This is a genomic window from Arthrobacter sp. DMZ02-1R (genome assembly GCF_057747935.1).
On sequence record NZ_CM173230.1, the window covers coordinates 4,374,671 to 4,429,614 of the forward strand.

60 protein-coding genes (2 of these 60 running past the window's edge) are annotated in these 54,944 nt (G+C 63.3%); 18 read left to right on the forward strand and 42 right to left on the reverse strand.

Annotated elements, in window-relative coordinates; translation table 11 throughout:
- The 5 genes from AC3ANQ_RS20765 to AC3ANQ_RS20785 all read right to left on the reverse strand — a co-directional run.
- Positions 1–541: the 5' portion of a carbohydrate ABC transporter permease gene (locus tag AC3ANQ_RS20765; protein ID WP_488302778.1), read on the reverse strand. Its footprint begins 485 nt before the window's first position; 541 of the gene's 1,026 nt are visible here — the first part of the coding sequence; it begins with the start codon at positions 539–541; its stop codon lies beyond the left edge, outside the window.
- Complete coding sequence (gene ngcE / locus AC3ANQ_RS20770; RefSeq protein ID WP_488302779.1) at positions 538–1,947, reverse strand: N-acetylglucosamine/diacetylchitobiose ABC transporter substrate-binding protein; 1,410 nt, start codon at positions 1,945–1,947, stop codon at positions 538–540. The genes AC3ANQ_RS20765 and ngcE overlap by 4 nt, the downstream gene beginning before the upstream one ends.
- 208 nt (positions 1,948–2,155) lie before the next feature.
- The gene (locus tag AC3ANQ_RS20775) at positions 2,156–2,785 is read right to left on the reverse strand and encodes a hypothetical protein (protein ID WP_488302780.1); all 630 of its coding nucleotides are present in this window, start codon (positions 2,783–2,785) and stop codon (positions 2,156–2,158) included.
- A gap of 82 nt (positions 2,786–2,867) precedes the next feature.
- A complete protein-coding gene (locus AC3ANQ_RS20780; protein WP_488302781.1) occupies positions 2,868–3,269 on the reverse strand; it encodes an MmcQ/YjbR family DNA-binding protein in 402 nt (133 codons plus the stop codon).
- A gap of 26 nt (positions 3,270–3,295) precedes the next feature.
- A complete protein-coding gene (locus AC3ANQ_RS20785) occupies positions 3,296–3,868 on the reverse strand; it encodes a polysaccharide deacetylase family protein (RefSeq protein WP_488302782.1) in 573 nt (190 codons plus the stop codon).
- 19 nt (positions 3,869–3,887) lie between these two features.
- Between AC3ANQ_RS20785 and AC3ANQ_RS20790 the strand changes: the two genes are divergently transcribed.
- Positions 3,888–4,187, forward strand: coding sequence for a hypothetical protein (locus AC3ANQ_RS20790; protein WP_488302783.1), 300 nt, complete (start codon positions 3,888–3,890; stop codon positions 4,185–4,187).
- 26 nt (positions 4,188–4,213) lie between these two features.
- Here AC3ANQ_RS20790 and AC3ANQ_RS20795 read toward each other — a convergent pair whose 3' ends face one another.
- The 4 genes from AC3ANQ_RS20795 to AC3ANQ_RS20810 all read right to left on the reverse strand — a co-directional run bounded on the left by AC3ANQ_RS20795 (position 4,214) and on the right by AC3ANQ_RS20810 (position 7,810).
- Complete coding sequence (locus tag AC3ANQ_RS20795; RefSeq protein WP_488302784.1) at positions 4,214–4,636, reverse strand: CoA-binding protein; 423 nt, start codon at positions 4,634–4,636, stop codon at positions 4,214–4,216.
- 74 nt (positions 4,637–4,710) lie between these two features.
- A complete protein-coding gene (locus tag AC3ANQ_RS20800; protein WP_488302785.1) occupies positions 4,711–5,580 on the reverse strand; it encodes a hypothetical protein in 870 nt (289 codons plus the stop codon).
- Positions 5,577–6,131, reverse strand: a complete 555-nt coding sequence (locus AC3ANQ_RS20805) for an RNA polymerase sigma factor (protein WP_488302786.1) — start codon at positions 6,129–6,131, stop codon at positions 5,577–5,579. Before AC3ANQ_RS20805 ends, AC3ANQ_RS20800 begins: the two co-directional genes overlap by 4 nt.
- A 389-nt stretch (positions 6,132–6,520) precedes the next feature.
- Positions 6,521–7,810, reverse strand: coding sequence for an adenylosuccinate synthase (locus tag AC3ANQ_RS20810; protein ID WP_488302787.1), 1,290 nt, complete (start codon positions 7,808–7,810; stop codon positions 6,521–6,523).
- 485 nt (positions 7,811–8,295) lie between these two features.
- On the opposite strand from AC3ANQ_RS20810, the gene AC3ANQ_RS20815 reads away from it, so the two are divergent.
- Both AC3ANQ_RS20815 and AC3ANQ_RS20820 read left to right on the forward strand, forming a co-directional pair.
- The gene (locus AC3ANQ_RS20815; protein WP_488302788.1) at positions 8,296–9,948 is read left to right on the forward strand and encodes a phospholipase C; all 1,653 of its coding nucleotides are present in this window, start codon (positions 8,296–8,298) and stop codon (positions 9,946–9,948) included.
- Between the two features lie 208 nt (positions 9,949–10,156).
- Positions 10,157–10,789 (forward strand): uracil-DNA glycosylase family protein, encoded by a 633-nt coding sequence (locus tag AC3ANQ_RS20820; RefSeq protein ID WP_488302789.1) that lies wholly within the window; start codon positions 10,157–10,159, stop codon positions 10,787–10,789.
- Between the two features lie 204 nt (positions 10,790–10,993).
- Here the strand turns inward: AC3ANQ_RS20820 and AC3ANQ_RS20825 are convergent, their stop codons facing one another.
- The 3 genes from AC3ANQ_RS20825 to AC3ANQ_RS20835 are packed head-to-tail and all read right to left on the reverse strand — an operon-like array spanning position 10,994 to position 13,262.
- Positions 10,994–11,413 (reverse strand): DUF3151 domain-containing protein, encoded by a 420-nt coding sequence (locus AC3ANQ_RS20825; protein ID WP_059388503.1) that lies wholly within the window; start codon positions 11,411–11,413, stop codon positions 10,994–10,996.
- Entirely contained in the window at positions 11,413–12,624 is a 1,212-nt protein-coding gene (gene fbaA, locus AC3ANQ_RS20830; protein ID WP_488305387.1) for a class II fructose-bisphosphate aldolase, read from the reverse strand. Before fbaA ends, AC3ANQ_RS20825 begins: the two co-directional genes overlap by 1 nt.
- Entirely contained in the window at positions 12,585–13,262 is a 678-nt protein-coding gene (locus tag AC3ANQ_RS20835) for a TrmH family RNA methyltransferase (RefSeq protein WP_488302790.1), read from the reverse strand. The genes fbaA and AC3ANQ_RS20835 overlap by 40 nt, the downstream gene beginning before the upstream one ends.
- Before the next feature lie 106 nt (positions 13,263–13,368).
- Here AC3ANQ_RS20835 and AC3ANQ_RS20840 point away from each other — a divergent pair, with 106 nt between their 5' ends.
- Together AC3ANQ_RS20840 and AC3ANQ_RS20845 are read left to right on the forward strand one after the other, a co-directional pair.
- Complete coding sequence (locus tag AC3ANQ_RS20840) at positions 13,369–14,199, forward strand: HAD-IIA family hydrolase (protein ID WP_488302791.1); 831 nt, start codon at positions 13,369–13,371, stop codon at positions 14,197–14,199.
- A 9-nt stretch (positions 14,200–14,208) separates the two neighbouring features.
- Positions 14,209–14,886, forward strand: coding sequence for a tyrosine-protein phosphatase (locus tag AC3ANQ_RS20845; RefSeq protein ID WP_488302792.1), 678 nt, complete (start codon positions 14,209–14,211; stop codon positions 14,884–14,886).
- A 10-nt stretch (positions 14,887–14,896) separates the two neighbouring features.
- Here AC3ANQ_RS20845 and AC3ANQ_RS20850 read toward each other — a convergent pair whose 3' ends face one another.
- Together AC3ANQ_RS20850 and pyrE are read right to left on the reverse strand one after the other, a co-directional pair.
- Positions 14,897–15,946 (reverse strand): thioesterase domain-containing protein, encoded by a 1,050-nt coding sequence (locus tag AC3ANQ_RS20850; protein ID WP_488302793.1) that lies wholly within the window; start codon positions 15,944–15,946, stop codon positions 14,897–14,899.
- A gap of 59 nt (positions 15,947–16,005) precedes the next feature.
- Entirely contained in the window at positions 16,006–16,578 is a 573-nt protein-coding gene (gene pyrE, locus AC3ANQ_RS20855) for an orotate phosphoribosyltransferase (protein WP_268023778.1), read from the reverse strand.
- 306 nt (positions 16,579–16,884) lie between these two features.
- Here pyrE and AC3ANQ_RS20860 point away from each other — a divergent pair, with 306 nt between their 5' ends.
- The gene (locus tag AC3ANQ_RS20860; RefSeq protein ID WP_488302794.1) at positions 16,885–17,526 is read left to right on the forward strand and encodes an NADPH-dependent F420 reductase; all 642 of its coding nucleotides are present in this window, start codon (positions 16,885–16,887) and stop codon (positions 17,524–17,526) included.
- 82 nt (positions 17,527–17,608) lie between these two features.
- On the opposite strand, the gene AC3ANQ_RS20865 is transcribed toward AC3ANQ_RS20860, so the two are convergent.
- The 6 genes from AC3ANQ_RS20865 to AC3ANQ_RS20890 all read right to left on the reverse strand — a co-directional run bounded on the left by AC3ANQ_RS20865 (position 17,609) and on the right by AC3ANQ_RS20890 (position 23,877).
- Positions 17,609–18,520 (reverse strand): sugar phosphate isomerase/epimerase family protein, encoded by a 912-nt coding sequence (locus AC3ANQ_RS20865; protein ID WP_488302795.1) that lies wholly within the window; start codon positions 18,518–18,520, stop codon positions 17,609–17,611.
- A complete protein-coding gene (locus tag AC3ANQ_RS20870; RefSeq protein ID WP_488302796.1) occupies positions 18,517–19,752 on the reverse strand; it encodes a Gfo/Idh/MocA family protein in 1,236 nt (411 codons plus the stop codon). Before AC3ANQ_RS20870 ends, AC3ANQ_RS20865 begins: the two co-directional genes overlap by 4 nt.
- The gene (locus AC3ANQ_RS20875) at positions 19,749–20,594 is read right to left on the reverse strand and encodes a sugar phosphate isomerase/epimerase family protein (protein ID WP_488302797.1); all 846 of its coding nucleotides are present in this window, start codon (positions 20,592–20,594) and stop codon (positions 19,749–19,751) included. The genes AC3ANQ_RS20870 and AC3ANQ_RS20875 overlap by 4 nt, the downstream gene beginning before the upstream one ends.
- A gap of 2 nt (positions 20,595–20,596) precedes the next feature.
- Positions 20,597–21,430, reverse strand: a complete 834-nt coding sequence (locus tag AC3ANQ_RS20880; RefSeq protein WP_488305388.1) for a carbohydrate ABC transporter permease — start codon at positions 21,428–21,430, stop codon at positions 20,597–20,599.
- Positions 21,431–21,513: 83 nt separating this feature from the next.
- Positions 21,514–22,509 (reverse strand): carbohydrate ABC transporter permease, encoded by a 996-nt coding sequence (locus AC3ANQ_RS20885; protein WP_488302798.1) that lies wholly within the window; start codon positions 22,507–22,509, stop codon positions 21,514–21,516.
- Between the two features lie 12 nt (positions 22,510–22,521).
- Positions 22,522–23,877 carry an ABC transporter substrate-binding protein gene (locus tag AC3ANQ_RS20890; RefSeq protein WP_488302799.1) on the reverse strand — a complete coding sequence of 452 codons (1,356 nt, stop codon included), beginning with the start codon at positions 23,875–23,877 and terminating at the stop codon, positions 22,522–22,524.
- A gap of 185 nt (positions 23,878–24,062) precedes the next feature.
- On the opposite strand from AC3ANQ_RS20890, the gene AC3ANQ_RS20895 reads away from it, so the two are divergent.
- From AC3ANQ_RS20895 to AC3ANQ_RS20915, 5 genes are all read left to right on the forward strand, one after another.
- Positions 24,063–25,085, forward strand: a complete 1,023-nt coding sequence (locus AC3ANQ_RS20895; protein WP_488302800.1) for a LacI family DNA-binding transcriptional regulator — start codon at positions 24,063–24,065, stop codon at positions 25,083–25,085.
- A gap of 73 nt (positions 25,086–25,158) precedes the next feature.
- Entirely contained in the window at positions 25,159–25,980 is an 822-nt protein-coding gene (gene nadE / locus AC3ANQ_RS20900) for an NAD(+) synthase (RefSeq protein WP_488302801.1), read from the forward strand.
- 274 nt (positions 25,981–26,254) lie between these two features.
- A complete protein-coding gene (locus AC3ANQ_RS20905) occupies positions 26,255–27,985 on the forward strand; it encodes an AMP-binding protein (protein WP_488302802.1) in 1,731 nt (576 codons plus the stop codon).
- 29 nt (positions 27,986–28,014) lie between these two features.
- The gene (locus AC3ANQ_RS20910) at positions 28,015–28,521 is read left to right on the forward strand and encodes a MarR family winged helix-turn-helix transcriptional regulator (RefSeq protein ID WP_488302803.1); all 507 of its coding nucleotides are present in this window, start codon (positions 28,015–28,017) and stop codon (positions 28,519–28,521) included.
- 124 nt (positions 28,522–28,645) lie between these two features.
- Positions 28,646–29,473, forward strand: a complete 828-nt coding sequence (locus AC3ANQ_RS20915) for a sulfurtransferase (protein ID WP_488302804.1) — start codon at positions 28,646–28,648, stop codon at positions 29,471–29,473.
- Positions 29,474–29,482: 9 nt separating this feature from the next.
- On the opposite strand, the gene AC3ANQ_RS20920 is transcribed toward AC3ANQ_RS20915, so the two are convergent.
- The 5 genes from AC3ANQ_RS20920 to AC3ANQ_RS20940 form a co-directional block, all read right to left on the reverse strand.
- Positions 29,483–30,262: an enoyl-CoA hydratase gene (locus AC3ANQ_RS20920; protein ID WP_488302805.1), complete on the reverse strand. Its 780-nt coding sequence runs from the start codon at positions 30,260–30,262 to the stop codon at positions 29,483–29,485.
- 77 nt (positions 30,263–30,339) lie between these two features.
- Positions 30,340–31,260 (reverse strand): 3-hydroxyisobutyrate dehydrogenase, encoded by a 921-nt coding sequence (mmsB, locus tag AC3ANQ_RS20925; protein WP_488302806.1) that lies wholly within the window; start codon positions 31,258–31,260, stop codon positions 30,340–30,342.
- Positions 31,253–32,299, reverse strand: a complete 1,047-nt coding sequence (locus AC3ANQ_RS20930) for an enoyl-CoA hydratase/isomerase family protein (RefSeq protein WP_488302807.1) — start codon at positions 32,297–32,299, stop codon at positions 31,253–31,255. The genes mmsB and AC3ANQ_RS20930 overlap by 8 nt, the downstream gene beginning before the upstream one ends.
- On the reverse strand, positions 32,299–33,798 hold the full coding sequence (locus AC3ANQ_RS20935; protein ID WP_488302808.1) for a CoA-acylating methylmalonate-semialdehyde dehydrogenase: 1,500 nt from the start codon (positions 33,796–33,798) through the stop codon (positions 32,299–32,301). The genes AC3ANQ_RS20930 and AC3ANQ_RS20935 overlap by 1 nt, the downstream gene beginning before the upstream one ends.
- 336 nt (positions 33,799–34,134) lie before the next feature.
- Complete coding sequence (locus AC3ANQ_RS20940) at positions 34,135–34,923, reverse strand: IclR family transcriptional regulator (protein WP_488302809.1); 789 nt, start codon at positions 34,921–34,923, stop codon at positions 34,135–34,137.
- A 224-nt stretch (positions 34,924–35,147) separates the two neighbouring features.
- On the opposite strand from AC3ANQ_RS20940, the gene AC3ANQ_RS20945 reads away from it, so the two are divergent.
- The 6 genes from AC3ANQ_RS20945 (at position 35,148) to AC3ANQ_RS20970 (ending at position 40,278) form a co-directional block, all read left to right on the forward strand.
- Entirely contained in the window at positions 35,148–35,867 is a 720-nt protein-coding gene (locus AC3ANQ_RS20945; protein WP_488302810.1) for a CoA transferase subunit A, read from the forward strand.
- A gap of 26 nt (positions 35,868–35,893) precedes the next feature.
- Positions 35,894–36,574, forward strand: coding sequence for a CoA transferase subunit B (locus AC3ANQ_RS20950; protein ID WP_488302811.1), 681 nt, complete (start codon positions 35,894–35,896; stop codon positions 36,572–36,574).
- On the forward strand, positions 36,571–37,788 hold the full coding sequence (locus tag AC3ANQ_RS20955; protein WP_488302812.1) for an acetyl-CoA acetyltransferase: 1,218 nt from the start codon (positions 36,571–36,573) through the stop codon (positions 37,786–37,788). Before AC3ANQ_RS20950 ends, AC3ANQ_RS20955 begins: the two co-directional genes overlap by 4 nt.
- Before the next feature lie 148 nt (positions 37,789–37,936).
- Entirely contained in the window at positions 37,937–38,503 is a 567-nt protein-coding gene (locus AC3ANQ_RS20960; RefSeq protein WP_488302813.1) for an HdeD family acid-resistance protein, read from the forward strand.
- A 65-nt stretch (positions 38,504–38,568) separates the two neighbouring features.
- Positions 38,569–39,375, forward strand: coding sequence for an exodeoxyribonuclease III (locus tag AC3ANQ_RS20965; protein ID WP_488302814.1), 807 nt, complete (start codon positions 38,569–38,571; stop codon positions 39,373–39,375).
- Between the two features lie 33 nt (positions 39,376–39,408).
- Positions 39,409–40,278: a DUF8083 family protein gene (locus tag AC3ANQ_RS20970; RefSeq protein ID WP_488302815.1), complete on the forward strand. Its 870-nt coding sequence runs from the start codon at positions 39,409–39,411 to the stop codon at positions 40,276–40,278.
- A gap of 11 nt (positions 40,279–40,289) precedes the next feature.
- Here AC3ANQ_RS20970 and AC3ANQ_RS20975 read toward each other — a convergent pair whose 3' ends face one another.
- From AC3ANQ_RS20975 to AC3ANQ_RS20995, 5 genes are all read right to left on the reverse strand, one after another.
- Positions 40,290–41,354: a LacI family DNA-binding transcriptional regulator gene (locus tag AC3ANQ_RS20975; protein ID WP_488302816.1), complete on the reverse strand. Its 1,065-nt coding sequence runs from the start codon at positions 41,352–41,354 to the stop codon at positions 40,290–40,292.
- Between the two features lie 133 nt (positions 41,355–41,487).
- Positions 41,488–41,736, reverse strand: coding sequence for a hypothetical protein (locus tag AC3ANQ_RS20980; protein ID WP_268023833.1), 249 nt, complete (start codon positions 41,734–41,736; stop codon positions 41,488–41,490).
- Positions 41,733–42,614 carry a carbohydrate ABC transporter permease gene (locus tag AC3ANQ_RS20985; RefSeq protein WP_488302817.1) on the reverse strand — a complete coding sequence of 294 codons (882 nt, stop codon included), beginning with the start codon at positions 42,612–42,614 and terminating at the stop codon, positions 41,733–41,735. Before AC3ANQ_RS20985 ends, AC3ANQ_RS20980 begins: the two co-directional genes overlap by 4 nt.
- A 1-nt stretch (position 42,615) precedes the next feature.
- On the reverse strand, positions 42,616–43,623 hold the full coding sequence (locus AC3ANQ_RS20990) for a carbohydrate ABC transporter permease (protein ID WP_488302818.1): 1,008 nt from the start codon (positions 43,621–43,623) through the stop codon (positions 42,616–42,618).
- A 74-nt stretch (positions 43,624–43,697) separates the two neighbouring features.
- Positions 43,698–44,978: an ABC transporter substrate-binding protein gene (locus AC3ANQ_RS20995; RefSeq protein WP_488302819.1), complete on the reverse strand. Its 1,281-nt coding sequence runs from the start codon at positions 44,976–44,978 to the stop codon at positions 43,698–43,700.
- 127 nt (positions 44,979–45,105) lie between these two features.
- Here AC3ANQ_RS20995 and AC3ANQ_RS21000 point away from each other — a divergent pair, with 127 nt between their 5' ends.
- The gene (locus AC3ANQ_RS21000) at positions 45,106–46,971 is read left to right on the forward strand and encodes a glycoside hydrolase family 13 protein (RefSeq protein WP_488302820.1); all 1,866 of its coding nucleotides are present in this window, start codon (positions 45,106–45,108) and stop codon (positions 46,969–46,971) included.
- Positions 46,972–47,093: 122 nt separating this feature from the next.
- Here AC3ANQ_RS21000 and AC3ANQ_RS21005 read toward each other — a convergent pair whose 3' ends face one another.
- From AC3ANQ_RS21005 to AC3ANQ_RS21060, 12 genes are all read right to left on the reverse strand, one after another.
- Positions 47,094–47,366, reverse strand: a complete 273-nt coding sequence (locus tag AC3ANQ_RS21005; protein ID WP_488302821.1) for a hypothetical protein — start codon at positions 47,364–47,366, stop codon at positions 47,094–47,096.
- A 200-nt stretch (positions 47,367–47,566) separates the two neighbouring features.
- Positions 47,567–48,178: a hypothetical protein gene (locus tag AC3ANQ_RS21010; protein ID WP_488302822.1), complete on the reverse strand. Its 612-nt coding sequence runs from the start codon at positions 48,176–48,178 to the stop codon at positions 47,567–47,569.
- Positions 48,175–48,870, reverse strand: coding sequence for a hypothetical protein (locus AC3ANQ_RS21015; protein WP_488302823.1), 696 nt, complete (start codon positions 48,868–48,870; stop codon positions 48,175–48,177). Before AC3ANQ_RS21015 ends, AC3ANQ_RS21010 begins: the two co-directional genes overlap by 4 nt.
- Positions 48,867–49,250, reverse strand: coding sequence for a hypothetical protein (locus tag AC3ANQ_RS21020; RefSeq protein WP_488302824.1), 384 nt, complete (start codon positions 49,248–49,250; stop codon positions 48,867–48,869). Before AC3ANQ_RS21020 ends, AC3ANQ_RS21015 begins: the two co-directional genes overlap by 4 nt.
- Positions 49,247–49,438, reverse strand: a complete 192-nt coding sequence (locus AC3ANQ_RS21025) for a DUF2273 domain-containing protein (RefSeq protein ID WP_028265653.1) — start codon at positions 49,436–49,438, stop codon at positions 49,247–49,249. Before AC3ANQ_RS21025 ends, AC3ANQ_RS21020 begins: the two co-directional genes overlap by 4 nt.
- Complete coding sequence (locus AC3ANQ_RS21030; RefSeq protein WP_488302825.1) at positions 49,435–49,908, reverse strand: Asp23/Gls24 family envelope stress response protein; 474 nt, start codon at positions 49,906–49,908, stop codon at positions 49,435–49,437. Before AC3ANQ_RS21030 ends, AC3ANQ_RS21025 begins: the two co-directional genes overlap by 4 nt.
- A gap of 98 nt (positions 49,909–50,006) precedes the next feature.
- Positions 50,007–50,504, reverse strand: a complete 498-nt coding sequence (locus AC3ANQ_RS21035) for a hypothetical protein (RefSeq protein WP_488302826.1) — start codon at positions 50,502–50,504, stop codon at positions 50,007–50,009.
- A gap of 1,080 nt (positions 50,505–51,584) precedes the next feature.
- Entirely contained in the window at positions 51,585–51,707 is a 123-nt protein-coding gene (locus AC3ANQ_RS21040) for an NgoMIV family type II restriction endonuclease (RefSeq protein WP_488302827.1), read from the reverse strand.
- A gap of 116 nt (positions 51,708–51,823) precedes the next feature.
- On the reverse strand, positions 51,824–52,795 hold the full coding sequence (locus tag AC3ANQ_RS21045) for a hypothetical protein (protein ID WP_488302828.1): 972 nt from the start codon (positions 52,793–52,795) through the stop codon (positions 51,824–51,826).
- 11 nt (positions 52,796–52,806) lie between these two features.
- Positions 52,807–54,123, reverse strand: coding sequence for a DNA cytosine methyltransferase (locus AC3ANQ_RS21050; protein ID WP_488302829.1), 1,317 nt, complete (start codon positions 54,121–54,123; stop codon positions 52,807–52,809).
- Between the two features lie 82 nt (positions 54,124–54,205).
- Positions 54,206–54,403, reverse strand: a complete 198-nt coding sequence (locus AC3ANQ_RS21055) for a hypothetical protein (protein ID WP_488302830.1) — start codon at positions 54,401–54,403, stop codon at positions 54,206–54,208.
- Positions 54,400–54,944 carry the 3' portion of a NaeI family type II restriction endonuclease gene (locus AC3ANQ_RS21060; protein WP_488302831.1) on the reverse strand. 373 nt of this gene lie beyond the right edge of the window, so 545 of the gene's 918 nt are visible here — the last part of the coding sequence; its start codon lies beyond the right edge, outside the window — the gene reads right to left on this strand; its stop codon occupies positions 54,400–54,402. The genes AC3ANQ_RS21055 and AC3ANQ_RS21060 overlap by 4 nt, the downstream gene beginning before the upstream one ends.

Sequence of the window (54,944 nt, forward strand, 5' to 3'; positions counted from 1 at the left end):
ACGTGAGGATGCCGTTCAGCAGACCTCCGGAAGGATCGTAGATCTGGCCCCACATGATGCCGATCGCAATGGCAGGAATCGTGTAGGGGAAGAAAGAGACAACACGGTAGAAGCTCGAGTTGCGCAGGCCCTTGATCTGGCCCTTGCTGCTGCCTCCCACGGTCACCAAGGTTGCCAGCACCAGGCTGAGGATGATGGTGATGATCGGCAGGAAGATGACCAGCAGGATGTTGTTCCCCATGGCCTTCATGAAGATGTCATCCGTGAAGAGCTTCTGGTAGTTCTGGAAACCCGTGAAATTCATGTTGGGCGAGAAACCGCTCCAGTCCGTCATGGAGTAGTAAAACGCCTGGGCAAACGGTGAGATCACAAACAGGATGTACATGGCCAGAGGCAGGCCGAGGAAGACCACGAAGAAGCTGATCTTGTCGAACGTCAGGGGCTTGCGCCGCCTCTTGTAGACGGGTGGTGCGGCGTCCGGAACGACGACGGCGGACGCACCGTCGCCGACCCGGAGTGTTTTTGCTTTCACTGAAGTCACTTCACTTCAATCTTCTTGACCGAGCTGTCGTTGCGGACCTTGTCGGTGATCTTCTGCAAGTCCGACGTCAGGGTTGCGACGTCGGATTTTCCGTCGAGGAACGTGTTCCATACGACCAACTGGTCCTTGTTGGTGCCGTAGAGGTCGATGAAGTTCCAGGTGTAGATGTTGTCTCCAGCGTCGCCGAGCAGCTTGGTCTGGGAAACCAAAGCCGTGGATCCGAAACCATCGGCGGGAACTGTGTCCTTGACGATGGTGGGGGCCAGCTTGGTCTTGGCGAAGTTGGTGGCTGCATCCTTGGACAGCATGACGCGGAGCAGTTCCTTGCCGCCGGCGACGTTCTTGCCTTGCGAAGGAACCACGAACGGCTCGCCTGCTGCGCTGTGGAGTGCCGTATACGGCAGCTTGGAGCTGGTGGTCACTGAGGGGACCGGGGCGCCCGTCATCTTGAAGCCGGCCTTCGTCTGGTCCTTCATCTCGTTCTCGATCCACGAGCCGGACGGGTAGAACACTGCCTCTTGGGCGTTGCTCCACTGCGCCTGCGCCGCGGTGAACTGGGTGCCGGAACCGCCGGGCTTGAAGAACCCGGCCTTGACGATCTTTCCCATGGCAGTGAAGACGCTCTGGAGTGCCGGGTGGGACCAGCAATCTGCCTTGAGGTTTTCAAGGCCCAGACGGACATCGTGTCCACCTTCCTTGATGGCGGAGGCGATTGCCATCTCCTGGTAGTAGGTGGCGGCTTCCTTGCCCCAAACGAACAGGTACTTGCCCTTGGCCTTGGCCTGCTCGCCAAGCGCGTACATTTCGTCCCAGGTCTTGGGGACGGACCAGCCGTTGTCCTTGAGCAGGGCGTCGGAGTACCACATTGCGTAGACCGTCAGCACGTAGTCCAGGGCGGCCAGCTTGCCTTCGAAGGTACCCGGAGCAAGCACACCTCCATAGAGGGTGTCCTTGATGACCTTGCCTTCGAGGTTCTTGGCGTTGACCACGCTGGTGAGGTCTTCGAGCTGGGCCAGGATGGTGCTGAAGCCGATTGCCTTGGCTCCGGAGTTGTCGATCAAGTCCGGCGGGTTGCCTCCAACGAATCGCGGCTGGAGTTCCTGCGCGATGTCCGTCGAGGGGGCAATCTTGGCTGTGGAACCCGAATGTGCGCTTTCGAAGGCTTTGCCCGCGAAGTCAACATAGTCGATTCCGTAGCCGCCCTTGAAGATCACCGCGTCAACGGTGGACTTGTCTGCCATGCCGAACGGGTTGGCATCTGAAACGGTCCCCGTAGGACCGGTGGATCCTCCGCCGCCACCGGCTGCGCAGGAGGCCATCGAGCCGGCCAACGGCACAAGCACGGCCGCGGCAAGCGCGCCGCGGAGGAAACCACGACGTGCAAAGGACTGTTGCTGAACGTTCATCCTAAAACCCTCCAGAGACTCGTAGTACCGATTCTGACGGCACCTCGGCCGGCAGTGGATCGGTCCGGGCACCGCCGCTGCGACGCGCCCTTCGTGTGACATACTTCACCACGAGTGATTGAAAAGCAATATTTGAGGGCAGTTTCAATCAACTTTTGTCAAAATGTGATCTGTCGAAAATGCCCTTCCGGAGGGTCGTTTGGCCTGTTTAGCCCCGTAGATTCAAGGATTTTGCGCACTCGGCAACGGCCTCGCGCGCCCATTGCCGCTGTTGCTCGGTTCCTACCCGCTCAGCCCACTGCTCAGCGAGCTGGAACTCCACCATCGCCTCGGTGCGGCGACCGTCGTCGTAGAGCGCCCAACCGAGGTTGTTGTGCAGCGAAACCATCCACCGTTTGGTGCGGGGATCCTCGACGGCGGAGGCGTACTCGAGCGCACTTCGCGTCCATGATTCCTGATGGCCGGAGTCCGCGATGGCCAGCATATGAAGTGCGTCCACGGCGAGGAAATCATCGCCCAAGAGGTCCCCCAATTCGGCCGCCTGCTCAAAGAGCGGAACCGCCATGGCCGGGTGGCCCGCGGAGTTGAGCAAGCGTCCGCGTTCCAGGAGAATCCGCACCGCAAGCGTGGGCTCCTCTTCGGCGTCGATCCCGTCCAGGAGAGCATCTGCTTCCTCGAAGCGGCCCTGCAGGCCGATGGCCCGGCCCAATTGGGTGGCGAGCTCGGCCCGTTCAAAAGGATCGTAGGCGGGATCCGCCATGGCTTCGCGGAAACGGGCTTCCGACAGTGCAGGGTCCTCAAAATTCCACAGCTCATCGAGGGTCTTTTGTTCAAGCATCTGGCTCCTCCTGATTGCTTCGGGGCGATGGAAGGTGCGGTGCACTCACAATCTAACCGAAGCGGAGGACAGGGTCCGCGTGTTACCCCTTGGCGAGGCGAGCCCAGCCCAACTGTTCCTGCTGCTTGCGGCTCAACGACGAAACCACTAGGTCATACGAGTCCTCCACCATGTCCCGGACCATGGCGTCCGGAAGGGCGCCGTCCAAGCGCACGCCATTCCAGTGCGTCTTATTCATATGCCAAGCCCCGGTGATTTCCGGATGGGCCGCGCGCAATTGCACAGCCAAGGAAGGATCGCATTTGAGGCTCACCGCAAGGTTGTGGTCGTCCATGGCGGAGGCCGCGAACATTTTGCCTTCCTGCTTGCCTCCCCCGGACACGGCCGAACGGACCTTGAAAACCGATGTTTCCGGGCCGAACGGGAAGTCCTCAAAAACCCCGGGGAAGCCCAGGCAGATTCGGCGAAGGGTGGCAGCATCCATGCACTGAGACTAGCGGAGACCCGGCCTCAGGCAACGCCCAGGAAGTCCTCCAGGAGCACCACTTCCAGGCCGGCGGCGACCTGCGCAGAACGGAATGCCGCAAAATCGGCCGCGAATTCAGGGCGGAAATGCATCAGGACGATGTCGCCAGGCCGCAGCGAATTTCCATATTGGTAGTCCATGCGCCCGGCATTTGCCCTGACCTCCCAGGTAACGATCGCCTTCAGGCCTGCGGCGGCCACGGCTTGCCTCATAGCGGTGGAGTACGCACCCCCGGGCGGCCTGAACAACGTGGGCTTGCGGCCGTACTGCTGGACGGCGAAATCCTGCATGCCGGTGATGTCATCAAGCTGCCGCTGGTAGCCCCATTGGGTGGTCATGTTGACGTTGTGGCTGACCGTATGGTTTTCAACCAGGCTCCCCTGCGCCATGAACGCCTTGAAGAACGCAGGGTTGTCGCGGACCGTGTTGCTCGTCAGGAACAATGTGGCCGGATAGTCGTTCTCCGCGAGGAGTCGCACGCTTTCCGGGGACTTGACCACGCCATCGTCGATCGTCAGGAACACCACGGGAAGTTTGGTGGGTATTTTGGTGATCACAGGAGCCAGTCCACCTTGGATGGGCGGCAGCGTAAAGTCCGGGACAAAGGAGCGCCGCAGCCGCTTCGGGACACCGGGGCTCGGCGTTGGGCTCGTTGCGGCACTTGGCGATGCGGACGACGACGGCGCGGCGCCGGCACTGCTGGGAACCGCCGTCGGGCTTTCTACGGACCGGTTTCCGGGAGCCGTGCACGCTCCCAGCCCTGCCGCGAGGGACACCCCGAGAAAACCGAGCGCCGTGCGTCGGCTGGCAGTGGAAGGGTGGTCTTCACACATGGGTTCCCTGGCCTCGAATTCGGTGATTGCCCCCGGACTATAACAGCGGCCGGTTAACGGGAGGCATCGCTAGTTGTCGCTCCGCCAGCCCATCTGCGCCGGACAAGCGTTCATGACCACGTCCAGACCCGCCGCTTTGGCCCGCTCCGCTGCATCCTCATCAATCACGCCGAGCTGGAGCCACACGGCTTTCGCTCCCACCGCAATGGCCTCGTCAACCACGCCGCCAACGCGCGAAGAATTCACAAAGCAGTCGACGACGTCGATCGGCTGTTCGAGGGGCACATCGGCGAGGAACTTGTAGCCAGTTTCACCGTGGACGTCTTCGCCCTTTTGGTTGATCGGGACGATCTCCATGCCCATGGTGTCCCGAATGTAGAGAGCAACTTCGAACGCGGAGCGCCACTCATTCGTGCTGAGTCCGACGATTGCCCAGCGGCCCTTTGTTCGCATAAGCCGGTCAATGACTGCCGGATCGTTGACGTGTGTCATACCCCAAGCCTACTCCCGTGGTTTCGCGGCCCCTTGGCCGAATTATTGACAGGGATTCCGGCTGTGCGGCCGAGCTAGCGGGCTAGTCCGAAGAGCCAGCGCAAGGACGCCCCTTGGGACTTCCTGGTGAGATCTGCCTTGCTGTCCTGCAGGAACTGCTGCAGTCCAGCCCGGAAATCCTTGTTTCCCCACTTCAGCAACGTGTCCGCCGTCTGCTTGAATACGCCTTGGGAATCCGTCTTGGGCTCCGTGTGCACCGTCTTCGGCACTTCGGGCCGTCCGGCTCCTTGCTCCGGTGAATCCTTCGCTTCGGTGGGCTCCACGTCTGACGGCGCCACTGCGTCCGGGGAAGGCTCAACCACATGCGGTACGGCGGCGTCTGGGGCATGTGGGATGGCGGGTTCCGGCGCCACGGCAGGAGCAGGCAGATCAACAGGTGCCGGGTGCGTGGTGACCTTCGGGGAATCGCCGGCGGGGGCCGGGGGCACCAACGATGGCGGAGCGGTGGTCCAGCCCGGCGCCCAGCCGGAGATGAGCGACTGCATGAAATCAGGAGCTCCTTTGCTAAATCCGGAACTCGAGGCTGCCACGCCCCCGATGCCCAAGCCCATAGCGGTCAGGACGGCGGCACCAATGACCGCAGGCCGGTGTTTGCGCCGACGACGCTTGCCCAGTTCGTCAACGGGAAGTTCGTTCATGGGGTCACCAGCGGCAGTCCCGATTCCAGGGGCCATGCCAACTTCGGCGACGGGGCCAACTGCGGCAGCAGTACCAGCCAGCATCGCGGCAAGAGCCGGGCCGGGGACCGGCGCAGCCATGGAGGCGAAGGACTTCATTGTTTTCAAAGAATCCGCGAGCGCGGGAGCATCCGTCAGACCAGCCTCGAGCATGAGCTCGCGGATGATCGCGTCACGGTCAATGTCCTTGCAATCCCAACGCATCATGGGGCCACGTATTCCTTTACTACCGAGTGCTCGCGGAGTGCATTCAATGCCCGGCGCTGCAGTTGCTTGACTGCGCCTTGGCTTTTCCCCATGATTTCGGCTGCCTGATCCACCGTCAGGCCGGCAACGATCCGAAGCGTCAGGACTTCCCGCTGATCTTCCCGAAGGACATCCAACAGCGCCATGACTTCGCCCGGCGCCACACGCTCCATCGCTTCGGCTTCCGCCGAACTCGACTGGCGCGTATCACGCTCAGGTTCAAACTCGTGGTGCTCCGGCGCCCTGCTTTGCCGGCGGTGGTCATCCACCATCCGGGCATGGGCTACCGAAAACACAAAGGTCCGCAGGCCACTGATGCCACCGGTAATGGCCTCAACCCGTGGCAGGACGGCAAGAAAGACGTCCTGTGTGACAGCTTCCGGATCCGAGACGCCTTTTGCTGTCAGGTAGCCGAGCACCTGGCCCGCGAAGGCTTGGTAGACGGCACTGAACAGTTCAGCCCCGCGGCCCCGGAAGGCGCGCAAGGCTGCATCGGTCAAAGCGTCGGTCACAGAAAAGTGGCTTTCGTTGGGGAACAAATGTCCGGATTTAAGCGAGATCCTCGTTGCCGCCGAAACGCAGCACGGCCGGACAACCTCACCTAGCTTAACCGTTGCTCCCACGATGCCAAGGACCATCTTTCAGTTCCGGAGGCTCGCCTCTCCCGGTCTGTGCACGTCCACGAGACCCTTCAGACATGAAAAGGGCCGAGCTGAAACCTGATGGGGGACAAATTTCAGCTCGGCCTTTCAAAGGGGTAATCGTCGGGGCACCCCAAAGGGTTACGCGGATTCCGAAAGTTCTTCTTGAGGGTGTTTTCCGGGCTTCCAGGCGCCAAAAGGACGACGGCGACCCGCCCCGGAAAGGGCGGCCCGCCGTCGTCGTCATTCAGCTTTGGTGACTAGTCCTCGATGAGGTCGTGCACCACGATCGTCTGGTCGCGGTCCGGACCGACGCCGATCGCGGAGAACCGCGTGCCAGAGAGCTTCTCAAGGGCCAACACGTAGTTGCGGGCGTTCTCGGGGAGGTCTTCCAGGGTCTTGGCGGCGGTGATGTCCTCGGTCCAGCCATCGAAGTACTCGAAGATCGGGACTGCATGGTGGAACTCGGTCTGGGTCATGGGCATTTCGTCGTGGCGGACGCCGTCGACGTCGTAGGCCACGCAGACGGGGATCTGCTCGATGCCGGTCAGCACGTCCAGCTTGGTGACGAAGTAGTCCGTGAAGCCGTTGACGCGGGATGCGTGGCGGGCCAGGACGGCGTCGTACCATCCGCAGCGGCGCGGACGGCCGGTGTTCACGCCGAACTCGCCACCGGTCTTCTGCAGGTACATGCCCATCTCGTCAAAGAGCTCAGTGGGGAACGGACCGGCGCCAACACGGGTGGTGTAGGCCTTGATGATGCCGATGGAGCGCGATATCCGGGTGGGTCCGATGCCCGAGCCGACGGACGCGCCGCCGGCAGTCGGGTTGGAGGAGGTCACGAACGGGTAGGTGCCGTGGTCGACGTCCAGGAACGTGGCCTGGCCGCCTTCCATGAGGACCACCTTCCCCTCGTCCAGGGCATTGTTGAGGACCAGGGTGCTGTCAATGACCAGCGGCCGCAGGCGTTCGGCGTAGGACAGGAAGTACTCCACGATCTCGTCCACAACCACGTTACGGCGGTTATAGACCTTGACCAGGAGCTCGTTCTTCTGGCGCAGCGAGCCCTCCACCTTCTGGCGGAGGATCGATTCGTCGAAGACGTCCTGGACACGAATACCCAGGCGGGCAACCTTGTCCATGTAGGCCGGGCCAATGCCTCGACCGGTGGTGCCGATGGCGCGGCTGCCAAGGAAGCGCTCGGTGACCTTGTCCAACACCTGGTGGTACGGCGCCACGAGGTGGGCATTGGCTGAGACGCGCAAACGGGAAGTGTCCGCGCCACGGGCTTCCAGTCCGTCGATCTCCTGGAACAACGCCTCGAGGTTCACCACACAGCCGTTGCCGATGATCGGAATCGCGTTGGGGCTCAGAATGCCGGCAGGAAGGAGCTTGAGCTCATACTTCTCACCGCCGACCACCACGGTGTGCCCGGCGTTGTTGCCGCCGTTGGGCTTAACCACGTAGTCAACGCGGCCACCGAGCAGGTCGGTTGCTTTGCCTTTGCCTTCGTCGCCCCACTGGGCTCCGACGATCACGATAGCGGGCATGGGATCCTCCCCCATTCTTTCGGGCCGGTCCTGGCGGGATCACCAAGGCTCAGCGCCGTACATGAGAACGCCCCGAATCTTTTCGGTCCTGCCCGCAGACTTTCGCAAAAGTTCACCGGCGGGATCAGCAAGAGTTCCGGGGCTCTTACCAGCCAAGTTTAGCCGATACGCCCCGCGGTCTTGGTGTCACACGTCCGGAGAGCGAGATGCAAACAGGGACGGGCTCCTTCGAAGTTCCCTGTGAGCAGAATGTGAACTCTTTCCAAACAGTCCGCATTGAACTTCCAAATCGGCCGTCGGGCCTCAGCCGACCGGCTACATTTTTTGTGAATCCTTACCCCCAATACACCCAACTGACTCGCATTTGTTGTCGTTATAAGCCGTCTAAACGACAACAAATGCGAGCCAGTTTGCCGGGCGTTGGCCGTGAATCTGAAGGGAAATCAATGAATTTTCGCAACAGGCGTCTCCTATCAACGGCGGGAGTGAGCGCACTCGCAGCATCCACGATCGCTGCCGGCATGATCGGGTTCGGCATGACGCCGGCCTCGGCCAGCGACGACCACAATGGAACCGCGACCCCCATCAAGCACGTTGTGGTGATTTTCGGCGAGAACGTCTCGTTCGACCATTACTTCGCGACGTACCCGCAGGCAGCAAACACGGCTGGCGAAACCCAGCAAGGCAGTGGCGCAGCCGTTCCGACGTTCACGGGGGCCAACAGCACCCCGAAGAACATCGCCACTCTCGCCCACGACAAGCTGCAGGCTCCCAACAACCCCAACTCGGTCCAGCCCGAGCGGCTGACGCCTGCCCAGGCAATCACGTGCGACCAGGACCACGAATACACCGCGGAGCAGAAGGCCTACAACGCAGGCCTGATGAACAAGTTCGTCGAGAACACCAGCATGGACACCTGCTCGGGTGGCCAGTTCGGCCGGCCTGGACTCACCATGGACTACTACGACGGCAACACGGTCACCGGGATCTGGAACTACGCCCAGAACTTCGCCATGAGCGACTCCCACTTCAGCACCGTCTTCGGCCCGTCCACCCCCGGCGCACTCAACCTGGTGTCCGGCCAGACCCACGGCGTCACGGAGTTCACTGCAGCCGGCCAGCCAGTCAAGCCCGCAAGCAGCGACTACACGGTCAAGTTCCCTGATGCCATCGGCGTAGGCACCATGACGGAAGACCCGGATCCGGTCTACGACGACTGCTCCAACAAGAGCCATGCGAGCAAGAACAACCTCGCCGCCATGCAGGGCAAAAACATCGGCGACCTGCTCAATGACAAGGGAGTCAGCTGGGGCTGGTTCCAGGGCGGTTTTGCTCCCACGATGGCGGCAACGGACACTACCCCGGCAGCTTGCATGACCACCCACACCAACATTGCAGGCGCCAAGGTGACGGACTACAACCCGCATCACCAGCCGTTCCAGTACTACAAGTCAACGTCCAATCCGCACCACCTTGCCCCCGCCAGCGTGGACGAGATCGGCCGCAACGGACGGGCGAACCACCAGTACGACACCACGGACTTCGCCAAGGTAGTCAATTCCGACAACATGCCCGCCGTGTCCTTCCTGAAGGCGGGAAACTACCAGGACGGCCACGCCGGCTACTCCGATCCCCTGGACGAGCAGAAGTTCATCACGCAGCAGGTCAACGCCATCCAGAACTCAAAGAACTGGGAAAACACCGCCGTCATCCTTGCCTACGATGACTCGGACGGTTGGTATGACCACGTTGCCGCCGCTGTAAAGAACTCCTCGAACACCGCTGACGACGCCGCGTGGTGCCTCAACGCGTACAACAAGGGTGTGCCCATGGCCGGAGGCTATGCCGACCGTTGCGGCCCAGGCCCCCGCCAGCCGCTCGTGGTGGTCTCTCCCTTCGCAAAGAAGAACTTCGTGGACCACACCCAGACGGACCAGGCTTCCATCCTTCGCTTCATCGAGGACAACTGGCACACGGGCCAGATCGGCGACTCGTCGGCAGACGCCAAAGCCGGATCCATCAATGCGATGTTCAACTTTGACAATGGGCGGGACATCAAGCTCATCCTGAACGAATCGAACGGTACGGTGGTTTCCCGCACGAAGGAAAACGACGACCAGAACGACAACAAGCAGTAGCAGCCGCTTCGGAAAAGGCGCCGTCTCGAGCCATCGAGACGGCGCCTTTTCAGTTAACGCACCTACGAAGTCCCGATTCACCCCACAGGTCGCCGCCGTTCCGGTATAGTTAACCAGCCCCCAACACAGCACCCAACCCGACCGGTCGCGGCCAACCGCTCCTGGCCGGACAAGTGCGCCTAGCTACCTGTAGGAGACCAAAGCCCATATGCAAGACCTGGCGACTGATTCACTCGAAGAGCAACTCTGGAACCGACGTTTCGAACCCCACATCGCCGAGGTCACGGGGCTTTGCGATTCCCTCAAAGAACAGAAGCCGGGCAGCGAAGTCCTCTACGTAGACCCCGTCCACAGCGTTGACGAGTGCCGCATCATCAGCCTTTTCTCCAACAGCCGCACCACGGAGGGCTCGGGCTTCATTGTCCCGGGTGACGAGGACGCCGCCACCCGCCTGCTGGGCATGCAGTGGCAGCTGGGCTTGCGTCCGGAACTCATGATGCCGTGGAACGTGTATCCCTGGATCGAACCGGATGGAGAGCCGGGCAGGCTGACTCCCGCCAACATCACCGAAGGCCTCAAGCCGCTCCTGCGCTTGTTGGCGATCGTGCCGCGCACCTCTGTACTGGTAGCCCACGGCAATGAAGCCCACCGTTTGGCAGACCAGCTCGTGAAGGCCGCCCCGCAGAGCATCCACCGCCGCGGTTTCAAGACGTTCAAGGTCCGCTCACTTGGCGGGCGTTCCTTTGCCGGCTCCCCCATCCGCCAGCAGGAGTACCTGGACGTCATCCACGGCGCCTACGCCGAGGCCATGGCCCGGACAGGCCTGACCCCCGTCGGCTAGGACCCTCCAGCAATCCCAACTGATCCCCACCGCCGCCCTCGCCTCGCAAGCTCGGCCAGGGAACCCTGGCGGCGTGGGCCCACGCAGTTAACGTCGTTTAGACGCCTCATAACGACATTAAGTGCGAGTCAGTTGGGCGGGGAAAGCGCGACGGCGGCCGCCCACCTGAGTGAGCGGCCGCCGTCGTCGTCTTCTTAGCTGTTTTTAGCCTTCGATCGCTGCCTTCGCGGCGGGATCGGAGTCATTCAGGAACTTCTCGATCCGCTCCGGCTCCTCCGCTTCGCCAATGGCTGCGGAAGCCCGGCCGAGCGAGTACAGAGCGCGCAGGAATCCCCTGTTGGGCTCGTGCTCCCACGGGATGGGGCCGACGCCGCGCCAACCGTTACGGCGCAGCGAATCGAGTCCACGGTGGTACCCCACACGGGAATACGCGTAGGAATCGATAGTCCGGCCGTCAGCCCAGGCTTCCTCGGCCAGGATCGCCCACAGCAACGAAGATGTGGGGTACTTCGCTACGAGGTCCAGGGCTTCCTGCCCCAAGGCAAGGTGCTGGTACACCTCGGTCTCGGCAGGCAGGAGCGTCGGCTCTGGGCCCATCAGGTTCTTGCGGAATTCGTCGGACATTAGAAGGTCTTGCCTACCGAACCGAGCTGCTTTGCGGCTTCCACGATGCGGGCAGCCATGCCGGCCTCGGCGGAGGCTCCCCAGACGCGGGGGTCGTACGTCTTCTTGTTGCCCATTTCGCCGTCGACCTTCAGGACGCCGTCGTAGTTCGAGAACATGTGCCCGGCAACCGGGCGGGTGAACGCGTACTGGGTGTCGGTGTCGATGTTCATCTTGATGACACCGTAGGAAACGGCGTCGGCGATTTCCTGCTCGGTGGAGCCGGAGCCGCCGTGGAAGACGAGGTCGAACGGGTTGGTCTTGCCGATCTTGGCGCCGACTTCGGCCTGGATCTGCTTGAGCAGTTCCGGGCGGAGCTTGACGTTGCCCGGCTTGTACACGCCGTGGACGTTGCCGAAGGTGAGGGCGGTCAGGTAGCGGCCATTCTCGCCCGTGCCGAGTGCCTCGATGGTGGCGAGGGCGTCTTCGGTGGTGGTGTAGAGCTTCTCGTTGATCTCGTTCTCGACGCCGTCTTCCTCGCCGCCGACCGTGCCGATTTCAACCTCGAGGATGATCTTGGCGGCAGCTGCGCGTTCCAGGAGTTCGCGGCCGATCCGCAGGTTGTCGGAAAGGGTCTCGTGCGAGCCATCCCACATGTGCGAGTTGAAGATGGGGTCCTTGCCGGCCTTGACGGCTTCCTCGGAAGCGGCAAGCAGCGGAAGAACGAAATCAGCCAGCTTGTCCTGTGGGCAGTGGTCCGTGTGCAGGGCGATGTTCACGTTGTAGTTCTTCGCGACCTCGCGGGCGAAAGCCGCGAAGCCCAGGGAGCCGGCAACCATGTCCTTGACAGATGCGCCGGACCAGTAGGCCGCACCACCGGTGGAAACCTGGATGATGCCGTCCGACTCGGCCTCGGCAAAGCCGCGGATGGCGGCATTCAGGGTCTGCGACGAGGTGACGTTCACTGCCGGGAACGCGAAGCCGCCGGCCTTCGCGCGGTCGATCATTTCGGAGTAAATCTCTGGGGTTGCGATGGGCATGCTGACTCCTATGCTGATTTTCGTCTGTGGGTTTCGTTGACCCTGGAGTAGACCTATACGGCTAGGCACCATCCTAGCGACTTCGAATCCGGCACCGTGTTTCCAGTCACGGAGACGGGTAACACTTGCGGACCTTTGCCGCCGGGCTCCTCTTAGGACACGCGCTGTCCGAAGTTGTGCCGCCGGATCCAGGCGTGCATCGCGATTGCCGCAGCCGACGCCGCGTTCATGGACCGCGTGGAACCGTACTGCTCAATCGACAGGGTCGCGACGGCGGCTTCGTGCACCTCCGGCGTCAGGCCGGGGCCTTCCTGCCCGAACACGAGCACGCAGTTACGCGGAAGGTCGTAGGTTTCCAGCGGCACGGAATCCGGGAAGATGTCGATCCCGATGATGGCCAGCCCCTCCCCGTGCGCCCACGCCACGAAATCCTCCACGGTGGGGTGGTGGCGGACGTGCTGGTAGCGGTCGGTGACCATTGCTCCGCGGCGGTTCCACCGGCGTCGTCCAATGATGTGGACCTCTTTGGCGAGGAACGCGTTGGCGGTGCGCACAACCGTCCCGATGTTCAGGTCGTGCTGCCAGTTCTCGATGGCGATGTGGAAATCGTGCCGGTGGGCGTCCAGATCCGCCACGATCGCCTCGTGCTTCCAGTACCGGTACTTGTCCACGACGTTGCGGCGGTCGCCGTCCGCCAGGAGGTCCGGATCCCAGTGCTCGCCCTCCGGCCAATCACCTTCCCAGGGCCCGACGCCGACCTCAGGCTTCGCTTCGGGCTCACCCTCGAGGGTGGTATGGGTAGGGGCTGGGTTCTGGGGCCGGTCAGTCACTCCTCAACCCTAGCCCGGGGCACCGTAACGCAGGACGCTCGGGTGTCTCGCAGACCGAAAGATGAAAGACTTGGGACGAGAACCAGCCAACACGCGGAGGAAAAGCATGGAGAACGCAACCGAGGCCCCGAAAAGCTCAACCATTTACCGCAACGGCCATGAGATCGAATGCTGGCTCACGGATATGGACGGTGTCCTGGTCCACGAGAACCAGGCGGTCCCAGGAGCGGCCGAACTGATCCAGCGCTGGGTGGATACCTCCAAGCGATTCCTCGTCCTCACCAACAACTCCATCTTCACGCCGCGGGACCTGGCGGCCCGGCTGAGCTCCTCCGGACTGGAAATCCCGGAGGAGAACATCTGGACATCGGCCCTGGCCACGGCGCAATTCCTGAAGGACCAGGTGCGCGGCTCGGATTCCGGCAACCGCGCCTACACCATCGGTGAGGCAGGGCTCACGACGGCGCTCCACGAGGCGGGCTTCATCCTCACCGACCAGAACCCGGACTTCGTAGTGCTCGGCGAAACCCGCACCTACTCCTTTGAGGCCATCACCATGGCCATCCGGCTGATCCTCGCCGGAGCCCGCTTCATTGCCACCAACCCGGACGCCACCGGCCCGTCGAAGGACGGCCCGATGCCCGCCACCGGCGCCATCGCGGCGCTGATCTCCAAGGCGACCGGCCGCGAGCCCTACATTGTGGGCAAGCCGAACCCCATGATGTTCCGTTCGGCCATGAACCAGATTGACGCGCATTCGGAAACCACCGCCATGATCGGTGACCGCATGGACACCGACATCATCGCGGGCATGGAAGCCGGGCTGCACACCGTCTTGGTGCTCAGCGGCATCACCCAGCGCGAGGACATCGCGGCCTTCCCGTTCCGGCCGAACCAGGTCCTGAATTCGGTAGCGGATCTCAAAAGCCAGATTTAGGCTGATGCCATGGCTGTGCTGAACCTGCGTTCCCTGGCCGGCGGCCGCATCCTCAGGGGCAGCCAGCCGTTCGGCATGGATACCGCCGCGACAGCCGCCTTCTTTGAGCTGCACGGCATCCAGACGGTCATGGATCTGCGCAGCGGGTACGAACGCGCCATCGTGCCGTGGCAACTGGCCAACGGCGCGGTGGAGCTCGTGGAGAACCCCCTCGACCCGCGTGTCGCCTCGGCCGGGCTCCAAACGATCCACACAGCCGAAGACCTTGGGGAGCTCTACCTGGGCTGGGTTCGCACCCGCCCCGATTGGGCGGCGGAATCCCTGCGTCCCGCCGCCCAAGGCAGGCGGACGCTCATCCACTGCTCGCTCGGCAAGGACCGCACCGGCGTCGTATCAGCCTTGGCGCTCCTCGCCACGGGCGCTGACCGCGCCGCTGTCGTGGCGGACTACGCTGCCAGCACTGCGGCGCTGCCCCTGATGCTGGAGACCATGGCGGCGGCGTGGCGGCTGGCCGTCCCCGAGGTACCGGAGGAGGCGTTCAGTCCCTCGCTCATGCTGCTGCAATCCCCCGAGGCTGCCATGGAATACTTCTTGGACCGGTTCGCCCGCGAGTTCGGCGATGCGGCGGACTACCTGCACGACGCCGGCCTCAGCGGTGCAGAGTTGGACGGACTGCGGCGCGGGTAGCCAAGGCGGGTCAGCTGATGACCACCCGCGAGCCTCCCCTGGGCAAGGGGAAAAGCTCGTTCTGCAAATCCTCGATGATCGGATTGTAGACAAAAGGGTTCCACTGGGGACTCGCGTGGGCGGGCCGTGCGCCGTCGGTCCTGCGTCCCGCGGAAGCCATGTTGAGGGGGAACGTCTTGGCCCACCCTGCCCGGGCAGTCTCGTAGTTCACCGTGTCATCGCGGGGATTTCCGATGAAAGCCATGCGTGTATCCCCCAGCCTGTCCGTAAACCGGGTGCCATCGAAGTGGTAGATGTAGTCCGATTCGCTCTGGATCAGGACACTCGACGGAGCGATCGGTGACAGCTGCTCGACGGTCTGGTCCCAGATCTGCCCCCACGTGCGTTCATGTTTGTTCACCACGCGCTCGCCCAGTTCGTAACCGCCGCGAATGACCGACGGGACCTGGAAGCCACTCTCGTACAAGAACACCACGCCGTCGAACCAGCTTTGGTCAAGGATGTCGTACTTGCTGAACGGCGAGGAATCCAACAGGATCAGCTTGACGCCGACGCCGTTCCGTTCACGCAGGAGCGCGGCCACTTCAGTGGCCAGCATCCCGCCGAAGCTGTGGCCGTAGAAGTAGAGCGTGTTCAGCTTCCGCTCATTGATGTAGCCGACGACGGCGTCCGCCACCTCAGCGACGTCCAACCCCAGATTGGAGTACCCGACGGCGGCCAGCTGGCCTCTCTGCCGCAGCGAACCACGTACGGAATTGAGGATCCATTGCGCTTCTTCCCAGCTGGTCTTGTAGCCGGGAAAGAGAATCCAACTCGAGTTGGGGTAAGAGGACTCCGCGAAGTCATCTCCGACGGGGAGGATCTTGGTGGTGCGGCGCTCAGCCTGGACTTGGCGGGTAAACAGCATGTCCGCCGCGAGAGCCGTGGAAGCGCCAGCGCCGATCAAGAAGGTCCTACGGGAAAAACTCTTCAGCTCGGCGGCGTGGCGAAGAACCTGGGCTGGGGAGCCCGGGTCCTGCCAGCGCTGCTTACGAGGGAATTTCCCCGCCTGAAAGTCCACCCAGCCAGCTTAGGCGCTTGGGCTGACGGTCACACGGTCCCCCGCAGTCCCGCCCGAGGTTAGTCGAGGCCGAGCTCGTCTTTGCCGAAGGCGAAGAGGTAGGGGACGCCGGTTTCGGCTTCGATCTTTTCCTTGGCACCAGTGTTGCGGTCCACGATCACGGCCACGGCCACCACGTTGCCACCGGCTTTACGGACGCCTTCGACGGCGGTCAGGGCCGAGCCGCCGGTGGTGGACGTGTCCTCGAGAACCACGACGTTGCGGCCTTCGACCGAGGGGCCTTCCACCTGCCGGCCCATGCCGTAGGACTTCTGCGCCTTGCGTACCACGAATGCGTCAACGGCACGGCCAGCATCGGCAGCTGCGTGCATGACGGCGGTGCCGACCGGGTCTGCCCCCATCGTCAGGCCACCGGCGCACTCAACGGCAATTCCGGCGTCGTCGATCATGGACAACATGACCTGGCCAACCAGCTTCGAGGCCTCGTGGTGCAAGGTGATGCGCCGCAGGTCGATGTAGTAGTCCGCCTCGGCGCCGCTGGATAGGATCACCTTGCCGCGGACGACCGCCAGTTCTTTGATCAATTCAAGGAGGCGGGCACGGGCAGCGGCAGTGTCAACGGCGGGAGTCATGGTCCCTATTCTACGTAAAGCCGTTCAGGGCCGGGGAAAGGGCACATCGTGCCCTGCGATGCCCGTCGTGCCCTGCGATGCCCGTCGTGCCCTGCGATGCCCGTCGTGCCCCACGATGCGCGTCGTGCCCCACGATGCGCGTCGTGCCCTGCGCCACCGCGATTGCCTGGCGACGCCGGAATTCGGGTGTCGTGATCCTTTTAGGGTGACGCGAAGTAAATCCCGCGGCGCCAGCACGCTGCTTGGGTCAGCGTCACCCGCCGTAACCTTCGAAATATCCTGGCCGGGGGCGGTGTTGGCGCAAATATGACAACAATCGGAATCATCGGTGCAGGACACATTGGCAGCCAGATCGCCCGCAAAGCGGTTGAGCTTGGGTATGACGTAGTGATCAGCAACTCGCGGGGGCCGGAGACCCTCGCGGAACAGGTGGCAGAGCTCGGCACACATGCCCGGGCCGCAACACCGGCCGAGGCAGCAGCGGCGGGCGATTTCGCCGTCGTCACCGTGCCCCTCAGAAGCTACCAGGACATTCCCGTGGAGCCCCTCGCGGGCAAGATTGTGATCGACACGAACAATTACTACTGGGAGCGGGACGGCCGCATCCCGGAGCTGGACAAGGGCGAGGCCACCACGTCTGGGCTGCTGCAAAAGCACCTGCCCACGTCCAAGGTGGCCAAGGGCTTCAACCACATCATGGCGAAGGAGATCACCACAGACGGTACCCCGGCGGGCACCGAAAACCGACGCGCGCTGTCCACCGCGAGCGACTACCCCGAGGCCGCCGAACTCGTGGCGAATCTCTACGACGAGTTCGGCTTCGACACCGTGAATATCGGACCGCTTGATGAGAGCTGGCGCGCGGAGCGTGACCGCCCGGCCTACGTGATTCGGCAGAATGCGGCCGAGCTCAAGGACAACCTGGCCAAGGCAACGCGCACCATCTGAGGCACCTCCAAACAACACAGCAGCCGCTTGCCTTCGGAAGGCAAGCGGCTGCTGTGGTTCTGCTTCGGAGAGAGCGAATCCGTCAGGGTGCCGGAGCGGGATCGACGACGGCGAACCCAGCCAACGCGGCTGCCTTCCGGACATACGCCAAGTTCGACGCCGTCCGTTCCTCCAAAGGAAGCTCGGTGGAAAAGTCCTCCAGGGTGACCCAGGAGTCGTAGCCAACCTCTGCGAGTGCCCGGAAGTAGCCGAGGACGCTCCCCTGCCCCTCGGCCAAGGGAGCCCATTCGTTGACCCACACAGCCGCGCCGGATTCGTCCTTCGAGTCGGTACGGACCCAGCGGGCGTTCTTCACATGGACATGTGCCAAGTAAGGACCCAGGAGCTGGAGTGCGGGCAGCGGTGATTCCCAGCCCTCGATCAGCAAGTTGCCAAGGTCATGGATGACGCCAACATGCTGCGGATCCAAGCCTTCCAGCAATCGCCGTGCCGAAGAGGCCGAGGCCGTCACCGTTCCATGGTGCAGTTCCACAAGGGCCTTGACGCCGTGGTGTGCAGCGCGGCCGGCGACCCACTCGTAGTGTTCGCGGGTGGCTTGGAAGAGCTCCGGGTAGGACAGGCCGGTGGGTTCCCGGCCACCCATGTTGGAGTTGCCCAGCGGCAACACGTTCACGCGGACTTGCCTGGCACCCAAGGCAGCAGTGGCAGCGAGGACACGATCGACGTCGTCGTGGTTATCGCAGCGGGCGTAGCCGCCGAGACCGGAGAATTCGAGCCCCGACGCCGCGGTGAGCCGGGCAATCTCAGGGATCGAGTCCTCCAAACCCGTCATGGGCCAAGTGGCGCGGTTCCCCGCCCAGAAGCCTGGCTCCGCAGCCTCCGTCTGATCGGTGACCCGCCATTCGATGCCGTCCCATCCCTGGGCAGCAAGCTTTGTGGCGGCTTCCTGCGGGGACCATTCGGGCGTGGAGGCGGTGAACACGGAAAACTTCATGCCGAAACCCCCTGCCGGTGGTCAGCGCCGGCGTTGCCGGTGTGGACCTCCACGTTGTTGTACTTTCCAGCAATGACATCGGCGATGAGCACGGGCTGGCCCAGGGTGGCAGAGACATACAGGGCACGCACCGTGGCCAATGCTGTCACGGCGTCCTGGACGGTAACCCGGGCGGGGCGGCCTGCGCGGATCGCTGCAACGATGTCGCGGTACTGGCGGACATGTCCAGCCGGGTAGACGGTTGGGTCCAGTGCTTCCACTTTGTCGTCCGGGTATTTGGCGAGCTCGACGGCGGCCTGGTTGCCGCCGCCGAGGATGCCCATGGCGCTGCTTTCCGCTGGATCAGCCGCGTCGGAGGCGTGGAAGTACGCGAGATCGTCGTTGTCGATCACCGCGGAACCCTTACTTCCCATGACCTGCAGGCGAACCGTCAGGCCCGGGTATGCCGCCGTCGTGGCGTGCAGTACGGCAAGGGCGCCTGACTCAAACGTCAGGGTGGCCACAGCGGTGTCCTCTACCTCAACGCCTTCATGTGCCAGCAGCGCAGTTTTGGCGCTGATCTCGACGGGCCGGCCAAGGAACCACAAGAGCAGATCCACGGTGTGGACGCCCTGGTTCATGATGGCGCCACCGCCGTCCATGGCCCAGGTTCCGCGCCAGGCGCCGGAATCGTAATAGCCCTGGCTCCGCCACCAGCTGACCGAAGCGACGGCGGAAGTCAGCGTGCCGAAGCGTCCGGCACGGCGGGCCTCGTCCACCACCCGGCTGGCCGGATCGAAGCGGTGCTGGCTGATCACGGTGGCCACCAACCCCTTGGCCTCGGCGGCCTTGGCCGCAACCAGGATTTCGTCCGCCCGGCTCAAGTCGACGTCAAGGGGCTTTTCGATCACGACGTGTTTGCCGGCGTCGAGCGCTTCCAGCGCTTGCTGGATGTGGAGCCCGCTGGGCGTCGCAACGATGACCAAGTCCACCGGGACAGCCGCGATCGCCTCGGCCAGGGTCAGGAAAACCGCCGGTTTCGGGGCACCCTGGTCTTCGATCTTGGCGGCGAGCGCCTCGGAAGCCTCTGCAATCTCATCGACCAGTGCCGTGATGACGACCTCCGGAAACTCCTGGACCGCAGCCGCGTGCGTGCGGCCGATGACTCCGCATCCCACGATTGCGGCGTGAATTGGTGCGCCGGATGCGCCGGGCACGCCGCTGCCGCTTTGGCTCAAGTTTTCCTCTGTCACTTAGTTTCCACTCCTGCTTCGTTGAGAACTTTCGCGAACGCCCTCGCGGCGATGCCAAACGCCGTCGGGCCGGAGAAACCGCCCAATCCGTGGGCACCGGCCAAGTGCGGTTCGAGGCTGGCGAAGCCGGTGTAGCCATCAGCTTTCAGGGCCTCGACGGTGCGGAGGACATCCCCGTCGCCCTCGCCGGCCGGGACCACCGCGGCGTTCGAAAACAGCGCGTCCTTGACCTGCAGGTATTCAAGGTGCGGGCGCAGCTTGGCGTAGCCCTCGTCGAAGGGCTTGACGCCCACCTGGACGAAGTTGGCCGCATCCCAGGCGAGTTTCAGTGCCGGGGAATCCACGGATTCGATGATGTCCAGGATCCGCTCCGGGATGTCACCAAAGATGTCCTTCTCGTTTTCGTGCAACAGTACGACGCCGGACTCTTCAGCCACGTCCGCGAGGGCACGCATGCGTTCGATAACGTCATCCCGGATGCTCTCAACAGCCACGTCCTCGCCGTAGTAGAAGGAGAAGATCCGGATGTAGCGGGATCCCAGGACATGTGCGGCGTTGACAGCCCTGCGGAGCCGTTCCACCTCGTGTTCCACGGGAAGGGAAACGTCCACTTTCCCGATCGGTGAGGCGATCGCGGAAACCTTCATGTCCGCGGCATCCAGCAATGACTTCAATTCACCAAGCTGCGCGTCATTCAGATCCACGATGTTGGTGCCCCAGGCACTGCGGACTTCAATGTGGTTGGCTCCCAGTGCCTGCATCACGGCAATCTGGATCTTTGGGTCGTCGTCGATCTCGTCGCCGAAGCCCGAGAGCTCCCATTCAACAGCAGGCGTGCTCATAGCTACTTAACTCCTCCGGCGGTCAGGCCGCCCACTAGGTAACGCTGGAAAATCAGATACAGGATGACCACCGGGGCAGCACACACGAGGGAAGCCGCCATCATCTGGCCGTAGAAGGGAATCGCGCCGCCTTCTTGAGAGGCACCGAAGACCTGGAGCGCGACGGCGGCCGTCTGGCTTTCGGGCCGCGTCATGACTGAGGCGAACAGGACGTCGTTCCAGCCGAGCAGGAAGGCGAAAATACCGGAAACAACGACGCCGGGCCAGCTCAGCGGGAGGATGATCCGGACCAGCACGCCCAGGTTACTGGCGCCGTCGATCCTTGCGGCCTCTTCGAGTTCGCGCGGCAGGCCGCGCAGATAGGTGACCATCACCCAGGTGGAGAACGGCATTGCGAACGTCAGGTAGGTCACGAACAGGCCCCACTGGGTCCCGATCACCTGGATGCCAAGGTAGCTGGCGGCCGACGAGAACAGCACGAATACCGGAAGCACCATGAGCGTGCCAGGCACTGATTGAAGTGCCAGGAGCCCACGAAGGATCGTCAGGCGGCCGCGGAACTGGTAGCGGACCAGGACGTACGCGGTGGCGATCGACATCAGCGCGGAGACCACGGCGGTGGAACCGGCAACGAGCACGCTGTTGGCCAGGCCAGTGGCCAGTCCAACGCTCGTCCAGATCTTGGTGTAGTTCTCGAAGGAGAACGTGGACGGGAGGAACTCGCCGCGGGCCACGCCGATGTCCGAGTTGACGGATGCCATGAAGATGTAGGCCACCGGAATGAGCACCAGGGCACACAGCGCCGTCAGGATGATGGCAAGCATGGGTCCTGGCATGAGCCTGGTGACCTCGTGCTGGCGTTTGGAGCCTGGGCGGAAGTCTTCGCTCGAACGGCGTCCGACGGCGGTAGTTGCGGTGCTCACTTTTTGCCTCCGGGGGTTTCGGCGTCGTCGAGTTTGACGGCCCGCAGATAGACGAACAACGGGATCGCGATCAGGATCAGCGAAATGAAGGCCATGGCGGCGCTGAGCCCGAACCTGAAGCTCTGGAAGCTGGTGACGTAGGTGAGGATCGGGAGGAGCTCGACGTCGGACGGGGCGGGTACCCCGAAGAGGACGAACGGCAAGGTGAAGTTGTTGATGTGGTGCAGCATGCCGATCAGGAACGCCAAGGCGAGCGGGCCCTTCAGGTAGGGGAAGACCACATAGCGGAGCTTGTTCCACCAAAGTGCACCGTCCAGGGCCGAGGCCTCGTGGACCTCATGGTCCACGGACTGCAGTCCGGACAATGCCAGCAGGTAGACGAACGGCCACGATGCCCAGATCTGGACCAGGATCAAGGTCCAAAATGACTGCGGTCCGTTGAGCCAGAGTCCGGTGTTGATACCGACAGAATGGAGCGCCGAGTCGATGACGCTGCCCGGTTGGAACATGGTCCGCCACACCGTGGCCACCACGAAGGACGGCAGGACATAAGGGATCAGGAAGATGGAACGGATTACCGCGCGGCCCTTGAATGCGTTCTGGGTCGCGACGGCGCCGGCGATGCCCAGCGGGATAGTGACCACCATGGCGAGCAACGAGTAGCTGACGCTGAGCCAGATGGCGTGCAGCAAAGGCGATGCGGTCAGCGCTTCAACGAAGTTCTGCACTCCGATGAACGGTGCGCTGACCCACTTGCGCAGCGAATACTGGTCCAGGTCCAGCCCCGACATGAAGATGCCGAGCAGGAGCGGCAGCACGATGATGATCACCATCAGCAGGCCGCCTGGAATCAGCATCCACAAGGGGCGGTTGCGCTCGCTCAGGCCCTTGCGGCGCCGCGGCGTGTTTTCGGGCGACTGCGGGCCCGGCTTGGCAGCATGGGACGATTTGCGGTGCGATGCCTTGCCCGCAGTCAGTGAATCGGTGGACATGTCAGTTCCTACTTACTTCGAAGCCCGGTCAAGTGAGGCCTGGCCCTTGGTTTGTGCGTCCTTGAGGCGGGCCTGCAGGCTCGAATCGTCCACTGAACCCTTGGAGAGGTCGGGGATCGACTGGACAACGACATTGAGGAGAGCCAGCTGGATGTCGCCCCAGGCACCGGTGAACGGAGTGGCCTTGGACTTTGCAGCAGTGTCGGCAACCGGTTTCAGTGCCGGGTTGTCCAGCGCCTTCAGGGCCTCGGCGTTGGCCGGCAGATCTCCGAAGATCTTCTGGTAGTTCAACTGCTCGTCCTTGGACGTGATGAGGTTGACGTAAGCGAAGGCCAGGTCCTTTTGCTTCGAGTAGTCGGCAACAACCACGTTGTCACCGGACAGGATGCTGGCCGCGTTCGCGGCGTCTCCCTGCGGAGACGTCATGCCGGGTGCCGTCGTCGGCATGGTTGCGTAGGCATACTTACCCGCAACAGCGGACTTCTCGAGCGTCGGGAGGGAGCTCGACGTCGTCATCATCAAGTAGCCAGCCTTGCCTGAGGCAAAAGCGGCAACGGCGTTGCTGTTGCTCCACCCAATGGAAGCCGGGTCAACTACTTTGTCCTTGGTGAGCCAACCGAAGTAGGTGTCGTAGGCCTTCTTCACGGCCGGATCGTCAAGCTTCAGCGTCTTGCCGTCCACCAGCGGGTTGCCTGCCTGCACGGACATGGCCCAGATGAACTTCCAGGGGTCAAAGTTGTCCTTGTACCCGGTGGCCAGGCCAAACGTGCCGGTGGCCGGGTTGGTCATCTTCTTGGCTTGGACCGCGAGCTCATCCCAGCTGCTAGCGGGCTTGTCGATCCCGGCCGCGGCCAGGATGTCCTTGTTGTAGGCCATCACGAACGGCCGGCTGACAAAGGGAATGCCCGCCAGGTGCTGGGCGTCGGGGCCAGAGATGCCCAGGGCGGCCTGGTTGAACTTGTCCTTGCCACCCACCTTCTTCCAGTCGTCGTCGGACAACGTCACGAAGGCCTTGGTCGCGTACGCAGTGGGGGTGAAAGTGGTACCGAGGCTGTACACGTCGGGACCCTGCCCCGAGACGACGGACGTCTGGATGCGGGTCAGTTCATCGTTGGCGGAAGCGAACGTTTCGAACTCGACGTCGGCACCGGTCTGCGCCTTGAACTTGGCGGCAATGTCGGTGAACCACTGCTTCTGTTGAGCAGAGTACTGGGCGTTGACGCCTGTCAGGACGCTCAGCTTCTTGCCCTTGCCGTCAACAGGGCCAGCGCTGCCCCCGGAGCTACTGTTCCCGCCTCCGCAGGCGGTCAAAGCTAGGGCTGCTGTTAGGGCAACAGCGGCAAATTTGGCGGACGATGCAAACTTCATTGTTTTCCTCCCTGGAAACCCGATGGCCTCAATGGCGTGGTGCGCGTCACATCGGGTGATTTCTCCGAGTCTAGGCATGCGCAACAGGGATGACAAGCGATTGCCAAAAATTGTCATCGGTGCTGCAATTGTGGGACAAGTCACTCATTGTTGAGGGGCTGCGGCAGATGAGGAATACCCAGACCATGCCAGAACTAGAGCTCCAGTCACCGGGCAGGCAGCCCACTATCCGCGACGTCGCCGAGCTTGCAGGAGTGGCGACGTCCACCGTCTCCCGGGCCCTGACCAATCCCGGGAGAGTGAACCATGTGACGCGCGGGCGAATCGAAGAAGCTGCCGCGCAATTGAACTACATACCAAGTTCCCAGGCCCGCGGGCTGAGCTCAGGACGCACGCAGACAGTCGCCGTCCTGGTCCCGGACATCACCAACCCGTTCTACTTCGACATCATCCGCGGTACGCAGCACCAACTGAAGGCTGCAGGCTACACGCAATTGCTTGTGGACACCGAGGAATCGGCGGAGATGGAGGCAGATGCCCTGCAGAAAATGCGCCGCTCGGCCGATGGTTTCATCCTTGCCGCGTCCCGCTTGACGGACGAACAGCTAACTGAAGCAGCGGCGCAGCAGCCCCTGGTCACCATCAACCGGGCTCCCGCAATTGCACCCACCGTGGTGATCGATACGCCGTCGGCCATCATCCAGGCGCTGGAACACCTGGTCTCGCTGGGCCACTCGAGGATTTGTTTCGTCGGAGGCCCGGCCACCTCCTGGTCCAATGCCAAGCGGTGGCAGGCGTTCCAGGTTGAGACCAAGGAACGGGAATTGACCACATCCAGCGTGGGGCCGTTCGCGCCCAAGACGACGTCCGGTGCAGCTGCCGCGGACGCTGCCGTGCACACGGGAGCCACGGCGTGCATCGTCTTCAATGACCTGCTGGCCATCGGCATGCTGCAGCGGCTGCGCGAACGCGGCATCCGTGTGCCCGAGGACATGAGCATTGTGGGTTGCGACGATATCTTCGGAGCAGATTTCTGCAACCCTCCGCTGACAACCATGGCTTCCCCTATTGAACAAGCTGGGCGCGTAGCGGTCTCCATGCTCCTTTCCCGGCTGAATCCCCAGTACGGCGGCACCAGCCGGCGCTTGGCTGTCATGCCCACGCACCTCACTGTCCGGGCGTCGACGGGGGCCGCACCTGCGCATTAAATGGGCCGGAGCTTCCCAACACATTGGGTGACACAGTTGAGTGTTTCGAGCACTCATTACTAGTGTTGGGGACATGCGCACACTCCAGGCCACGATCATTGCGGAAATGGGCGTCAAGCCCCGGATCGACCCTGCCGGGGAGGTCCGCAAACGGGTCACGTTCCTGAAGGAATACCTCAAGGCCACGCACACCAAGGGCTTCGTCCTCGGCATCTCCGGCGGCCTGGATTCCTCCCTCGCGGGGCGACTTGCACAGCTGGCCGTCGAGGAACTCGAAGCCGAGGGCGTCGAGGCAAACTTCGTGGCGGTCCGGCTCCCCTACGGCGCCCAGCACGATGAAGACGACGCCCAAGCCGCGCTGGACTTCATCCAGGCCAAGACCGAATGGACGTTCAACATCTCCCGGGCAGTGGACGGCTTCGAGGACGAGTTCGAAAAGACCACGGGCGCGCGCATCTCGGACTTCCACAAGGGAAACACCAAGGCCCGGGCCCGCATGACTGCCCAGTACGCCCTCGCCGGCGAGCACAATTACCTGGTGATCGGCACGGACCACGGAGCTGAATCCGTCACCGGGTTCTTCACCAAGTTCGGCGACGGCGGCGCGGACATTCTGCCGCTCTTCGGCCTCAACAAGCGGCAGAACCGCGCACTCCTCGCGGAACTGGGCGCCCCGTCCCGCATTTGGGACAAGGTCCCCACCGCCGATCTCCTGGACGGCAAACCCGGCCGCACCGACGAGGACGAGCTCGGCATCAAGTACGACCAGATCGACGACTACCTTGAAGGCCGGGAGGTCCCTGACGAGGTGGCCGAGTCCATCGAGCGGAAGTACCTGCGCACGCGGCACAAGCGCACTGTTCCCGTCACTATTTTCGATACCTGGTGGAAGTAGCAGTCGCCTTAACCGGGGCCCCGCCGTCACGCTGAGCGACCTTTTGCAGCGCACGACGGCGGTCTGCCGCGCCGTGACGGGGGCGCCGCCGTCGTAATCCCACTAAAGTGTGCCCAGCGTGACGGGCCGCAGCCGCCCCTGCATCCAAGTTCCTGCGTCCCACGGCCTCTTCCAAACCCTTGGATGTCCTAGTATATTGCTGGTGAGGCGGATCACACGGCCAGCTTGTCCCCCGGTCCGCGCTGATCCCATCCGCAAAGGCGAAAGGCAGACAATGACAGTCACCGACGACTTCCGCGCAGCCCGCGACCGGCTCCTTGAGCTGCGGACCGACTACTCCCGGGCACACAGCGAATTCGAATGGCCCCGCTTCAGCGAGTTCAACTTCGCCCTCGACTGGTTCGACCAGATCGCGGCCAACCCAGGCACGGCCAACAAACCGGCGTTGGTCATCGTCGAACAGGACGGCAGCTCCACCCGCCGCAGCTTCGCGGAACTCTCGGCACGGTCCTCGCAGCTTGCCAACTGGCTCCGCGGCAAGGGTGTCCGCCGCGGTGACCGCATGATCATCATGCTTGGCAACCAGGTGGAGTTGTGGGAACTCATGCTCGCCGGGATCAAACTGGGCCTGGTCCTCATCCCGACCACAACTCTCATGGGCCCACGCGACATCACGGATCGCGTGGAGCGCGGCGGCGCCCGCTGGGCCGCCGTCGCGAGCGCCAACATCGCCAAATTCGCCGAAGTGCCCGGCGATTACACCCTGATCGAGGTGGGCGACGGCGGCCAGGCCGGCGGCCTGCACCCGGCCGCCTTCCAGTACGCCGAAGCCGATTCCGCCGAGACCGAGTTCGCGCCGGACGCCCCCACCGCAGCCGACGAAACGATGCTCCTCTACTTCACTTCCGGCACCACGTCGCGGGCCAAGCTGGTAGAGCACACCCACACGTCCTATCCAGTCGGCCACCTGTCCACCATGTATTGGATCGGCCTGGAACCCGGAGACGTCCACCTCAATGTGGCTTCTCCCGGTTGGGCCAAGCACGCGTGGTCCAACGTTTTCACGCCGTGGATCGCCGAGGCCTGCGTCTTCGTCTACAACTACGATCGCTTCGACGCGAAAGCCCTCATGGAACAGATGGGGCGCGAAGGCGTCACGAGTTTCTGCGCCCCGCCCACGGTGTGGCGCATGCTCATCCAAGCTGACTTGACCCTGTTGAAAACCCCGCCCACCAAGGTGGTCTCGGCGGGCGAACCGCTCAACGCCGAGGTGATTGGGCAAGTGGAGAGGGCCTGGGGCCAGACCATCCGCGACGGCTTCGGCCAGACGGAATCGACTGTTCAGGTCGCCAATACCCCCGGGCAGCCGGTCAAGACCGGCTCCATGGGGCGCCCGTTGCCCGGTTACGACGTTGTGCTTGTTGACCCGACCACCGGTGAAGAGGCCGACGACGGCGAGCTTTGCTTGCGCTTGAACCCTCGCCCCGTGGGCCTCATGAAGTCCTACTTCGGCGACCCTGACAAGACAGCCGAGGCTTTCCGCGACGGCTACTACCATACGGGCGACATGGCCAGCCGGGACGAGAACGGCGTCATCACCTACGTAGGCCGCGGGGACGATGTCTTCAAATCCTCGGACTACCGCCTATCCCCCTTCGAACTCGAAAGCGTCCTGATCGAACACCCCGCCGTGGCGGAGGCCGCCGTCGTGCCTTCTCCTGATCCGGTCAAGCTCTCGGTGCCCAAAGCGTTCGTGGTGCTCGCTGCCGGGTACGCGCCTGGGCCAGCTGTGGCTGAGGACATCCTCAAGTACTGCCGGCAGCATCTGGCGCCGTTCAAGCGCATCCGGCGGCTCGAATTCGGCGAGTTGCCCAAGACGATTTCCGGCAAGATCCGGCGTGTCGACCTACGAAGCACGGAGGTGGCCCGCCACGGCGACGGTCCGCTGCCTGCCGGCCTTGGAGTCGAGTACACCGAGGACGAGTTCCCGGGTCTGAAAGAATAGGCAGCCACCAACTAATGTCAGGAGGCACCGTGGGCAGCCCGCTCCCCCGCGACCCCATCGCGGACGCCCAGCGAAACTGGGAACGCCACGGCTGGGGCGAAGTCGCCGCGCCCATGGCGGCCATCACCGCGATCATGCGCACGCAGCAGATCCTGCTTGCCCGGATCGAGGGCGTGCTGAAGCCGTTCGGCCTGACCTTCGCGCGCTACGAGCTCTTGGCGCTGCTCAGCTTCGCCCGCAGCGGCGCGCTGCCCATGAACAAAGCCAGTGCGCTGCTCCAGGTGCATCCGACATCGGTGACCAACGCCGTCGACCGCCTCGAAAAGGCAGCCCTCGTGGTCCGCTCCCCGCACCCCACTGACGGGCGCACCACGCTGATCGAGCTCACCGCGGAGGGGCGTACCCTCGCGAAGCGCGCGACGGCGGCCCTCAACAGTGAGGTGTTCGGCCAGTCCGGCTTCGGGGACGACGACGTCGAACACCTGATCCGTGTGCTGGGCGACTTCCGCAGGGCCGCCGGAGACTTCACAGACTGATCCCCACCGGCTCCCAACCTTCGCAAGCTCAGGCCGGGGCCCTCGCCGGCGTGGGCCCACCACAATTGACCATATTTTGAGATATGTATATCAAATAATGAGACGAGCGTTTAGTGTTTGAATCATGCAGAGCTCAGCTGTGGAACCCTTTGTCGACCTCGAATGGTGCTATCAGAACCGTCACCGCGTAGTCCTCGCCGATGTGCGCTGGTATCTCGACGGGCGCTCGGGCCGGGAGGCGTACGACGGCGGGCACATCCCCGGGGCGGTCTTTGTCGACCTGGATCGATGGCTCTCGGCTGAAGGCTCGCCGCTGGAAGGAAGAAACCCGCTGCCGACGCCGAGTGATTTTGCCCGTGGGATGCGGGAATTGGGAATCGGCGACGACCACATCGTGGTGGCGTACGACGACGCAGGCGGAGTCATCGCCGCCCGTTTGGTCTGGATGCTGCGCGCTACAGGCCACAACTCAGCTATTTTGGACGGCGGGCTGGCGAGCTACGAAGGGCCCCTGGAAACCGAGCACCCGGCGCGACCAATGGGACATTTCACCGCCCATCCGTGGCCCAGCCACCGTCTGGCCGAGATCCACGAGCTCTCGACTGAAACCAACCTCGTGGTGGACGCGCGCAACCGTGACCGCTTCGAGGGCAAGCAGGACCCCATCGATCCCAGGCCCGGGCATGTGCCCGGCGCGAAAAACGTACCCTGCAGGGAGAACCTGGCCGCCTCGGGGAAACTACGCAACAAGGCCGAGTTGCTGCGCATCTTCGCCGCGGCAGGCATCACATCGGCCGAGAACGTCATCAGCTATTGCGGGTCCGGAGTAACGGCTTGCCACAATCTCTTGGCCCTGGAATATGCCGGCCTCGGACACGGCCGGCTCTTCACGGGCGGGTGGTCCCAATACGGCCACGCCCTCGAACTCCCGGTCGAGCTCGGTCCCGCGTAACAGCGAATCCTAGCGGTGCTTGAACTCCGGCTGGCGCTTCTCGGTGAACGCGGCCATGCCTTCCTTCTGGTCCTCGGTGGCAAACAATGAGTGGAAGATACGACGCTCAAACAGGACACCCTGGGACAGGCCTGTTTCGAAGGCCGCGTTGACAGCTTCCTTGGCCACCATGGCAGCCGGCTTGGACTTGGAAGCGATCACCTCGGCAGCCTTCAGGGCCTCCTCCAGCACGGAATCCACCGGCACTACGCGGGAAACGAGTCCCGCGCGCTCTGCTTCCCCGGCATCCATGAACCGGCCAGTGAGGATCATGTCCATCGCTTTCGCCTTCCCCACGGCGCGGGTGAGCCGTTGCGAGCCGCCCATGCCCGGGATGACACCGAGGTTGATTTCCGGTTGCCCGAACTTGGCGTTGTCCCCGGCAATGATGAAATCGCACATCATGGCAAGTTCGCATCCCCCACCTAGAGCAAAGCCTGACACTGCGGCAATCACGGGAATGCGCAGGCGCGTCAGGTTTTCCCAGCCGCGGAACCAGTCGGAGGCATACATTTCCATGTACCCCTTGGAGACCATCTCCTTGATGTCGGCGCCGGCCGCGAAGGCCTTTTCGGAGCCGGTGATCACCACAGCGCCAACCTCGGGGTCCGAATCCATGGCGGAAACGGCGGCTACCAGCTCATCCATGGTGGCCTGGTTCAACGCGTTGAGTGCCTTGGGCCGATTCAGGGTCACCAAGCCCACCCGTCCACGGAGTTCCACCAGGATGTTTTCGTACTGCTGCGCCAAGCCGTGCCCCTTTTGTCGGTTGCTCTTTTTTGCGTGTTGCCCACGTTTTGTCGGTTACCCAGAACCTACCGCCAAGGCTACTTGGCGGACTTGTCCCGGATGTCCGTGATGATGCCGGAGAAGTCGCGCCCAGCTCCGCCTTCGGCCGCGAAAGCGTCGTAAATCTGCGATGCCAAGTGCCCCATCTGCCCATCCACGCCGGTGCTCTCAAGCGCGTTGACCGCAAGCCGCAGATCCTTCGCCATGAGCGCTCCGGCGAATCCGGGCTGGTAGTCGCGGTTGGCCGGGCTGGTGGGAACCGGACCTGGAACAGGGCAGTTGGTGGTCAGGGCCCAGCATTGCCCGGAGGCGTTGGAGGCGACATCGAACAGCGCTTGGTGCGTCAGGCCCAGCTTCTCGCCCAGGACGAACGCCTCGCTGACGGCAATCATCGAAACTCCCAGGATCATGTTGTTACAGACCTTGGCGGCTTGCCCGGCTCCGTGGTCACCGCAATGCACGATCCTGCGGCCCATGAGTTCCAAGATCGGCTTTACCGTTTCGAAGTCCTCGGGCAGCGCACCCACCATGAAGGTCAGGGTTCCGGCTTCCGCCCCCACCACGCCCCCGGAAACCGGCGCATCCACGGAACGGTGTCCGGCTTCCAAAGCAATGGCCGCAGCTTCCCGGGCCTCGTCGACGTTGATCGTGGAGCAGTCCAGGAACAGCGTGTTCGGCGCGGCAACAGCCAGGAGTCCAGGGCCGTCCACTCCTCGGTAGGCGTCAAGGACGTGCTTGCCACTGGGCAGCATAGTCAGGACCACGGAAGCTCCTGCAACGGCTTCCTCAGCGGAATCAACCGTTGAAATGCCGTGTTCACGGGCGGCCTCGAGCGCTGCCGGCACGGGATCGTAGGCGACTACTTGATGCCCAGCCTTGACAAGATTCACGGCCATTGGCCCGCCCATGTGACCGAGGCCGAGGAAAGCGATGGTGCCGGAAGCTGCGTTTTCAGACATGGTCGGACTCCTTTGAATGAAGTTTGAGTTCACGGTCGCCGAGTGGCGCGAAGAAGCCGTCGACGGCGGCCGGCGACACCTCGGCCAGGGAAGCTGGCTTCCATTGTGGGTTGCGGTCCTTGTCCACCACCTGGGCGCGGATCCCCTCGCGGAAATCCGGGCCGGCCAGGCAGCGCACGCCAACGCGGTATTCCTGTTCCAAGGCCTCCTCGAGGGATAGCCCCCGAACGCGCCGCAATGATTCCAGGGTGACTTTCACGGCTGTAGGCGACTTCGCCTCGATCGTGTCCGCGGCCGTAGCGGCTTCCCCGCCGGCCGCGCGCAGCCTGCCAACGATTTCCTCGGCGTCGTCCGAGGCATAAGCGGCGTCGATCCAGTCCCGCTGGCCAGACAGCGCCGAGGCCGGCGGCTCCTGCACAAGGCGCTCGACGGCGGCCTCCGCCGTCGAGCTTTCCAGCGCTTCCGCCAGCGCGGGCAGGCTTTCGGACGGCACGAAATGGTCCGCGAGCCCCAGGAACAGGGCGTCGGCCCCGCTCAAGTGGGCACCCGTGAGCGCTGCGTGGGTGCCTGACTCTCCCGGCGAGCGGGACAGCAGAAGGGTCCCGCCGACGTCGGGCACAAAACCGATAGTGGTTTCCGGCATGCCGGTACGGGTCCGCTCAGTGACCACACGGAAGGAGCCGTGGGCGGAAATCCCGACGCCGCCTCCGAGGACCAGCCCGTCCATGAAGGCCACGTAGGGCTTCGGGTACCGGGCAATGAGCGAGTTCAAGCGGTACTCCGCAGCCCAGAAGTCCGCGGTCTGGTCACCGTGGCGCAGCATGTCGTCGTAGATCGCCACAATGTCTCCACCCGCGCACAACCCGCGGCCTCCGGCGCCGTGCACCAAAACCGTCTTGATGGCGTCGTCGACAGCCCATGCGGTGAGTTGCTCCAACATGGCGTGAACCATGCCGGCCGTGAGGGCGTTGACGGCCTGGGGACGGTTCAAGGTTACGACGCCGAGGTGGCCCCGCTTCTCGAACAGAACCTCCCCCATTAGCTGCCGGCCGGCATCACGAAGCTGGCGCCCTGGCGGATGCCGGAAGGCCAACGGGTGGTGACCGTCTTGGTCTTGGTGTAGAAGCGGAAGGCGTCCGCGCCGTGCTGGTTGAGGTCGCCGAAGCCGGATGCCTTCCAGCCGCCGAATGTGTAGTAGGCAATCGGAACGGGAATGGGAACGTTGATGCCCACCATGCCTACTTCGACGCGGCTGGCGAAGTCACGGGCGGCGTCGCCGTCGCGGGTGAAGATCGCGACGCCGTTACCGAACTCGTGCTCGGAGCAGAGCCGCAGCGCTTCTTCGTAGTCGGACGCGCGGAGGACGCTCAGGACCGGGCCGAAGATCTCCTCCTTGTAGATGGACATGTCCTTCGTGACGTTGTCGAAGAGGGTCGGGCCAACCCAGAAACCTTGCGGGTACCCTTCGACTGTGAGGCCGCGACCGTCCGTGACAAGCGTGGCGCCCTGATCGACGCCGGCCTGGATGTAGCCCTCGATCCGTTCTTTCGCCGAGGCGGCCACCACGGGGCCGAAGTCCGAGTCCTTGGACAGGCTAGGCCCCACCTTCAGTCCCTTGATGCGGTCCTGCAACTTGGAAACGAGCTGATCCGCGGTTTCCTGTCCAACCGGCACTGCAACGGAAATGGCCATGCAACGCTCACCGGCGGAGCCGAAGCCTGCGCCGATGAGGGCGTCCGCGGCCATGTCCAGATCGGCGTCGGGCATGATCACCATGTGGTTCTTGGCACCGCCGAAGCACTGGGCGCGCTTACCGTGGGCCGCCGCCGTGGCGTAAATGTACTGGGCAATCGGCGTGGATCCGACAAAGCCGATGGCCTTCACGCGCGGGTCCTCGAGGAGGGCGTCTACGGCTTCCTTGTCGCCGTTAATGACGTTGAAGACGCCGTTCGGCAATCCGGCCTCGGTGAAGAGTTCGGCCAGGCGCAGCGGCACCGAGGGGTCGCGCTCCGAAGGCTTGAGGATGAAGGCGTTGCCTGCCGCCAGGGCAGGGCCGGACTTCCAGAGCGGAATCATGGCCGGGAAGTTGAAGGGCGTGATGCCCGCGACGACGCCGAGCGGTTGGCGCAGAGAATGGACGTCAATGCCGGTTCCGGCGTTGTCCGAGAATTCACCCTTGAGCATGTGCGGCGCCCCGGCGGCGAACTCCACCACCTCGATGCCACGCTGGATATCGCCCTTGGCATCGGGGAAGGTCTTGCCGTGCTCAGAGGAAAGGAGCGTAGCGAGTCCATCGATGTGCTCGTTGACCAGGTCCACGAACTTCAGCAGGATCCGGCCGCGGCGTTGCGGGTTCATGGCAGCCCATTCGAGCTGGCCTTTCTCCGCGTTGGCGATCGCGTTCCTGACCTCATCAGCGCTGGCCAAGGGAAGCTTTGCCTGGACCTCGCCCGTGCAAGGATCGTAGACATCGCTGAACCGTCCGGAGGTTCCGTCGATCCTCTGGCCGTCAATGTAGTGGGAAAGTTCGCGCACCATGGAATGCTCCTTTGCATATGGGAAATGCCCGCCATCGGCCTCGAAGGCACATGTCCAACTGCGCTCCGGGACGTCTTTGATCCCGAATATACTCGGACTTCCTACTAATTTCTAGAGGACTCCAGCTGCCACCCTCAACTCCCGATCACCTTTGGGAACGCCCGACGCCGGAACCCGGGTTTTGCGCGGATGTTCCGGCGCAAAGGTGGTAGTTAGTGGTGGCGGAGGTGCGGGCCGGGATGGGTGAAACTTTGAAATTCACGCCGGCGCCCTCAAAATCCGACCACTTATGGAAGCCCCGACGCCGGATATCGGCTTGGGTGCCCCGGTTGCGGCTCAAAGGTGGTCGGTTCTTGCGGCGCTCATCCTGTGGGCTTCTTCCATGAGCAGTTTGCCGAGGAATTCCTGCCTCTCGGGGCGAAATCGCGGCTCGATGCCAGTGAGGGACAACGCCCCGATGGGCCTACCGAGTTGGTCGAAAACGGCGGCCGCCATCCCCCAACTGCCCTCGAGAACCAATCCAGGATTCACCGAGTAACCGGCCAACCGGGTCTGTTCAAGGTTCCGGCGCACCACACTCTCGGCGTGGCCGTTGGCAAAGTCTCCTGCATGCCGTTCCCAGTTGGACAGAACGAGTTCCTGTTCCTCCTCCGGCAGGAAGGCCATGATGGCGGTCCCGGCCGACGCCACGCCGAGGGGGAACCTGACGCCCTCGTGCAACACGAAGGAGCGCACGGGAAAGCTGCCTTCCTCACGGAGCACGCACACGGTTTCGTTACCGCGCCGGATGGAATAGAAGGAACTCTCCCCGCTCTCCTCGGCCAGGCGGCGCAGGCTGGGCCGGGCGAGGTCCTCAAACGGGAACCGGGCCGCCGCCACGGACCCCAGCAGGAAGATTTCCGGGCCCAGGATCCAATTTCCAGTCCGCTGATCGTGGTCCAGCAGGCCTTCGGCGGCGAGGGAAGCGAGCAAGCGGTGCACCGTGGGTCGCGTCAGTCCGGACTCGCGGACCAGGCCAGCGATGGACATGCCCTCCGGTTTGCGCCCCACGAGCCGCAGGAGTGCGGCAACGCGGCCCACCACCTGGGCACCTCGCACCGGCTTGTTTTGCGGCTGATCGGTCAAACCACTCACCTCTCTAGAGAAATCCTCCACAATGTGGACACTTCCAAGACTAGCGTCCACACTGTGCAAACTCAGCCTTTTCGCAGCGGAAGCACCGTTGACTCTCCCCAAAGGATCAACCTAAGCTCCTTTCTCAGACGACTTGCCCAGACGGTTGTCCACAAAGTGGATCGCCACACAGCGGCCCTCCTACAAAACGACCTACTCAACGACGAGGACGTGCCATGGCCAAAATCCAACACAGTGCTGCCGAGGCCCTGCAGGACGTCCTGCGCGACGGCCAGACCCTCGCCGTCGGCGGCTTCGGGCTCAGCGGCATCCCCGCGGACCTGATCGACGCCGTCCGCGATTCGGGCGTCAAGGACCTGACAGTGGTTTCCAACAACATGGGCATTGACGGTAAAGGCCTCGGAGTCCTCATCGAAGCCGGACAGGTCCGCAAGGTCATCGCCTCGTATGTCGGTGAGAACAAACTCTTCGCCGAGCAGTACCTCTCCGGCCAACTCGAGGTCGAGTTCGCTCCCCAGGGCACCCTCGCCGAACGGCTCCGCGCAGGCGGTGCCGGCATCCCCGCGTTCTACACGCGGACCGGCGTCGGAACCTTGGTTGCCGAAGGCAAGCCGCTAGAAGAGTTCGACGGCGTCACGTACGTCCGCGAGCGCGGGATCGTCGCCGACGTCGCACTGGTCCACGCGCACACCGCGGACACCGACGGAAACCTCATCTACCGCTACACCGCCAGGAACTTCAACCCGGTGGTGGCGACGGCGGGAATCGTGACCATCGCCGAGGCCGAGGTGATCCTGCAGCCGGGCGAGTTGGACCCCAACCACATCGTGACGCCCGGCGTCTACGTCCAGCGGCTGGTTCAGGCGAGCAACCGCACCAAGGACATCGAGCAGCGCACAGTCCTGCCCCGCCCGGAAGCCGTCCTGGCCGTCTAAGCACCCACTAGCGAAGGAGTATCACCATGGCATGGAACCGCGACGAAATGGCCGCCATTGCGGCCCAGGAACTCAACGACGGCGACTACGTTAATCTTGGTATCGGCATCCCCACCCTTGTGGCCAACAACTTGCCCGACGGCGTGCGGGTTGTGCTGCAAAGCGAAAACGGGCTGCTCGGCATGGGGCCCTTTCCCTATGAAGGCGAGGAAGACGCCGACCTCATCAACGCCGGCAAGCAGACCGTCACGGTCCTGCCCGGCGGCAGCATCTTCGACTCTGCAACGTCCTTCGGCATGATCCGCGGCGGACACGTCAAGGTTGCCATCCTCGGTGCCATGCAGGTTTCCGGCAACGGCGACCTCGCCAACTGGACCATTCCGGGAAAGATGGTCAAGGGCATGGGCGGCGCCATGGACCTGGTGGCCGGAACGCCGCGCGTGGTGATCCTCACCGAACACAACGCGAAGGACGGGAGCGCCAAGATCGTCCGGGAATGCACCCTCCCGCTGACGGGCCTAGGGGTAGTGGACCGCATTGTCAGCGACCTCGCAGTGTTCGATCTCCACAAGAACGACGACGGCGGGCGGCAGCTCACGCTGACCCGCCTCGCGCCCGGGGTCACCGTCGAAGAGATCCGAAGCAAGACGGAGGCCGCGTTCACGGTCTCCCTGGAAGAATCCGCTCTCGAAGGAGCCACAGCATGAGCCTGCAAAACCAATTCGGCAAAGACGTCCTCCTCACCGGCTGGGGGCACAGCAAGTTCGGCAAACTCACGGACCAGACGCTGGAATCCCTGATCGTCCAGGTGTCCGCGGAGGCCATCCAGAACTCGGGCCTTGAGCCACGGGATATCGACGAAATCTACCTCGGCCAGTTCAACTCGGGCATGCAGCCCCTGGGCTTCACGTCCTCACTCGCCCTGCAGCTGTCCCAAGACCTGGCCAACGTGCCGGCCACACGAACGGAGAACGCCTGCGCCTCCGGTTCCGCCGCATTTCAACAGGGCGTGAAATCGGTGCTGGCCGGGACCGCCCGCAACGTCCTGGTGATCGGTGCCGAGAAGATGACCGACGCCGGGGCCGACGTGGTGGGAGCCGCACTCCTTGGCGCGTCTTACGAGATGGCGGGCAAGGCCTCCACCACTGGCTTCACGGGACTGTTCGCCGAGGTAGCCAAGCACTACGAGAAGCGCTACGGAGCGGGCATCGAAGGCTTTGGTTTTGCCCGAGGCCTAGGCGACGTCCTCGGTTCAATCGCCGCCAAGAATCACCACAACGGCATGGACAACCCTTACGCGCAGATGCACAGGGACTTTGGCGAGGAGTTCTGCCGGACGGTTTCCGAGAAGAACCCCATGGTTGCCGAACCGCTCCGCCGCACCGATTGCTCCCCCGTGTCCGACGGCGCCGCAGCCGTCGTGCTTTCCGTTGGCCCGGCGTCGGGCGCTGCTACTGAACCCGTGCGGCTGGCGGGCTTCGGGCACGCGAACGGCTTCTTCCCCGCCGAGCGGCGCGACCCCACCGAGTTCGCCGCCACGCGGGTCTCCTGGGAGCGCGCCCTGGGGATGGCCGGCGTCGGGATCGACGGACTGGACTTCGCCGAAGTGCACGACTGCTTCACGATCGCTGAACTCCTCATGTACGAGTCCATGGGACTGACGCCAAGGGGCGAAGGCTCCCGAGCGGTGCAGGAAGGCTGGGTTTACAAGGACGGCAAGCTTCCCATCAACGTGTCCGGCGGGCTCAAGGCCAAGGGCCACCCTGTGGGTGCCACCGGTGTGTCGCAACACGTCATCGCGGCCATGCAGCTCACGGGCACTGCGGGCGCCATGCAACTGCCCAACGCCCGCCGCGGTGCCGTGCAGAACATGGGTGGCGTGGGCATCGCGAATTACGTCTCGATTTTGGAGTCGATCTAAGGCACCTGCCGCTGAAACTCCCCACTTTTGACGCCCGACGCCGGCCCCGCCCGCTTGGTGGCGCGGGCCGCCGTCGGGGTTTGAGTCCAAAGGTGGGGAGTTCCAGCGCCCACTTCACCAGCTAGGGGCACGGGTCTAAACTGACGCTATGTCCGACACCGCAGGACGCAAGTTGTTTCAGCATTCCGGAACGGCGCTCATCTTCCGGGGAGCGTTGGCCCTTCTCTTGGCCTTCCTGGTTGCTTCCTTGCCGGTCGCCACTGTATTTGCCCTCGTCTACGTGTTCGGCGTCTACGCCATCACCGACGGACTCACTGACATGGCCCATTACTTCTACGATCCCGCGCGCCACTCCCGCTGGAGCATGATTGGCGGCTTCATCTCCGTCGCCACCGGCCTCGTGGCAGTTTCGTGGCCGGGCATCACCGCGGGGGCGCTTGGCTTCCTCATAGGAGCTTGGGCCCTGATGCTGGGGATTTCGCAAATCATCCTTGCCATGGACACAAGGACGACAGTCAGGGCTTGGTGGCTCTGGATGTTGACTGGGTTGGTCACCACCTTTTTTGGACTTTTTGTGCTCGTCAATCCCGGAACCGGATTCCTGGGCGTGGTGGCGCTGCTGGCGACATACGCCGCCGTCGTCGGTTTGCTACTGATTGCCTCTGGCATCAAGCTCCGCAGACGGGCCAGTTCTTCGGTGATGCTCGCGCATTAGGCCTTTGAAGGAGCAATCCACCGTGAGGGGATGCGCTAGGTCCCAAGTTCGGTAAGTTAGTGGCTGTGAAGATAGCTACCTGGAATGTGAATTCGCTCCGCGCACGTGCCGACCGCGTGGAGGCCTGGCTGCAGCGCAGTGATTGCGACGTCCTCGCCATGCAGGAAACCAAGTGCAAGGACGACAACTTCCCGTGGGAGCTCTTCGAACGCATGGGTTACGAGGTGGCCCACTTCGGTGTGAGCCAATGGAACGGCGTCGCGATCGCCTCCCGTGTAGGGCTCGACGACGTCGAACGCACCTTTGTTGACCAGCCCGCCTTCGGAAAAGCCGGCAAGGACCCCGTCCAGGAAGCCCGTGCCATCGCTGCAACGTGCGGCGGGGTAAGGGTGTGGAGCCTGTACGTTCCCAACGGCCGTTCCCTGGATGACGAACACATGCCGTACAAGCTGAAGTGGCTGGACACCTTGAAGGGCCACGCCGCCAACTGGGTCACGGATAACCCCGAGACCCAGGTTGCGCTCATGGGCGACTGGAACATCGCCCCGTTGGATGACGATGTCTGGGACATCGACTTCTTCCGGGAAAACGCACTCACTCACGTCAGCGAACCTGAGCGCGAGGCCTTCCGTGCGTTCGAAGCAGCTGGTTTCACCGACGTCGTCCGCCCCTACACCCCAGGGCCCGGCGTCTATACCTACTGGGACTACACCCAGCTCCGGTTCCCCAAGAAGGAGGGCATGCGGATCGACTTCGTCATGGCCTCCCCCGCGCTGGCCGCCCGCGTCACCGGAGCCTCAATCGACCGCGAGGAGCGCAAGGGCAAAGGCGCCTCGGACCACGCTCCCGTGATCGTGGAGCTAACGGACTGAGAAGCGGTAACTGATGGAGGAGGCGTGCCCGCGATGAGCGGAAAGCTATACGGGAGTCAGGCCGGGCTGCCCTTCTCTTCGGCGCTGCGCGTCTACGAACCACTTGAAGCCTTCCCGGAGGACCAGCGGCAGCAGCTCGTGGCGAGCGGTACCCGCAGCGGTTCGCGGGCCGCCGTCGAGAATGCCGAGTTGCTCGCATCCCTTGGACGGGTCACCCGAAAAGGCGGGGATCCTTTCCCGACCGGCAGCACTGACCTGGTCCGCATCACCCGGCTTCCGTCCGGAGATCCGAACGACCCCGACGCCGGGCGGCTGCTCTATTGCCCCAGCCAACTGGTAATCCGGGCTGGCTTGGCGGCCAACGCCCTCATGGAAGGGATCCACGGACCACTCGCGGAGCTGCTCATCCCCGTGGACCAGCGCGACCGGCACCAGGCCCGCATCGACCGCATCAATGCCAGCCACGACGCGAAGCGCGTCCACACGAGGGCCTCCACCTGGGGAATCCCCTTCAGCTGGTTCTCGCTGTTCCAAGAGTCGGACCGCAAGGATGTTGTGGAATCCGGCGGACGCATCCTCACGGTCAGGGTCTGGGCCTCACTGACTGATGCCCTGGACCGCGCACGCTTCGCCGTGGCCAACCTCGCCCTCGCCGCGCCTGACCTGGACATGCTGGATGACCTCACTCAGCTCACCGAATGGCTCGAATTGTTCCACGTGCAATCCATGGTCGAGCTGGACTACGGCGCGGTGGCAGACAAGGTGTACCCGGATGAGTCGCCGATGGATGTTCGGCTCGGCATCGAGTGCTTGGCCGAGGGCGACATGACGGGAGCGGCCGCGGCCTACCGCCGGCTGGCTTCCCGCTGGATCCCCATCAGGCAGCTGGCCCGGGCTTCCTGACTTCGGGCTTCCTAGCTACTGGACTTTGCCGAGGGCGGGGCGGTGGATTCCCGCACGATCAACCGGTGGGGTGCCTTCATGGACCGTACGGAGCCTATGGCACCGGCCAATTCGTCCAGCAACATGCGCGTGCCCAGCTGGCCTTGTTCAACGGGGTCCTGGGCCACGGTGGTCAGCCCCATGGCTTCGGAGAATTCGTGGTTGTCGATCCCGATGATGGACAAGTCTTCCGGTACCCGGACTCCACGGCGGCGAGCCTGCAACATGGCTCCCATGGCCATTTCATCGGAAGCGCAGAAGATCGCAGTCGGCTTGCGTCCGGGCTTGTCCCAGAGCTCGTCGAAGGCTTGCTGGCCACTACCCACAGTGAAGTTTCCGAAAATGTCCCATTCCGGTGGCATGGAAAAGCCCGCGCTCGTCATGGCATCGGTGAAACCGTCGACGCGAAGCCGCGGCACCGTGAAGTTCAGGTCGGAGTCGTCTTGGCCATGGAGCAATGCGATCTCCCGGTGTCCCAGGTTCAGCAGATGCATGGTGGCGTCCACAGACGCGGCGTAATCGTCGATGCCGATGCTCGGGCAGTCTTCCACCGGACCGCCGACGATCACCAGGGGAATGTCGATCCTTTGGAGATCGGCGATTTCTTCCGACGTCAGGGACATGCAGAGGACCAGGAGTGCATCGATTTGCTTGTAGACCATGGTCTTGCTGAACAGGCGTTCACGCGCTCCACGCTGCCCACCCAGGTTGAACAGGGAGAGGTTGTAGCCGCGGGCGTGAAGCTCGCGGTCTACGCCCTCGATGGCTTTGAAGAAGAACCAACGGTCCACATATGGGGCCAGGACGCCGACGGTCTTGGTGCGGCCCGTGGCCAGTCCGGAGGCGGACGACGACGCCACATACCCGAGTTCTCCGGCTACCCGGAGGATCTTTTCCCGCGTAGCCGGAGATACTCGGGGAAGGCCCCGCACCGCGCGCGAAACCGTGGCGGTCGAAACGCCTGCGGCCAGTGCGACATCCTCAATGCTGGCTCCAGCGTGGCCGCCACGCTGGGACCGTTCGTTCGTTTTTGCCACTCGAGCCCCCTCAAAGAATCCGTGCGAATGCCGAGGGTTCCTTCCCAGACGGCAGATAGCCAGCGTATTCCGCCTGGTCGCCCTCCGCCGATTCCGCGCTACTTATTTCGGTCCGCCTGAATTGGACTGCCGCTCAGGTGAGGCGCCTACCAGTCCTGGGCGGAAGCTTACGGCGCATTCGAATCAGGCCCCACATAGCCAGCACTACCGCAAGCAGGCCCAGGGCCCAGCCCAATGCGGGCTGGGCCGTGAGCTCGGCGCTGACCGTCACGACTAGCAGAACCAGGCCCCAGAAGCCGAGGAGGCCAAGGACGATGTCCAGGTCCTCCGCCGAGCGGACCCTTCGCAGGTCGGAAGGGTGCGCCTTGCTGTCCTCGGTCATTTGACGGCGCCCGCAGTCAGTCCCGCCACTATCTTGCGCTGGAACACCAGCACGAGGATCACTAGCGGGATGGTGACAATGGTGCCCGCGGCCATGACGGCGGTATACGGCTCCTGGTGCGGCTGCGCCCCGGCAAAGTAGGCGATCGCAACGGTGACCGGGCGAGTTGCGTCCGAGGACAGCTGGCTCGCAATGAGGAACTCGTTCCACGCCCCGATGAAGGCCAAGATCGCGGTGGTGAACGTCGCAGGCGCGGCGAGGGGCAGGATGATCTTCCGGAAGGCCTGGCCCTGCGTGCACCCGTCAATGCGAGCGGCTTCTTCGAGCTCCCACGGCATCTCGCGGAAGAACGACGTCAGGGTGTAGACCGTGAGCGGCAGGGTGAAGGAGATATCCGGGATGATCATCGCCTGGTACGAGCCCATCCAGCCGATGTTGGTGAACAGCTGGAACAACGGGGTCACGAGCGCAACACCCGGGAACATCGAAGCCCCGAGGATGAAACCCATGACGGCAAACTTGAACCGGAAGTTCAGGCGTGCGAGTGCGTAGGCGGCGAACACGCCCACCACGAGGGCGACGATCGTGGTGGCACCCGCCACGATGAGGCTGTTGAGCAGGTTCCGCCCGAAGTGGTTGCCGAGGCTCTCATCGAAGACCGTCGCGAAGTTGTCCCCCGTGACGTGTGTCGGCCAAAAGGTCGAATCGAAGGTGAATGCAGTGTCGCGGAAGGCTGTCACGATCATCCAGTACGCCGGTATGAGGCACCAGACGAGGATGATGGCAGCGGAGATGTAGGTGCGCAGCTGCCCCCACTCGAAGCCCTTACGGCGATCTGGCACGGTTGCAGCGCGTGTAAGCGTGGCGGTGGCGGCCATGTTACTTCCTTCCCGATGACGTGGCCGCGCCCACGGCGTTGGCGCCTAGGAAGCGGACGAAGATGAATGCGACCAGGAAGATCACGATGAAGGTGACGGTCGAGAGCGCTGCCGCGCTATTGAACCCCTCGCGGATCTGGTCGACGACGAGAATCGAAAGCGTCGTCGTGTTATTGGCGCCCTGCGTCATGATGTACGGCAGGTCGAACATGCGAAGCGCGTCCAGCGTGCGGAACAGGATTGCGACCATGAGTGCCGGCTTGACGAGCGGCAACGTGATCAGCCTGAAGCGCTGCCATGCGGTTGCGCCGTCGACCTTTGCGGCCTCGTAGACTTCATCCGGAATGAGCTGGAGGCCAGCGAGGATGAGAAGGGCCATGAACGGCGTCGTCTTCCACGTGTCCGCGATGACCACCGCCCACTTGGCAGGCCATTCCGACCCCGTCCAAAGGATCTGAGTACCGAACAGCTTGTTCGCGATGCCGTCGAACGCGAAGATGAAGAACCAAAGCTTGGCCGTAACGGCCGTGGGGATAGCCCACGGGACGAGAACGGCGGCACGGACCGCGCTCCGCCCCCGGAAGGATCGCGCCATGATGACCGCCATCCAGAATCCCAGTACGGTCTCAAGGGCCACCGTCACCACCGTGAAGAAGAAGGTGGTTCCCATCGCATTCCAGAACTGGGACCCGAGGGTTCCTGGCGGACAGGATTGGCCGTTGCACTGCTGGAACAGCCAGTGCGCGTAGTTCTCGAATCCGGCGGGGCCGCCCTGCTCGAAGAACCCGGTCGCAGGATTGAGGCCCGCGTCCTTCTGGAAGGACATGATGATGGCGTTGACCACCGGGTAGATGATGACGACAGCCAAAAGGACTAGCGTCGGCACCAGCAAGACGGAGGCCCAGCGGCCTTGGGTCACCTGCTTCCGGTCCGCGCTCTCGCGGCCGGGCATGTGGTGGGTCTCAGCTGGCGCCCCGGCCTGGGTGCGCTCCGGGAGTTTCGTAGACATGGAGTCTCTCCTGTTCAGGGGGCCGATGGCCCGGGGGTCCGTTCCGACGCCCGGACCATCGGCTCACAACTTGGCTACTTGGCGGCTTCGATGGCCGACTGCATGTCGGCCACCGCCTGGTCGACCGTCTTCTCCCCCTTGAGGGCGGCGTAAGCGTTGTCCTCCACCGCCTTGGTTACGGCCGGGTAGAACGGCGTCACCGGGCGCGGGACGGCGTTCTCGATCGACGTCTTGAGGACCGGCAGGTAGGCGAGCTTGGACGTCAGGCTCGGGTCCGTGTACAGGGCGCCCAGGACAGGAGCCAGCGAGCCCTGTGTCGCGTAGAACTTCTCGGTTTCCTCACTCGTCATGAACTTCATGAAGTCCAGCGACGTGGCCTTGTTCTTGGAGTAAACGCTCATCGCCAGGTTGTGACCGCCGAGGGACGAGGCGCCGGGTCCGGACTTGCCGGGAAGCGGGGCGATGCCGAACTTGTCGGCTACCTTGGAGGAACCGTCGGTCTTGCTCGCGATGTTGAAGACATACGGCCAGTTACGGAGGAACAGGAGCTTTCCGTCCTGGAAGGCGGTCCGGCTGTCCTCCTCCTTGTAGGTGATGGCCTCCTGCGGGATGTTGCCGTTCTTGAACGCCTCGACGAGCTTGCCGAGACCGGCCTTCGCTTCGGCCGAGTTAACCGCAGCCTTGCCTGAGTCGTCAACGATCTTGCCGCCGAACGAGTTGATGGCCTCGGCTGCGTTGACCGTCAGGCCTTCGTACTTCTGGAATTGGCCCGCGTAGCAACCGATGTTGTTCTGCTTCGCGATGGAGCACATGCTCATCATCTCGTCAAAGGTCTTGGGCGGCGTTGGCACAAGATCCTTGCGGTAGTAGAGGATGCCGCCGTCGGAGGTCTGCGGTGCCGCGTAGAGTGTGCCGCCGTATGTGGCTGTCTTGACGGTCGCGGGGAGCATGGCCGCCGTGTCGAAGGCCGTCTTGTCCTTGAGCGGCTGCAGCCAGCCCTTCGCCGCGAATTCGGCTGTCCAGATCACGTCGACGTCGACGACGTCGTAGTTCGCATCCTTCCCTTGGAAGTGCTGCACGAGGTCGTCGTGCTGCTGGTCGGCCGCGTCGGACTGCTCCTTGAAGGTGACCTTCTGGTCCGGGTGCGCCGCGTTCCATTTATCGACGAGCGGGCGCACTACGTTGCTGTTGTCCTTGCCCTGTACGTAAGTAATGGGTCCGCGGCCGTCAAGGTTAGCTGCGGCGTCGCCGCCGCTTGAGGCTGTGCTGCCGCCACCGCCGCCACCACAGGCGGACAGGGAAATGGCGAGCACGCCGGCGACAGCAGCCGGCAGAAGGTACTTGCGTGTGTTCATAGCTGGGGACTCCTCAGTGAGTGGGCCAGGTTTTTCCGCGATGCGGTTGATGTGGTGAGCCTCACATTAGTAAGCTTCCGGGTAGTAATGCAAGCGTTTACACAAAAATGTTATCGAGAGGAATCCAGTGCCGCACTCCCCGATCCCAACCCCCGGCTCCAGCATTTCCGCGTGGTGGGCAAGCGCCGTCGTATACCAGATCTATCCCCGTTCATTCGCCGATGCCAACGGGGACGGAATGGGCGATCTCGCCGGAATCTCGGCGAAATTGCCGTATCTGCAAGAGCTGGGCGTGGATGCCGTGTGGCTCTCCCCGTTCTACAAATCTCCGCAAGCTGACGCTGGATACGACGTCGCGGACTACCGTGCTGTGGACCCCCTCTTCGGCACGTTGGGCGACTTTGACGCCATGCTGGAGAAGGCCCATGGCCTGGGGATCAAGGTAATCGTCGATCTCGTGCCCAACCACACGTCGGACGAGCACGCCTGGTTCCGCGAAGCCCTCGCCGCCGCCCCCGGCTCCCCCGAACGCGAGCGCTACATGTTCCACCCAGGCAAGGACTCCAAGCCGGGCTCCGGGGATGGGGCCTTGGCCCCGAACAATTGGAAGTCCATCTTCGGCGGCCCCGCCTGGACGCGCCTGACGAACGACGACGGCACTCCCGGCCAGTGGTACCTGCACCTTTTCGACACGAAGCAGCCAGACCTCAACTGGGAGAACCCGGAAGTCCACGAAGAGATGCGCTCGGTGCTGCGCTTCTGGCTGGACCGCGGAGTTGACGGCTTCCGGGTGGATGTTGCCCACGGGCTGGTCAAGGAAGCCGGCCTGCCGGACTGGGAGGGCTCTGCTGCCATGGTCGAAGGCGGCCTATCCGCACCGGGCGCCCACAGTGAGGCCGTCGAACCCCATACGGCCCACCCTCACGTCGGTGGAAAAGCGGCCGCCGGGCAAGGCGCCGGAGTGGCTATGACCGCCGTGGAACACAAGGTCAAGCCGCCGCTGGACCCGCCGTCGCCCTTCTTCGACCAGGACGGCGTCCATGAGATCTACCGGGAATGGCACCAAGTCCTCTCAGAGTACGACGGCGACCGCATGCTGGTTGCCGAGGCTTGGGTCGAACCGCCCGAACGGCTGGCCCGGTACATCCGCAAGGATGAAATGCAGCAGGCCTTCAACTTCGATTTCCTGCTGGCCGGCTGGGACGCGGAGCGTATGGCGGAGGCAATCGAATCTTCGCTGGACGCCGCGGGATCGGTGGAGGCGCCTTCCACCTGGGTCCTGAGCAACCACGACACCGTCCGCCACCCCAGCCGCTTCGGGCTGGCAGACCCTACGACGTTTCCCAAGGGAATCGCGGCGGAAGACGAACAGCCCGACGCCGCCCTTGGACTGGCGCGGGCACGCGCCGCTTGCATGGTGTCCTTCGCCCTGCCCGGCTCCGCCTATCTGTATCAGGGTGAGGAACTCGGCCTGCCGGAGCACACGTCCTTGCCGGCCAAAGCGCGCCAAGACCCCTCGTTCTTCCGCACCAAAGGCGTGGAACGCGGCCGCGACGGGTGCCGAGTGCCTTTGCCGTGGAAAGCCGGCGAGTCCGGCTTCGGATTCTCGGAAGCGTCCACCGCAGGCGACGCGCTTGCGGCCGTGATCGGCAAGGCGCCCGCGGCGCCGTGGCTGCCCCAGCCTGAATCGTTCGGCGAGCTTGCAGCGGACCTCCAGGCCGGCGTCGACGGTTCCACCCTGGAGCTGTACCGCTCGGTCCTGTCATTCCGCAAGGCCCATCGCCTGGGTTCGGGCACGTTCACGTGGGCGGAGGAGCACGATCCCGAAAACGGAATCCTGGCCTTCCACAATCGGGACGTGTTGGTGGTGGTCAACATGGGAGCCGCAGCCCTCGCTGTGCCGGCGGGATTCGGGGTTGGCCTCTCCAGCGACGGCGGCTCAGGCTGGGCTTCGATTGTCCCGAATAGCGGGGCGTACCTCCTGGCGCGGTAAGGGTTGCCCTTCCTGACCTTCTTTGGCGCGAAAACGGGTCCGACACGCAGACTTTGCTGCGTGTCGGCCCCGTTCTGTGAGCAAAAAGGGTCAGGAAGGCGCCGCTATCGCGGGCTCAGAGCCTACTTGCCACCCTTGAAGAAGCCAGCGATCTTGGAGCCGAAGCCCTTGACGTTCCCGGCCACGTCTCCGGCGATCTCCTTGGCGTTCCCGGCAACATCCCCCGCGAGTTCCTTGGCGTTCTCAGCCGCGTCACCCGAAAAGAATTCCTTCATGTTCTCCGCTGCGTCGCCAGCAACATGCTTGGCGTTCTCGACGACTTCGCCAGTAACATGCTTGGCCTGTTCCGCCGCAGCTTCAGCGGTCTTCTTGATGTCATTGACTTCTTCGCTCATGGTTTTCTCCTTGTTCCTGGCCCACATGTTGTGGTCCATCGGCTTGACTCGGACACAGGGTCCGGTGCCGGCCGGGCAAGCCCAACCAAAGGGAAGAGTTCCCCCTCTACCGTTCAAGCTATGGCCCCGTGCAAACCTCCGCAACACGAAGCCCGGGCGGGAACATTGCGGCGCGGTTAACAATGGCTGCGCATCAGGGTCTAACGGACGCGCTCGGCCTTGCTGAACCTGGCCCTCGCGCCGGCCCCAATATGAATCAACACGGGGGTCCTGCGTCCCACCACCTCATCCAGGGCCTCCACAAGCCGGGAGACGTCCGCGGCGAGGTTATGCGGGGATACGCCCTGACGGGGCTGGACGCGGATCCTGAGGCCGGGACGACCCTTGACCTCATAGGTTGCCACCGTAACGCCCGCAAGATCCGGTCGATCGGCGAGCGCCGCCTTCAGCGCTTGCTCAGCCAAATTCCCGCCGATGCGGACATCACCGGGGGTCCGGCGGTCATCGTAGTCCGACACGATGAGGTTGGCGCGGCCTTTGCCCTGCTGCGATACCCACGCCACCATCAGCACGATCAGCACGATCAGCACCACGAGGGCAGCAACCCAGAGCCAACTTTCCTCGCGGCCTGGAATCCGGGTCTGTTCCGAGAGGTATTTGGCGTGTTCCCAGACTCCCGCGGACCAACTGCGCCACCACCTGCCCACCGCCGGAACGGTCGCGAGCAGTACCAAAAGAATGCCGATGGCCAACAGCTTCAGGCCAAGGATGCCAATCAAGATGCGGTTAAGGACGTGCGGGGTTCCGTTCATGCGCCGATCACCCCGGATGTAGCGACGTTGACGCGGACGGCCAGCATGGGCCAAGGCGCCATTTTCTGAAGTTCATTTTCGACGGCGGCAAGGATCCGTTCCTCGTGCACGGGCACCCCGGAGGTGGGCCGGACGTTCACTACCGCTTGCCGCTGCGAAACAACCACCATGACTTGCTCCTGGGTGACATTCGCTGCTGTCCGGGCGGCCCTGGCGAGTGCGGAAGCAATAACCTCGTCGTCCACAACCACTCCGGCCCGGGGATCCTGAAGCAAGTGCCGGGACTTCCGGCCGGGCAGGACAGCGTTCAAGAAGAAGATCAATCCCACCATGGCTACGACGCCGCCAAGGGAGCCGAGCAGCAGGGGCGAAATACCTTCGGGCAGGGCGATGAGGCGTTCAGCCGCCGTTTGCGGGTCAATGAGCCACGGTGGTTCGCCAATGGCGCGCAAGGCGGATTCGAGGAGGGCATAGACACAGGCAGCGATAACCAAAACCGCGGCGAGCCCGGCCATTCCCGCACGGGAGGACCGTGTCTCGCGCTTGAGGATGCGCCGGAGTCCTGCATCGATCGGATCGCCGCCCTCCGGAGTCTCTGGCGCCGGGTCGCCGGGGTGCTGGCCGTCGCTCGTCTGGGGGTCTCCCGCGTGCGCGTGGCTACTGTGCGGGTGCGGGGTCTGCAGGTGGCTCATTGGACACGAGCTCCTTCACTGATGCGTGCGCCACTGATCCGAATATCCACCCGGCTCAAGGTGGAGCCGCTAAGTTCGGTGACGCGTTCAAGAATGGCCGTCTTGGCAGCCACAGCGCGGTCCCAAACCGATCCACCGAATCCCTCTATCCGCCTCGGATCCCTGAGGACCTCCGTCAGCGAGGGCACACGGATCGGAGCGGCCACCGAGAGCGCCAGAAGGCCGTCGTCGTCTGACCATTCGGCTCGAACATCCTGTGGCGAGACACCCAGCGCCTCCGCAGCGGCCGCCTGTGCCAAAGTGGTGAGGGCCTGGGTGCTGATCCGGTTGTGGCCGGCCATCGTGATGGCGGGCTGCACCGCCTCAGCCATGGAGCTCATGACGATGAGCGCCGGCCGGTGAGGGCGTCCAGCACGCTGCGCAGGTCAAGTTTTCCGTCCGCGGCGCGGCCCAGAAGTGCGCCGATGCCCATGAAGAGAAGGGCAATGACAAAACCCCAAAGCCCGAATTGGAAAGCCATGAACGCCACGAAGGCGCCGATCCCGATCCCGACAACAGTCATGTTCACTGGAGTGGCTCCCTTTCCGATAATGCGCTTTTTGTTCCAGCTTTGACAGGTGGGGCAACGTAGACATCGTTGATCTCGACGTTGACCTCAATGACTTCCAGTCCCACCAACGATTCGACCGCCGCGTAAACGGCCGCGCGAACCTGGTTGGCGACATCATGCAATGGGTACCCATAAATGGCCACCAGGTTGATGTCCACGGCCACCTGGGTTTCGCCGACCTCGGCGCGGACGCCCGCAGCATGGTCCTGGCTGCCGACGGCGTCGCGGATGGCTCCAAGCGCGCGTGAAGGGGCCGAGCCCAAGGAGTAGACACCCGGAACCGCCCTCGCGGCAATGCCAGCAACCTTGGCGACAGCGGAATCCGAGATCACTGTACGGCCACTTGCTGCCACCGTTTGCCGATCCTCGGAAACCGGAGCCCCAATGGCTTCCGGTTCAGGCGCGGTGAAGCTTTCCTGCTGTTCCATGTAGCCCTCCCCTTCTGTTGAGTACCACCCTAGCGCTTGCCTGTGACAAGGCGGAGACAAAGGGGAATACAAAGAGGAGGGCGGCAAGTTCAGGCCCACTACTTGCAGTTCTTGTTGACCCAGTCCTCGATCGGCTTGGAGAGCGCTTCGAACTCCCCGGTGCCGTACTTGCTGTAGTCGCTGCCCGCTGAATCGATGAAGGCCTTGAGCTTTTCAAAGTGCGGCTTCAGTTCATCCGGAACTTTGCCCTGCATCTTGGCCAGCTCATCCTGGGCTTTCTTGATGTCGTCGGGGTTGCCGCCCGCCAAGCTCGCCAACGGGAGGAGGGAAATGCTGAGCCACGTGGCACTGACGGAAACGCAGGCCTCGTTCATCGAGCCGAAGGCGCCGTACAAGCCACCGGAGCTGCTGGGGTCGGCACTCGGTTCGCCTTGGCTGGGCGCCGGAGCGGCCGACGACTGTTGCTTGCTCTGAGCCGATTGGGTGCCTTGGGCCGATTGGGTGCCTTGGGCTGTTGGCATTTGGAATGCACAGCCGCTCAAGGCCAAGGTTGAGGCCACCAAAGTGGCAAGCAGCAGCCGCGGCGTGTTTTTCATTTTTTCTCCCCATTTTTCGCGCGTATCGACGTGCCAACGGGGAAAGAATATGCCCGGGAGAGTTGGATGAATAGAGCCGGGGCGTCTCAGGGCCGCGCTTCGGGGATGGCGCGCCGAAGTCAGCGTCAGCGCTGCCGCCGTCGGAGGTCGGTTCCGGGCGGCCAGACGACACCGACGTCATTGCTGGCGCGAACAGAGCTCCGCCTTACCGGACGTGACGCAGAACTTGACCTGCGGATTCAAACTCTGTGAAGCCGCGCCGCCAGACACTCCGGTTTTACACACGTTTTGTCCTATAACCCCCGCACTGCGCACCATTGCATTCAATTGGTTAAAGAAGAAAAGCGCCGGTTCCGAAGAACTAGCGCTTCCCAGTGGTGGCTCCGACCGGCGTCGATCCGGTGACCTTTCGAGTAAGAGTACGGCTCTTTCGGGGGTTTCTGCGGGCTGCCAGCGTCTTCGATCGCCGCAGGTCAGAGCTGTTTTCTGCTGTCATCACCTTTCGTCGCTTGTCAGCGAATCTGCGGGATAGATGCGGGGTTCGTCGGCAGTCTACGGAGCGCGAGAGTATGCTCAGGACTCGGCGCTCTGGCTGAAGATCACCGCAGCGATGATCCTCACCGGCTTGGTCACCGGGGCCGGTTCGGGTTGTGGCAACCGCAGGGCTTGACGAAGCAGCCATGGAATTAGGGAAGAACCTGCGCGGGGCGGCTCAGTGATCTCTGAGTTCGGTAGCTGTGGCTACTCAGGGCGGATGCAGATTAATCACTGTGTTCCGACTTGCAGGACTTAGGGTCCTGCTAAACCACGCGGCAATAGGTCAACTTCAACAGCCAGCATCCATTCACCGTCTCCAAAGCGGATCTCAAATAATTGCATTCCCTTCAGATCAGTGCCTCTTGGGTGAGCCTCAAAGTAGGGCCATCCATCTCGGGTTTGTGCCACAGCGTCCCGCGTCTCGACGGAATGAAACCAACCCAGCGGTTGCTGCTGCGCGCCCATGGACCACGTCCTTCGACTCTGTTTCTAGGAGAGATGCTATCGGTCAACTTCACGTGCTGGCTCAGTGTTGAGCGGCTCTCAGACAGCGAGATCAAGAGGCAAGTCAGCTATATCCTTCAGGCACTTGCCTTCAATCATCATGGATAGCGGTCCCACGGCATCTCCATGTCCGACTCCCGGGCTATCACCGGTGCTATCCATCAGGACCCCACGTCAGCGGCATCGGCGACGCTGATGTCATCCAATCGGGGCCAGTGAGGCCGCCTCAACTTCTAGCTGAGGTCGTGCCGCGCCCGGACTCAACGGACCAGCCAACATCAGATACCGATCTCGTCCTCATCTTCCTCAAGTACGCCATCCTCCTGCTCAGGGTCGATCACCTGATCGGGTTTCTTCATCAGCGCCCTGATGTCAGCGAACATGTCCGTAAGGTCGAACAGCCGGTCATTCATGCGCACCCATCGGCTGTATGCCTTCGCATTGGCATGGTCACCGGTGAGAGTGGAGGCCGGGATGCCAGTGCCCGGCGGAATGTCCGCGAATGGCGCATACAGGTCCAGCAGCATCCGTTTGTTTACGTGATATACCCGGTCCACGAGGGGATCGGTACTCAGATGCCACAGGATGTTCGGCTGGAACTCATTGACCCCGAACGCAATCTGCAGGTCGGGGCGGCGCCGTCTGTAGAAGTACGACTCATGCAGGTACGTGCCGACCCTCTCCTTGCGGAGCGTCCACTTGGTGGATATCAAGAGCCTGAAGTCGCGAGGCCCAAAGAGTACGAGATCGGGGCGAGAGTGGTATCCCTCCGGAGCTAGCTCGAAGCCCTGTAGAGTGCGCAGACTCGGCGTGCGAGACGGGGTGACGCCGCAAAGCTTTCCAATCAGCACCTGGAGCGTCGTTTCGAAGGCCGCGCCGGTGACGTTCGGGTCTCGCTTCTTCCGCGGAGGCTCGAATCCCTGATTCGCTCTCTCTTTGATGTAAGCCTTGCCAATCTGGTCGATGACTGTAAGGGGGTCGCGGATCTCTCCTGGCACAAGGTGCGTCGCCAGATAGTCTGCCGCCCGCCCAGCGAGCCCACGGCCGACCTTCGTGATGAGCTTGTCGGACTCGATGATATGGAGGTACTCCGTCCCGCCGACATTCTCAGACCACAGCGTGATGGCGTAGACGTACGCCCAAGCATTGTCCACTGTCAGCTGGCCAAGCAGCGGCGGCAGGATGTTCTCAACGAGATTAGTGATCGTCGAGAAGTACCAGCCCGCAGGCAGTTTGAAGTTCTTCGCCATGGACTTGGCGATCAGCTGATCTTCGAGCGAAGACGCTCGGTTGCAAATGCTGCATGGCGCACATGCTCCTTCTGCCCCCGAAATGCCCGCCATTGACCCAATCGGAATGTAACGGCTGTGCCGCGACGACGCTCCTCGACCTCGAAGTCCCGACGGATGAATTCAATCCTGCGCTCGATCTCGCTCTCCGTGAAAGCGCCTCCAAGCGTCCTGCGCAGTCCCGCGAGTGAGATGAACCCGGTCTGGTCGCGAAGCGCCCGGTACACCTCATCGCGGTATTGACTGCCCGCGCCGTGGCTCCCAAGTGGCTGACCCTCCTTTCGGAGCGCGGAGGCAATCGCGCGCCCGATCGCGCGCGCCACCGGCGGCGGAAATGCATTGCCGATCTGGCGGTATGTAGATGTCTTCCGGCCCTTGCCGTCGGCGAAGTCCCACTCGTAGCCGGGTCCAGACCAGCCTTGGATGCGCGCAACCATCTCGTTCGTCAGCTTTGGTATAAAGCCGACGGGCACATCAGGGCCGGGCGCAGCGTCCGCGATGCCCAGTCCGTCGACGCCTAGGGAACGCCATTCGCGCTTCGCACGCGTCGGGCCCAGATCGGGTCCGCCGTGCTTCTTGGAGCCACCGACGACGGTCGGGGCCACGCGGTGCGCGTTTCGCGCCCAGGCCTCGGCACCGGGCCATCCGTTGGCTGCCATCAAGTCATACACGGCAGAGCCGACCGTCTGAACGGCGGGCGTCGGCTCCGGCCACGAGAAGTACGGCGCGAACTCATCGCGCAGGGCCACAAGTATGAATCGCGGGCGAAGCTGAGGTACACCGAAGTCCTTGGCCTCTAGCAGCCGCCAGTCGGCGCGGTACCCGAGCTCGGCGAAGCGATCAAGCACTGCCTGACGGTAGCCCGCGAAGCGCGGCATCGACAGGCCACGCACGTTCTCGAGCAGGACGGCGTCGGGCCGCATGCGGCCAGCGGCCTCAACAGCCCACGCAAAGAGATCGCGTTCGTCCGACGACCCCAGCTGCTTGCCGGCGATGGAGAACGGCGGGCAAGGAACGCCACCTGCGAGCAGCGAAACGCCTCGGTGATCTTCGGGCTTCCAAACCGACTCGTCCGCTACGTCGCCGATGGCGATGAGCGGCTGAGGGTGGCCATCCGCGGACGCAACCCGGGACAGATTGCGCTCGAGTGTAGCGGCCGCGTCGCGGTCAATCTCGACGGCCAATGTATGCCGAAACCCCGCGAGGTGCAGCCCGAGACTCTGGCCGCCAGCTCCGGCGCAGATCTCCACCGCGGTTAACTCAGAAACACTCGTTTTCGCTTCGTTCACCCCTACATTCTGACAGTAGCCACTGACGATTTTGGGACGCACGGCTATGTCACGTCCAGTCAGTACCGAGTGACAGCCTGACTCAGGACCTCTTCGCGGCCAGGGCCTGCTGACCTGTACCCTTGCCGACTGCGATCGCCCGGGCGGGAGCCGTGTGTACCCCGGCGGCTACGATCAGACTGCCGAGCGCTGTCAGGACCGCCAGATCCGGGCAAGGGGGCGCCGCGCCGCTCGCGACGAGTTGCGCGGGTACCCGGCGTGGCCAGATCAGTTCGTTCACCTTGGCAGTACCGGAGCGGGTAGGTCGATTTGCTCGTCCGGGGTTGCGAGGCGCCACCATTCGCCGTCGATCCCGACACCTTCCTCGGGGGCCGCTGGGGTGACACGTACACTGACCAGTTCCCCAGGCTCGGGAACAACTGCGCCGAATGCAGCCGCTAAGTCGCGCTGGATGAAGTAATCGCCCCCCAGAATCAGATAGCCCTCCGGGCGAAGGGCACTGCGAGAACCGCCGTTGTAACGCACTCGCTTCATGTAGTCGTCTTGCTGGGCGACTGTGGCGATGATGTTGCGAGACAGACGTCTATTTGTAGCCCACCGGAATAGCTCGTTCACCCGAGCCTGCCCACTGCGCCCGGCCATGATCTCGGACACTGCCGATGGCGGGAGCTGGAGTAAGGCGTTCGGCTGCATTTGCGCGTCCTTGAACACCCACGTGATTTGCGAGCGGCCCAACGCGTTCAGGCCAGTTTTCTTGTCGCGGTTTTCGCTGGTGCGCCGATTCTCCTCAGCTGCCCGCACGACCCCCGCGCTCCATACGG

What these genes read in the sequence shown, in the direction of transcription:
- ngcE (WP_488302779.1), bottom strand. Translation starts at nt 1,947, where the DNA reads ATGAACGTTCAGCAACAGTCCTTTGCACGTCGTGGTTTCCTCCGCGGC.
- AC3ANQ_RS20775 (WP_488302780.1), bottom strand. Translation starts at nt 2,785, where the DNA reads ATGCTTGAACAAAAGACCCTCGATGAGCTGTGGAATTTTGAGGACCCT.
- AC3ANQ_RS20780 (WP_488302781.1), bottom strand. Translation starts at nt 3,269, where the DNA reads ATGGATGCTGCCACCCTTCGCCGAATCTGCCTGGGCTTCCCCGGGGTT.
- AC3ANQ_RS20790 (WP_488302783.1), top strand. Translation starts at nt 3,888, where the DNA reads ATGGGCGGCAGCGTAAAGTCCGGGACAAAGGAGCGCCGCAGCCGCTTC.
- AC3ANQ_RS20795 (WP_488302784.1), bottom strand. Translation starts at nt 4,636, where the DNA reads ATGACACACGTCAACGATCCGGCAGTCATTGACCGGCTTATGCGAACA.
- AC3ANQ_RS20800 (WP_488302785.1), bottom strand. Translation starts at nt 5,580, where the DNA reads ATGATGCGTTGGGATTGCAAGGACATTGACCGTGACGCGATCATCCGC.
- AC3ANQ_RS20810 (WP_488302787.1), bottom strand. Translation starts at nt 7,810, where the DNA reads ATGCCCGCTATCGTGATCGTCGGAGCCCAGTGGGGCGACGAAGGCAAA.
- AC3ANQ_RS20820 (WP_488302789.1), top strand. Translation starts at nt 10,157, where the DNA reads ATGCAAGACCTGGCGACTGATTCACTCGAAGAGCAACTCTGGAACCGA.
- AC3ANQ_RS20825 (WP_059388503.1), bottom strand. Translation starts at nt 11,413, where the DNA reads ATGTCCGACGAATTCCGCAAGAACCTGATGGGCCCAGAGCCGACGCTC.
- AC3ANQ_RS20840 (WP_488302791.1), top strand. Translation starts at nt 13,369, where the DNA reads ATGGAGAACGCAACCGAGGCCCCGAAAAGCTCAACCATTTACCGCAAC.
- AC3ANQ_RS20845 (WP_488302792.1), top strand. Translation starts at nt 14,209, where the DNA reads ATGGCTGTGCTGAACCTGCGTTCCCTGGCCGGCGGCCGCATCCTCAGG.
- pyrE (WP_268023778.1), bottom strand. Translation starts at nt 16,578, where the DNA reads ATGACTCCCGCCGTTGACACTGCCGCTGCCCGTGCCCGCCTCCTTGAA.
- AC3ANQ_RS20860 (WP_488302794.1), top strand. Translation starts at nt 16,885, where the DNA reads ATGACAACAATCGGAATCATCGGTGCAGGACACATTGGCAGCCAGATC.
- AC3ANQ_RS20865 (WP_488302795.1), bottom strand. Translation starts at nt 18,520, where the DNA reads ATGAAGTTTTCCGTGTTCACCGCCTCCACGCCCGAATGGTCCCCGCAG.
- AC3ANQ_RS20875 (WP_488302797.1), bottom strand. Translation starts at nt 20,594, where the DNA reads ATGAGCACGCCTGCTGTTGAATGGGAGCTCTCGGGCTTCGGCGACGAG.
- AC3ANQ_RS20880 (WP_488305388.1), bottom strand. Translation starts at nt 21,430, where the DNA reads ATGCCAGGACCCATGCTTGCCATCATCCTGACGGCGCTGTGTGCCCTG.
- AC3ANQ_RS20885 (WP_488302798.1), bottom strand. Translation starts at nt 22,509, where the DNA reads ATGTCCACCGATTCACTGACTGCGGGCAAGGCATCGCACCGCAAATCG.
- AC3ANQ_RS20890 (WP_488302799.1), bottom strand. Translation starts at nt 23,877, where the DNA reads ATGAAGTTTGCATCGTCCGCCAAATTTGCCGCTGTTGCCCTAACAGCA.
- AC3ANQ_RS20895 (WP_488302800.1), top strand. Translation starts at nt 24,063, where the DNA reads ATGCCAGAACTAGAGCTCCAGTCACCGGGCAGGCAGCCCACTATCCGC.
- nadE (WP_488302801.1), top strand. Translation starts at nt 25,159, where the DNA reads ATGCGCACACTCCAGGCCACGATCATTGCGGAAATGGGCGTCAAGCCC.
- AC3ANQ_RS20905 (WP_488302802.1), top strand. Translation starts at nt 26,255, where the DNA reads ATGACAGTCACCGACGACTTCCGCGCAGCCCGCGACCGGCTCCTTGAG.
- AC3ANQ_RS20915 (WP_488302804.1), top strand. Translation starts at nt 28,646, where the DNA reads ATGCAGAGCTCAGCTGTGGAACCCTTTGTCGACCTCGAATGGTGCTAT.
- mmsB (WP_488302806.1), bottom strand. Translation starts at nt 31,260, where the DNA reads ATGTCTGAAAACGCAGCTTCCGGCACCATCGCTTTCCTCGGCCTCGGT.
- AC3ANQ_RS20930 (WP_488302807.1), bottom strand. Translation starts at nt 32,299, where the DNA reads ATGGGGGAGGTTCTGTTCGAGAAGCGGGGCCACCTCGGCGTCGTAACC.
- AC3ANQ_RS20935 (WP_488302808.1), bottom strand. Translation starts at nt 33,798, where the DNA reads ATGGTGCGCGAACTTTCCCACTACATTGACGGCCAGAGGATCGACGGA.
- AC3ANQ_RS20945 (WP_488302810.1), top strand. Translation starts at nt 35,148, where the DNA reads ATGGCCAAAATCCAACACAGTGCTGCCGAGGCCCTGCAGGACGTCCTG.
- AC3ANQ_RS20950 (WP_488302811.1), top strand. Translation starts at nt 35,894, where the DNA reads ATGGCATGGAACCGCGACGAAATGGCCGCCATTGCGGCCCAGGAACTC.
- AC3ANQ_RS20955 (WP_488302812.1), top strand. Translation starts at nt 36,571, where the DNA reads ATGAGCCTGCAAAACCAATTCGGCAAAGACGTCCTCCTCACCGGCTGG.
- AC3ANQ_RS20960 (WP_488302813.1), top strand. Translation starts at nt 37,937, where the DNA reads ATGTCCGACACCGCAGGACGCAAGTTGTTTCAGCATTCCGGAACGGCG.
- AC3ANQ_RS20970 (WP_488302815.1), top strand. Translation starts at nt 39,409, where the DNA reads ATGAGCGGAAAGCTATACGGGAGTCAGGCCGGGCTGCCCTTCTCTTCG.
- AC3ANQ_RS20980 (WP_268023833.1), bottom strand. Translation starts at nt 41,736, where the DNA reads ATGACCGAGGACAGCAAGGCGCACCCTTCCGACCTGCGAAGGGTCCGC.
- AC3ANQ_RS20985 (WP_488302817.1), bottom strand. Translation starts at nt 42,614, where the DNA reads ATGGCCGCCACCGCCACGCTTACACGCGCTGCAACCGTGCCAGATCGC.
- AC3ANQ_RS20990 (WP_488302818.1), bottom strand. Translation starts at nt 43,623, where the DNA reads ATGTCTACGAAACTCCCGGAGCGCACCCAGGCCGGGGCGCCAGCTGAG.
- AC3ANQ_RS20995 (WP_488302819.1), bottom strand. Translation starts at nt 44,978, where the DNA reads ATGAACACACGCAAGTACCTTCTGCCGGCTGCTGTCGCCGGCGTGCTC.
- AC3ANQ_RS21005 (WP_488302821.1), bottom strand. Translation starts at nt 47,366, where the DNA reads ATGAGCGAAGAAGTCAATGACATCAAGAAGACCGCTGAAGCTGCGGCG.
- AC3ANQ_RS21010 (WP_488302822.1), bottom strand. Translation starts at nt 48,178, where the DNA reads ATGAACGGAACCCCGCACGTCCTTAACCGCATCTTGATTGGCATCCTT.
- AC3ANQ_RS21015 (WP_488302823.1), bottom strand. Translation starts at nt 48,870, where the DNA reads ATGAGCCACCTGCAGACCCCGCACCCGCACAGTAGCCACGCGCACGCG.
- AC3ANQ_RS21020 (WP_488302824.1), bottom strand. Translation starts at nt 49,250, where the DNA reads ATGAGCTCCATGGCTGAGGCGGTGCAGCCCGCCATCACGATGGCCGGC.
- AC3ANQ_RS21030 (WP_488302825.1), bottom strand. Translation starts at nt 49,908, where the DNA reads ATGGAACAGCAGGAAAGCTTCACCGCGCCTGAACCGGAAGCCATTGGG.
- AC3ANQ_RS21035 (WP_488302826.1), bottom strand. Translation starts at nt 50,504, where the DNA reads ATGAAAAACACGCCGCGGCTGCTGCTTGCCACTTTGGTGGCCTCAACC.
- AC3ANQ_RS21040 (WP_488302827.1), bottom strand. Translation starts at nt 51,707, where the DNA reads ATGGATAGCACCGGTGATAGCCCGGGAGTCGGACATGGAGATGCCGTG.
- AC3ANQ_RS21045 (WP_488302828.1), bottom strand. Translation starts at nt 52,795, where the DNA reads ATGGCGAAGAACTTCAAACTGCCTGCGGGCTGGTACTTCTCGACGATC.